Source organism: Rhizobium sp. SVR5-9E, from assembly GCF_056755095.1.
This window is the reverse complement of record NZ_JBNDHS010000009.1, coordinates 55,986-106,897: the sequence shown is the minus strand read 5'-3', so window position 1 is coordinate 106,897 and position 50,912 is coordinate 55,986. Positions and strand designations below refer to the sequence as shown.

The following is a 50,912-nucleotide window of genomic DNA, read 5'->3' as shown; positions in this document are numbered from 1 at the left end:
ACGACCCTGCCCGGCGCCTTGCAAGACTGCAGATCCAGCTCGAGCGCGCCGCCGTCAATGCCCGCATGGTCTACGAGTTGCTCGACATGGAGCCGCGTCAGCGCGATCTGCCTGACGCCAAGCCCCTGACGGTAACGGATGCCCGCATCGAATTCCGCAACGTGTCGTTCGCCTATGGTGTCGATCCGATCCTCAACGATGTGAGTTTTGTTGCGGAAGGCGGCAAGACGACCGCGCTTGTTGGTCCATCCGGCGCCGGCAAATCGACGGTCATCAGTCTCATTCCGCGCTTCTTCGACCCGAAGAGCGGACAGATCTTCGTCGACGGTCAGGATATCGCCCACGTCACCAAGCAGTCGCTTCGCGAGCAGCTGGCCTACGTGTCGCAGCAGCCATACCTCTTTGAAGGCACGATCCGCGAGAATATCCGCTACGGGCGCCCGGAAGCCTCCGATGCCGAGGTGGAGGAAGCTGCGCGGCTCGCCTATGCGCACGAGTTCATCCTTGCGCAACCCGATGGCTATGACACGCCAGTCGGCGAAAACGGTGTGACGCTTTCGGGCGGCCAACGTCAGCGCCTGTCGATCGCCCGCGCGTTGGTACGAAATGCGCCAATCCTGCTTCTCGACGAGGCCACGTCGGCGCTCGACACGGAATCCGAGGCAGCGGTGCAGAAGGCGCTCGATGAAGCGATGACCGGCCGTACCGTGGTCGTCATCGCACACCGGCTGTCGACCGTGGTGCGCGCTGACAAGATCGTCGTCATGCAGCAGGGCCGGGTCGTCGAAGAAGGCAATCACGAGACGCTTGCGAAGCTCAGCGACGGCCTTTACGCTCGACTCAACAATCTTCAGAGGCCTGCCGCCTCGGATTCTCTTTGATACGGATAGTGAACCGACATGAGCGATGCTGCGATGAAACTGGTGGTGGTTGGCGCAGCAGGGCGCATGGGACAGACGCTGATCCGCCTGATCGACTCGATTGACGGTGTCACGCTGCATGCGGCGATCGAGCGGAAGGGTTCGCCTTTCGTCGGCCGGGATGCTGGAGAGCTTGCCGGTCTCGGCCAAAATGGCGTGATTATCGGCGACGATCCGCTCGCGGCGTTTCTGCATGCCGAAGGCGTACTCGACTTCACCTCACCTGCCGCCAGTGTCGAGTTTGCCGGCCTTGCTGCCCAGGCGCGCATCGTCCATGTCGTCGGCACGACAGGCTGTTCAGAGGCCGACAATGCCAAGATTGAGGCTGCGGCGCGCCATGCGCGCATCGTCAAGTCCGGCAATATGAGCCTTGGCGTGAACCTTCTCAGCGTTTTCGTGGAACAGGCCGCACGCGCGCTCGATCCCGCCGGGTGGGACATAGAAATCCTCGAGATGCATCACAAGCGCAAGGTCGATGCGCCATCAGGCACCGCATTGCTTCTGGGTGAGGCTGCGGCCAAGGGCCGCAACATTGATCTCACCACACAGTCCGTCCGTGTCCGCGATGGGCATACCGGCCCACGCGAAGCCGGCACGATCGGCTTTGCGACGCTTCGCGGCGGCTCGGTCATCGGCGAGCATTCGGTTCTCTTCGCCGGTGAAGGCGAGATCGTTTCGATGTCGCACAGTGCTGCCGATCGTTCCATTTTCGCGCGCGGCGCCCTCAAGGCGGCGCTCTGGGCGCGCGACAAGAAACCTGGTTTTTATTCCATGCTCGACGTGCTCGGGCTCTCCCAACACTGACCTTATACGGAGACATATTTGATGAGCGGAACCCTCGTCCTCGTTCGCCACGGCCAGAGCGACTGGAATCTCAAGAATCTCTTCACTGGCTGGAAGGATCCGGACCTTACCGAACTCGGCATCGAAGAAGCCAAAACGGGCGGCCAGGCGCTCGCCGACTACGGCATCAAGTTCGACATCGCCTTCACCTCCGTGCTGGTGCGCGCCCAGCACACGCTGAAGCTCATCCTCGACAAGGTCGGCCAGCCGGGCCTTGAGACGATCCGCGACCAGGCCCTGAACGAACGCGACTACGGCGATCTCTCCGGCCTCAATAAGGACGATGCCCGCGCCAAGTGGGGCGAGGAGCAGGTGCATATCTGGCGCCGTTCCTACGACATTCAGCCTCCGGGCGGCGAGAGCCTGCGTGATACCGGCGCCCGTGTCTGGCCGTATTATCTCATGGAAATTCTTCCGCGCGTTCTCCGCGGTGAGAAGGTGCTTGTTGCCGCGCACGGCAACTCGCTGCGCTCGCTGGTCATGGTGCTTGATCGCCTCAATCGTGAGCAGGTTCTTTCGCTGAACCTCGCGACGGGCGTACCCATGGTCTACAAACTGAACGCCGACTCGACCGTCGCTTCCAAGGAAGTGCTCGGCGACATGTCGAACGCGCACTGATTGCTTCACGCACTCGTGTTGAAGGCCGGGCTTGTGCCCGGCCTTTTCAGTTTTCAATGGTGAACTGCACTCTATCGGCGGAAAACCGGCTGATCGCATATTGAACAGGTATGCCTTCGAGGTCGGTATTCATCGCCTTGGTGATCAGCACGATCGCACCGGGCGTCAGTTCGAGCGCCGCAATGTCGGCGTCGTCGGCATGGGAGGCCGTGATCTCGGTCGTTGCGCGCACATAGTCGGCCAGCCCAAGCTCGGCGAAGGCCTTCGTGATCGACTCGGTCCTCTTGTAGGCATCCGGCAGGCCGGCAAATCGCCGAGCCGGAAACCACGCCGTCGCGCATGAAACCGGGCGACCGTCCGCCTTGCGGACGGTTTCCATGCGGATCACGGGCTCGCCCTCGCGAAGCTTCAACCAGCGCGCCACCTCCGCGTCGGCCTTCTCCTCGGAATAGGAAAGCAGCAATCCGCGCATTTCGCGTGCCTGCTCGCCGATGCCGGTGGTGAACCGCGTGCGTCGTGTGATCGGAAAGTTCAGCCGTTCCTTGCGCTCGATCAGCGTGCCGCGCCCCTGCACGGCGCGCACGATGCCTTCCTGTGCGAGAGCCGCCAGCGCACTGCGTACCGTGTGCCGGTTGACGCCGAACTGGAGCGCCAGAACCGTTTCCGGCGGCACCATGCCGGTTTCGTCATAAGCGCCGGCGCTGATCGCCTGACGGATGCGATCCGCGATCTGGCGCCAGAGCGCCACCCCAGTTTGCCTTTGTACCTGCCCAGCCATTTTGCCCCCTTGATGTCACACGCTTGTCACGTCGGCGATTTAAGCGTAACCATATCTTGTATAGTTGTCTATATCAATAGACATTTAAAGGATGTGGCAATGACCTTAGCGGAGAAGAATGAGGCGGCGGCAGGCGGGCGCAAGCGCGTCGCCGACCTGCTCGCGCGTGCTGAACGAAATGAGCTCGTCGAGGCTTTCGAGGCACTCGCGGAAAAGCCGGCAGTGCAGACGGTGCGCGGGCCGGAAACCGGCCTCGTCATGGTGCGCGGCCGCATCGGCGGCGGCGGAGCGCCGTTCAATCTCGGCGAAGTGACGGTAACGCGCGCGACGATCCGGCTCGGCTCCGGCGCCGTCGGTCATGCGCAGGCGCTCGGAACGGATCACGAGAAGGCACGGCTTGCCGCCATCTTTGACGCCCTTTGGCAGGAGCCGGCCACACAGCGCTTCGTCGAGCAGACGCTGCTTGAGCCTATCGCCGCCCGCGTCACGGATGCCGATCGCCGCAAGGCGGACGAGACGGCAGCAACGCGGGTCGATTTCTTCACCATGGTGCGGGGAGACAACTGATGAGCCTCAAGACAGAAGCGCTAACCGGCGGTTTTGCTGAACCGGTCTTCCACGCTCAGAGCGTCTTCAAGATCCTGATGGACGGCATGGCGCGCCCCGGCACGATACAGACCGTTGCACCCGAAGTGGCGCCGCCTGCGCAGCTCGGCATTGCCGCTGGCGCAATTGCGCTGACCCTCTGTGATCACGATACACCGGTCTGGCTTTCCTCCGGGCTCGCGAAATCCGCCATGCCCGAATGGCTCGGCTTTCACACAGGTGCACCCGTCGTGCCGGAAAAGGCCGAAGCCCGCTTCGCCTTCATCGAAGGCGGCGTGACGCTTTCCTCCTTTGGGCTGTTTGCCCTCGGTACCCAGGAATACCCCGATCGTTCGACGACGCTTGTCATCGAACTTGCAGGACTGGAGGGCGGCCGTCGATTGGCGCTGACGGGTCCCGGCATTCAGAGCGTGACGGAAATTGCGCCGGCGGGACTGCCCGAGACCTTCCTGCGCCTCTGGGCCGACAACCGCGCCCTCTTCCCACGCGGCATCGACCTCGTGCTGACGGCGGGCAGCCGTTTTCTATGCCTGCCGCGGACCACCAAGATTATCGCAACGGAGATGTGACCCCATGTATGTTGCCGTTAAAGGGGGCGAGGCCGCCATTGAAAACGCCCATCGCCTGCTTGCCGACCGCCGCCGCGGCGACCGTTCGCTGCCGGCGATCGGGATCGACCAGATCGTCGCGCAATTGGCACTTGCCGTTGACCGGGTCATGGCGGAAGCCTCCCTCTATGACCGTACCCTCGCCGCACTCGCTGTCCGCCAGTCCCGAGGCGACATGATCGAGGCGATCTTCCTGCTCCGCGCCTACCGCACGACGCTGCCGCGCTTCGGTTATTCGAAGCCGCTCGACACGGCCGCAATGAAGATCGAGCGGCGCGTCTCGGCGACCTACAAGGATTTGCCGGGAGGGCAGCTTCTCGGCCCCACCTTCGACTATACCCACCGGTTGCTAGATCCTTCGCTGCTGTCTGACGAGACGGTCGAGGAACCTGTGCAGCGTCCCGCCGAAGCCGGCCGCGTCATCCGCGTTTCGGAGATCCTCGGCCAGGAAGGCCTGATCGAAGGCGACGGCGATTTGCCGGAGGATCACGAGATCGGCGATCTTACCCGCGAGCCGATGGAATTCCCGATGACCCGCGACCTGCGTCTTCAGGCGCTCGCGCGCGGCGACGAGGGCTTCCTCCTGGCGCTCGGCTATTCCACACAGCGCGGCTACGGCCGCAATCATCCCTTCACCGGCGAAATCCGCATCGGCGAGGTCGAAGTGGAGTTCGAAGTGCCGGAGCTTGGCTTTGCCGTGTCGCTCGGCGTGATCCAGGTAACGGAATGCCAGATGGTCAACCAGTTCAAGGGTTCGGCCAAGGCACCGCCGCAATTTACGCGCGGCTATGGTCTCGTCTTCGGCCAGAGCGAGCGGAAGGCAATGTCGATGTCATTGGTGGACCGTGCCCTTCGGGCCGAGGAGCTCGGCGAAGACATCACGGCACCGGCACAGGACGAGGAATTCGTCATTTCCCACTCCGACAACGTCCAGGCGACCGGCTTCGTCGAGCATCTGAAACTGCCGCACTACGTGGACTTCCAGGCCGAGCTCGACCTTGTCCGCCGCATGCGCCGCGAATTCGAAGCCGCCCACCATGGTGGCGATGACATCAAGGAAGCCGCCGAATGACCGATCTCGCCAGCTACAACTTCGCCTATCTCGACGAACAGACCAAGCGGATGATCCGCCGCGCCATCCTGAAGGCGATCGCGATTCCCGGATATCAAGTGCCCTTCGCCTCGCGAGAAATGCCCATGCCCTACGGCTGGGGTACGGGGGGCGTGCAGGTGACGGCTTCGATCATCGGACCGGACGACGTTCTCAAGGTCATCGACCAGGGTGCCGACGACACGACGAACGCGGTCTCGATCCGCGCCTTCTTCCAGAAGGTCGCGAACGTCGCGGTAACAACGCATACCAAGGATGCGACGATCATCCAGACGCGCCACCGCATTCCGGAAGAAAAGCTCGGTGCCGGCCAGGTTCTGGTCTATCAGGTACCGATCCCGGAGCCGCTCCGCTTCCTCGAGCCGCGCGAGACCGAAACGCGCAAGATGCATGCGCTGGAAGAATACGGCCTGATGCATGTGAAGCTCTATGAGGATATCGCCCATAACGGCCGTATCTCCAAGACCTATGCCTATCCGGTCAAGGTTGCCGGCCGCTACGTCATGGATCCCTCGCCGACGCCGAAGTTCGACAATCCGAAAATGCATATGTCGGATGCATTGCAGCTCTTCGGCGCCGGGCGCGAGAAGCGCATCTATGCCGTACCGCCCTATACCGAAGTCGTCAGCCTCGATTTTGAAGACTACCCCTTCGACATCCAGCGCTTCGGCAAGCCCTGCGCGCTTTGTGGCGCGGAGGATGTCTACCTTGACGAGGTGATCCTCGACGACAAGGGCGGACGCATGTTCGTCTGCTCCGATACCGACCATTGCGAAGACCGCCGCGAGCATGGACATGCCGGCGAGATGCTTGCGCCGAAGGAGGCTGCGGAATGACTAACACCCCTCTCCTCAAGGTCCACGACGTTTCGAAGTTCTATGGCAGCCGTATCGGCTGCCGGAATGTCTCCTTCGAGCTATGGCCCGGCGAAGTGCTCGCCATCGTCGGCGAATCCGGCTCCGGCAAGACGACGCTGCTCAACTGCATCTCGACCCGCCTGATGCCGACGACCGGCAGCGTCGAATATCACATGCGCGACGGAGACTATCGCGATCTCTACCACATGAGCGAGGCCGAGCGGCGCTTCCTGATGCGGACCGATTGGGGTTTCGTGCATCAGAATCCGGCCGACGGCCTGCGCATGACGGTGTCGGCCGGCGCCAATGTCGGCGAACGGTTGATGGCGGTCGGCGAACGGCATTACGGCAAGATCCGCTCGACGGCGATCGATTGGCTGGAACGTGTCGAAATCGATGCCGGGCGCATCGACGACCAGCCCCGCGCCTTCTCCGGCGGCATGCGCCAGCGCCTTCAGATCGCCCGCAATCTCGTCACCGGCCCGCGTCTCGTCTTCATGGACGAACCGACCGGTGGCCTCGATGTCTCGGTTCAGGCGCGACTGCTCGATCTCGTTCGCGGTCTCGTCAACGATCTCGGCCTTTCGGCGATCATCGTCACGCATGACCTCGCCGTCGCGCGTCTTCTCTCCCACCGGATGATGGTGATGAAGGACGGCTATGTGATCGAGCAGGGTCTGACCGACCGCGTGCTTGACGATCCGCGCGAGCCCTACACCCAGCTTCTCGTTTCTTCGATCCTTCAGGTCTGAAAGGCAACAATCATGGCAACGCCCCTCGTCGTTTCCGAAGTCTCGAAGAGCTTCACCATGCATCTGCGCGACGGCATCAAACTGCCGGTCGTTTCCGATGTCGCCTTTTCCGTCGCCTCCGGCGAATGCGTCGTTCTCGGCGGCCCCTCGGGGATCGGCAAGAGTTCCCTGCTCAAGATGATCTACGGCAACTACGCCGTGGATACCGGCCAGATCCTCGTCAATCACAAGGGCCGTATCGTTGATCTCGCGGCCGCCGATCCACGCACCGTTATCGATGTCCGCCGCCATACGCTCGGCTATGTCAGCCAGTTCCTGCGCACCGTGCCGCGCGTTGCGGCAATCGATGTCGTTGCCGAACCGCTGCTTGCTCGCGGAGAGAATGCGGCTTCCGCCCGGCAAAAGGCAGCAGCCCTGCTTGAAAAGCTGAACCTTCCCGAAGCGCTCTGGCAACTGCCGCCTGCGACCTTCTCGGGCGGCGAACAGCAGCGGGTCAATATCGCCCGCGGCTTCATTACCGATCATTCGATCCTGCTTCTGGATGAGCCGACAGCTTCGCTCGACGCGAAGAACCGCGCCGTCGTCGTCGGCATGATCAAAGAGAAGAAAGAAGCGGGCGTTGCCCTGCTCGGCATCTTCCATGACGAGGAAGTGCGCGAGGCTGTCGCCGACCGCATTCTCGACGTCCAGCAGTTCTCACCGCGAAAGGCAATTGCAGCATGAGCCGGAAGCTTGGCGAAAAGCCCTATATTCATGAGACGGCATCCGTCCGCGATACGATGCTTGGCCGCTACACGGAGATCTCCGAACGTTGCCGGATCAGCGAAGTCGAATTCGGCGATTATTCCTACATCATGCAGGATGGCTCGATCTGGTGCGCGACGGTCGGCAAGTTCGTGAATATTGCCGCTGCAGTTCGCATCAATGCCACCAATCATCCGACCTGGCGGGCGACGCTGCACCATTTCACCTATCGCGCTGCCGACTACTGGCCCGACGCCGACATGGACACCGATTTCTTCGCATGGCGGCGCTCAAACCGGGTGGTTATCGGCCATGACGTCTGGATCGGCCATGGGGCCACCATCCTGCCTGGCGTCACTGTCGGCAACGGCGCAGTGATCGGCGCAGGTGCGGTCGTCTCCAAGGATGTTGCACCCTATTCGATCGTCGGCGGCGTCCCTGCAAAGCTCATTCGCGAGCGCTTTCCCAAGGAAATCGGCGAGCGGATGGACAAGCTTGCCTGGTGGGATTGGGAGCATTCGAAGCTGCGCGCAGTACTCGATGACTTCCGGACGCTTTCGGCCGAGGATTTCCTTAGCCGGCACAGCAACTGAAACCTGCCGATGAAGCCAATTGTGACAGCAGTTACATAAAAGTGACATTGGAGCTTCATGAAGCCGGACTAATGCACTGGCGCACTGGTTTAAACGCGAGGAAGAGCATGATGTTCGAGCTGAAGGATGTCACCCGCCGCTTTGGTAACAAGACTGCTGTCGACTCCGTGACACTGGCAATTCCTCAGGGGCAGATGGTCGGCGTCATCGGACGCTCGGGCGCCGGCAAATCCACCCTCCTGCGTATGATCAACCGCCTGCAGCAGCCGACATCCGGCTCCATTCACTTCGCAGGTGTCGAGGTTTCCGCTCTTCGCGGGCAGGCATTGCGCCACTGGCAGCGCGACTGCGCGATGATCTTCCAGCAGTTCAATCTGGTTCCGCGCCTCGACGTTCTTACCAACGTCATGCTCGGCCGTCTCAACCATCGCCCGACGATGCTGAGCCTCTTGAATATCTTCAGCCGCGAGGAGCGCATTCACGCGATTGCGGCTCTGGAGCGCCTTGGGATTGAGCAGACGGCGCTGCAGACGGCCGGGACGCTTTCCGGTGGCCAGCAGCAGCGCGTGGCGATCGCACGCGCCTTGATGCAGAACCCAAAGATGGTGCTCGCAGACGAGCCGATCGCCTCCCTTGATCCGCTGAACGCCAAGATCGTCATGGATGCGCTGCGCGACATCAACGAGCGCGAAGGTATCACGGTCATCACCAACCTGCATACGCTCGATACCGCGCGCAATTACTGCGAGCGCATCGTCGGCATGGCAGCCGGGCGCGTCGTTTTCGACGGCAAGCCTTCGGAGCTGACGGCGGCTGCCGTCAAGGAAATCTACGGCACCGACAAGGACGGCGCCGGCATCGATGAAACCATGACCTCGACATCGATCAATATTCCCGCGGCTGCCGCGGCTCAAGCATCCGCCGGCCTGCAACCGCTGGCGCTGGCCGGTCTCTGAACGGGACGGCCGCGATCGAGCGCCCGCGTCAAGGGCACACTTCTTCGTAACAGCAAGACGACCGGAATACCGGTCAATCAGGAGAGACCAATGTTGAAGAAAGCACTCTTTGCCGCCACGGCGCTTCTGGCGCTTGCCGGCTCTGCCGCTGCTGCGGACCTCAAGGAATTCCGCGTCGGCATTCTCGGCGGGGAAAACGAAACCGATCGCCTGCGCAACTATGCCTGCCTTGCCGATCACCTGAAGCAGGAATTCGGCTTCGAGAAGGTGTCGCTGTTCCCGGCCGCCGACTATGACGGCGTCATCCAGGGCCTGCTCGGCGGCACGCTCGACTTCGCCGAACTCGGCGCTTCCGGCTATGCGGCCGTCGCCATCAAGGACCCGAACGCCGTTACCCCGATCCTGACCACTCAGCAGGCTGACGGTTCGACCGGCTACTACTCGATCGGTCTCGCCCTGAAGTCCTCCGGCATCAAGACCATCCAGGACGCCAAGGGCAAGAAGCTTGGCTACGCCGATCCGGACTCCACCTCGGGTTACCTCGTTCCGCTGACGCAGATCCCGAAGACCACGGGCGAGCCGAACGACAAGTTCTTCGCCTCCACGCAGTTTAACGGCGGTCACGAAAACAATCTGCTCGCTGCTTATGACGGCAAGGTCGACGTTGCGGTCGATGACTCCTCGGGCCTCGGCGACTTCATGGACGGCTACACCTCCGGCACGTTCCGCAAGGAAGTCGACAAGGGCGCTGTCGACCCGAACAAGCTGGTTGAAGTATGGCGTTCGCCGCTGATCCCGAACGGCCCGCTCGTCGTTCGCAACGCTCTCGGCGCTGAATGGCAGACCAAGCTCACGGACTTCTTCCTGAAGCTTCCGGAAAAGGATGCCAAGTGCTTCTCCGCTCTCGAAGGCGGCGACTTCAAGGGCTACTCCAAGGTTACCCCGGACTTCTATAACGCTGTTATCGACGTTCGTAAGGCTGCCATCGGCGGCTGATCGACCAGTATGAATGCGGGGCGGCCAGTCGTGGCCGCCCTTTTTCTTGCGAGCGAGCGGAAGATGCCATGACCTTTGCCGATCCCCATTCCGACATGCGAGGCGCTCAACCAAGCGCCAAGGACATCGGCGACGCCTGGAGCAAGATGGTGGCGCGCCGCCGTCTCTACACGGGTCTCGGCCTGCTCGTTCTGTTCGTCGCCTTCGTGGCTTCCGTCCGCTTCGCCGACGAGAGCAATGCCGGGCATTTCTTCGAGCGCCTGCCGCATCTCTTCGACTTCCTGAACTGGCTCATTCCGAAGGACTGGGACGATGTCTGGCGCGCGCTTTTCGACATAGCGAGCCCCAACGACAAGGGTGGCGAGGAATTCAACTTCGCCAAAGGCCGTGTCTATGTCTGGGGCGACTTCTATATTCCCGAATACTTCGAGCTGATGATCACCACGATCAACGTCGCGCTCGTTTCCACGCTGATCGGATTCATTTTCGCCACGCCGCTTAGCTTCATCGCCGCACGCAACATGACGCCTTCCTGGCTGCCGCGCATCGCGACCAAGCGCGTCATGGAATTCCTGCGCGCCTTTCCGGAAATCGTCATTGCCGGTCTTTTCGCGGCAATCCTTTCGATCGGCTCGATCTCGGCGATCATTGCGGTCAGTTTGCACACGATCGGTGCGCTCGGAAAACTCTTCTACGAGGTCGTCGAGAACATCGACATGAAGCCGGATGAAGGCATGAAGGCGGTGGGCGCCAACTGGTTCGAGCGCGTGCGCTTCGGTGCCATGCCCCAGGTCATGCCGAACTTCGCCTCCTATGCGCTGCTGCGCCTCGAGATCAATGTGCGCGCCTCGACGATCATCGGCGCCGTTGGCGGCGGCGGTATCGGCGAGGAGCTGAAACTTTCGATCTCGCGCGGGTTCGGCGCAAAGACCGTCGCTCTCGTTCTGCTGCTCTTCGTGACCATCGTCGCCGTCGACCAGTTCTCCGCCTGGCTCCGCCGCCGTCTCGTCGGCGAGCACGCTTTCCTCCTGCAACATTGAGGCTGCCATGACGGTGATCGACGCAAACCGTATGCACGAGATCGAAACGCGGTACCCGGAGGTTCTCCATCGCTCCTTCCGGCAACGTTTCGGCGGCTTGATGCTTTTCATCGGAGCGCTGCTCTACAGCATCTACGCGGTCTGGTTCTTTGATCTGCCGAAGATGATCGCCGAAGCCCATTGGGAGCGTGTCGGGATCTACCTCAGCCAGTGGGTGAGCTACGATGTTCAGCCGGAATTCCGCATTTCCGGCGACAAGATCACCATCAAATACCCGCGCTTCTCGCCGCTTGGTGACGATCCGCATCCCGATTGGGTCGTGAACAATCCCGACGGCAGCCTTACTGTTTCCGTCAGCGGCACCAGCCGTACGGTCACGATCTCCAAGACCCAGACGATCATCGCGGCGCACGGGATCACCGTTCCGGTCGACTTTACCGGTGGTGCTCTGAAGGTCGAAGGAGAGATCCCGTCATGGATGACGGTCTATGATGACAACGTTCTTGCAGACCTGGGGTTTGCCGGTGAAGTCAGCATCTCGGCCGACCGCGTGAAGGTTCGCAAACGCTTCCTCGGTTGGGCGAACTTCGTGTTCGACACGCACTCACCCTTCTTCGACAAGCCGGCGAGCGAGGTGATCGGCCTCATCATTTCTGGTCCGCGGATCGATCCCGAGCAGTCCAACCTGTCGCTCGCCTTCGACAACATCTGGAACAACAGCGCATGGCAGCACGGCGACGTCTGGACCAAGCTCTTCCAGACCATCGTCATGGCGTTTCTGGGCACTCTGCTTGGCGCTGTAGCGGCCTTCCCGCTTGCCTTCCTCGCAGCGCGCAACATCACGCCGAGCCGCGCGCTCAATCAGGTTCTGAAGCGCTTCTTCGACTTCCTGCGCTCGGTCGACATGTTGATCTGGGCGCTCTTCCTGACCCGTGCCTTTGGTCCCGGGCCACTTGCCGGCAGTGGTGCGATCTTCCTCACGGAGACCGGCACGCTCGGCAAGCTCTACTCCGAAGGCCTCGAAAACATCGACAACAAGCCGCGCGAAGGCGTGCGCTCGACCGGGGCCTCCACTGTGCTGGAGCACCGCTACGGCGTTGTCCCGCAGATCATCCCCGTCATCGTCAGCCAGACGCTCTACCAGTGGGAATCGAATGTGCGCGGCGCGACGATCATTGGCGCAGTCGGCGCCGGCGGCATCGGTCTCAAGCTCTGGGAAGCGATGCGCACCAACGCCAACTGGGAAAACGTCGCCTACATGGTGATCCTCATCCTGATCGTCATCTTCTTGTTCGATGGCGCCTCGAATGCGCTCCGCCATCGTCTGATGGGCACGAAGACGCCTTAAAAAAGATGTTGGCGCCACCGCGCCATCATCATTCTGTCATGGAAATCTTTTAGCCGGGAGCCTGCTTGCGGGGCGCTGCCAAATCGCTGACATTGCGGCTCCCGACTTGAACATATTTTCAGGACAAGACCTTGCGTTACGCACTCTATTTCACGCCGCCGAAGGACGATCCCCTGACCGGTGCGGCTTCGATCTGGCTCGGTCGCGATGCATTTACCGGCCAAACTTATCCGGCTTCTGAAGAAGAAGGGATGCCAGCCGCCGAACAGTTCGAGCTGACGGCGGACCCCCGCCGCTACGGCTTTCATGCGACGATCAAGGCACCTTTTGCACTTGCCTCCTCGGTAACCGAAAAAGACTTCATGGCTGTCGTCGAAGATTTCGCCGCCCGCACGCCGGCGTTTGAAATTCCTGAACTCATCCTCGGTCAACTCGGCCGGTTCTTTGCGCTCGTCCCGGGTTCTCCGCATACGCCGCTTCAGGATTTCGCTGCAAGCGTGGTAAAATCGTTCGAGCCGTTTCGGGCATCCCTTTCTGAAGCCGACATTGCCAGGAGGAATCCGGAAAAGCTGACGGAAAGCCAGCGCGCCAACCTCATGCGGTGGGGTTATCCCTATGTAATGGAGGACTTCGGTTTCCACATGACGCTGACGGGGCAGGTACCAGAAGAGCGCTCGACGCTGATGAGATCGATCCTGGAAAGACGTTTTGCCGCCTTCACGGGCCGGCCGCTTTCCATTTCCAGCCTTACGGTCTTCACTGAGGAAGAGCGGGGCGGGCCGTTTAAAATTCATTCCTGGCTGCCGCTTGCCGGCGCCGAACGTTGAAAGTCGACGATATGACCAGAGAGACTGTCCTTTCCAACGCACGCATCGTCCTTGAGGACGAGATCGTCGACGGCTCGCTTTTGATCCGCGACGGCAAGATTGCCGATATTTCTGAAGGCAATTCGGCAATCGGAGAGGATTTCGAAGGCGATTACCTGATCCCCGGCCTTGTCGAACTTCATACCGACCACCTCGAGGGCCATTATTCGCCGCGCCCGGGCCTGCGCTGGAACAAGACGGCTGCCATCCAGGCCCATGACGCCCAGATCGTCACTTCAGGCATCACGACGGTGTTCGACTGCCTGCGCATGGGCGCGGACGAAGACGGCGGTTTCGAGCATGGTGAAATGCGCGACATGGCCGACGCCATTCAGAAGGCCGAGGAGCAAGGCCGGCTTCGCGCTGAACACCTGATCCACCTGCGCTGCGAGGTTTCGGCCGATAACGTGCTGGAACATTTCGTCGACTTCGAAAATGATCCCTACGTCCGCCTCGTATCGCTGATGGACCATGCGCCGGGCCAGCGCCAGTTCCAGACGATGGACCAGTACATCTTCTACTACCAGAAGAAGCGCGGCCTTTCGGACGAACAGTTCGCACGGTTCATCGAGAAGCGCCTCGGCGAATCGGCACGCAATTCGACTCCGCACCGCACCGCGATTGCAGAGGTCTGCAAGGAGCGCGGGATAACTGTTGCGAGCCACGACGACGCAACGCTTGCCCATGTCGACGAGGCGATCGAAAACGGCGTGCGCCTTGCGGAGTTCCCGACGAGCTTCGATGCCGCCAAGGCATCGCACGAGCATGGCATGAGCGTGCTGATGGGCGCCCCGAACATCGTTCGCGGCAAGTCGCATTCCGGCAATATAGCCGCCCGTGATCTCGCCGAGCGCGGTGTGCTCGACGTGCTCTCCTCCGACTACGTGCCGCTCAGCCTGCTGTACGCACCTTTCATTCTCGCCGACGAAGTCGAGGCGATCTCGCTGCCGAAGGCAATCGCCATGGTGACGGCAACGCCGGCGCGCACGGTGAGCCTCAACGATCGTGGCCGTATCGAGACCGGCCTGCGTGCCGATCTGGTCCGCGTTTTCCGCGATGAAGGTGTGCCGGTTACCCGTTCGGTGTGGCGTGAAGGACGCCGGGTCGCATGATCCCCTCGCACGAACCCCACGCAGTACCCGGCACCGAACACGGCATCATGGTTGTCGTCGTCGGGCCGAGCGGCGCCGGCAAGGACACGCTGATGGCGCTGGCGGCCAAGCATTTTTCAGGCCGCGCCGACGTACACTTCGTCCGCCGTGTCATCACCCGAGACGGCGGCGCAGGCGGCGAGGGCCATCTCTCCGTTTCCGATGCCGGGTTCGCCTCGATGGAGCAATCCGGCAGCTTTGCCGTATGGTGGGAAGCGCACGGCTTGAAATACGGCATTCCCGCGGAGGTTTCCGTTGCGCTGGGCAAGGGCCATCTGGTGATCGCCAATGGCTCCCGCTCTGCACTTCACCACTTCAAGGCCGTTTTCCCGCGGCTTAAGGTCATCAACGTGACGGCCCGCCCGGACGTTCTGGCTGCCCGTCTCGAGACCCGCGGGCGCGAGACCCATGAGGACATCATGGCTCGCCTGGCGCGCGGCCCACTGACCGTACGCGGCGACTACAACGTGACCGAACTGGACAACAGCGGCTCGCTTGAAGAGGCCGAGCGCAAGATCCTTGATGTGATCAACGAGTTCCTGAAGGAAGTGCACTAATCAGATCGGGAGGAGCATGCGCGCCATTAAAGTGGTGGATTACGATCCGTCCTGGCCGCTGCTCTTTGCCGAGATGCGCGCGGAGGTCTCTGATCGGCTCGGCGATCTCCTGCTCCGTGTCGAACATATCGGCAGCACCGCGGTGCCCGGTCTTGCCGCCAAGCCGAAGATCGATCTCGATGCCGTGATGGTTTCCGATGCCGTTCTGCCCGCAGCAATCGAACGAGTGCAAATGGGGGATTTCGCCTTTCACGGCGATCTGCACGGCGCTGGCCGCTGGGCTTTCACGCGGGACCGTGAGGGATATGGATTTCGGCTCTATCTTTGCGGGCCGGACAACGTGGCGCATCGGGAGAGGATTTTGTTTCGCGATTACCTGCGAGCGCATCCCGGGAGGGCAGCGGAGTATGCGGCACTGAAACGGCAGTTGGCGACCGAGGCCAACGGCGACTGGGATTTCTATACGGGCGGAAAAGGCGAGTTTGTCGTGGAAACTGTGCGGCTGGCTGAGCTCAAACTTTAGACGTCGCGGAGCTTGGCCCCCTCACCCTGCCCTCTCCCCTTGGGGAGAGGGGGATGTCGAGTATGCCGCAAGTCCCTTCTCCCCAGCGGGGAGAAGGTGGCCCGAAGGGTCGGATGAGGGGGCCAGGTCCTCGACGAATCCGTTATCGCTCTACTCGCCATCTCCTCGCCCCGAAACGATCTCGCGCTTGCCGACGTGGTTTGCAGGGCCCACGAGGCCTTCCTTCTCCATGCGCTCGACAAGCGAAGCGGCGCGATTGTAGCCGATGCCGAGGCGGCGCTGGATGTAGGAGGTCGAGCACTTCTTGTCGCGCAGCACGACCTTGACCGCCTGCTGGTAGAGCTCATCGCCATCTTCCGAGCCCATTGCGCTCTTGTCGAAGACGGCACCGTCTTCGACCTCGTCCTCTTCCTCTTCGTCGGCCGTGACGGTCTCGAGATATTCCGGACGGCCCTGGGTCTTCAGATGTGCGACGACCTTTTCGACTTCGTGGTCGGAGACGAACGGCCCATGGACACGGGAAACCCTGCCGCCCCCCTGCATGTGCAGCATGTCGCCCTGGCCGAGTAACTGCTCGGCGCCCTGTTCGCCAAGGATCGTGCGGCTGTCGATCTTCGATGTCACTTGGAAGGAGATGCGGGTCGGGAAATTGGCCTTGATCGTGCCGGTGATGACGTCAACGGACGGACGCTGCGTCGCCATGATCAGATGAATGCCAGCAGCGCGCGCCATCTGGGCAAGCCGCTGGATTGCGCCTTCGATCTCCTTGCCCGCGACCATCATCAGGTCGGCCATCTCGTCGACGATGACGACGATGTAGGGCATCGGCGTCAGGTCCATTTCCTGCTGTTCTTCGATCGGCGCGCCCGTGCTTCTGTCGAAGCCGGTCTGGACCATGATGTGGATCGTCTCGCCCTTTTCGCGGGCCTGGGCCACACGGCCGTTGTAGCCGTCGATATTGCGCACGCCGAGACGCGACATCTTGCGATACCGCTCCTCCATCTCGCGCACGGCCCATTTGAGGGCCATGACGGCCTTCTTCGGATCGGTGACGACAGGCGTCAGCAGGTGGGGGATGCCGTCATAGACGGAAAGCTCCAGCATCTTCGGATCGACCATGATCAACCGGCACTGCTCCGGCGTCATGCGGTAGAGCAGCGAAAGGATCATCGTGTTGATGGCGACGGATTTGCCGGAGCCGGTGGTGCCGGCGACCAACAGGTGCGGCATCTTCGCCAGCTCCGCGATCACCGGCTCGCCGCCGATCGTCTTGCCGAGACCAAGGGCGAGCTTGTAGCCGCTCTTCTCGAAATCGGGACTTTCGATCATCTCGCGGAAGTAGACCGTTTCGCGCACCGCGTTCGGCAGTTCGATGCCGATGACGTTGCGGCCGGGAACGACGGCAACGCGCGCCGACAGCGCCGACATCGAGCGGGCGATATCGTCGGCAAGGCCGATGACGCGCGACGACTTCACGCCGGGCGCGGGTTCGAATTCGTAAAGCGTGACGACCGGACCGGGACGGACATGGATGATTTCACCCTTGACGCCGAAGTCCTCCAGCACGCTTTCAAGCAACCCTGCATTCTGCTCCAGCGTTTCCTGCGACATGATCTCGCCGAAACGCTCGGGCGGCTCCTGCAGCAGCGACCGTGACGGAAATTCGTAGCCGGACGGGTCGATGTTTGCCGGGATGACTTTCTGCGTTACTGCGCGCGGCGCAGGGGCAAGCGGTGCGGCTGCGTGCACGCGCGTCGGCATCGGTGCGATCGGCTGGATTGCTAGAATCTCCGGAGTGGCAGCCGGGCTGGCCGCGGGCGCAGCTTCGTGCGGGCTGGACTCTATCGGCGAAGGAGCGGCAGGTGCCGCAGCCGGTATAATAATCGGCTCTCGCAATTGCCCTCCAGGGCGCCATTCCATCACGCGGAAGCGCGATACGATCGCCTCCGGCGAGATCTCGATCTTCCGCACTGCAACAGGCGGAACGACAACCGGGGCGGAAGCAACAGCCTCCTCGAAGGCCATGACTTCCCAGAAGGCGAAGTCGGAAATGGCTGAAAGCTCAGATGATGCACGGAATTCCAGGTCGGTCCGAACTTCGGCAACCTCCGCAACATGAACGACGTGCGGAACAGACGGCTCGGCTTCCGGCAGGTAAATGTCGAACGGCACGTCGACCCTGATCGGCGCGGCGGGCTCGACATGAATAGCCTGCTGTTCGACGATTTCCTCGCGATCCGGCTGTACCGGCTCGGTCGGAGTGCGATGCTTGCTGATCGGCTCTTCGGCCATGCGGCGCTTGCTGATCAGGTTTTCGGGCGTGCGCGTAAAGCGCACGTTCGGCGCAAGCGTGAAATTGCTCTGCCAGATCGGAGCGGCCGGAGGAACGTACGCTTCTTCGCCCGCATGCTCTACGTCTGTCTCCGAAGAAGGAAAGTCTCCGGCATCCGTCAAGTTCGTTCTGGGAAAACGCATGCGACCGCTACCTGCTCACTTAATTTCTGACCCGATGGGATTAGAAAATGAAGGTTAACAAGTTCCTTCCAGCCGCATCAAAGTGACACGCAATTGGAACACAATAGCCAGCGTTTGCAATGTTTTAGCCTCAAAGAAAAATCTTTGAGGCTAGACGGACGAAGCGCTTAGTGCGCTTCGTCCCAGTTGGTCGCGGCGCGTGCGTCGACCTTCAAGGGCACCCGCATTTCCAGAGCAGGCATGGCGGCATTTTCCATAACGGAAACGACGGTCGGCATCGCCTTTTCGACGTCGCTGTCCTCGACTTCGAAAATCAGTTCGTCGTGCACTTGCAAGAGCATACGCACCCGATCAGCGAGGCCCGCTTCGGCAAGGGCCGGTTCCATCTTGATCATGGCCCGGCGGATGATATCGGCCGCCGAGCCCTGGATGGGCGCATTGATTGCGGCACGCTCGTTGAAGGCGCGCACTGAAGGATTGGACGAGCGAATCTCCGGATAGTTGATTCGCCGGCCGAAGATGGTTTCGACATAGCCCTTGTCGCGCGCCATCTGCTTCCGGCTCTCCATGTAGTCGCGGATGCCGGGGAAGCGTTCGAAATATTTCTTGATGTAATCGCCCGCCTCCGACCGCTCGATCGAGAGCTGGTTTGCAAGACCGAAGGCGGAAATGCCATAGATGATGCCGAAGTTGATTGCCTTGGCCCGGCGGCGCACCTCGGATGGCATGCCGGCGACCGGAATGCCGAACATTTCGGAGGCGGTCATTGCATGAATATCGATACTGTCAGCGAATGCCTGTGTCAGCTGCGGGATCTCGGCGACGTGGGCAAGCACGCGCAGCTCGATCTGGCTGTAGTCCGCCGAAACCAGCTTGTGGCCGGGGGTGGAGATGAAGGCGGTGCGAATCTTGCGACCTTCGGCGGTGCGCACCGGAATGTTCTGCAGGTTCGGTTCGGAGGACGAAAGCCGCCCCGTTGTCGTTGAGGCGAGCGAATAGGACGTATGGACGCGCTTCGTCTGCGGATGCACGTATCCCGGCAGCGCATCGGTATAGGTGGATTTCAGCTTGGTCAGCTGACGCCAATCGACGATCTTGCGCGGCAGCTCGAAACCGGCAGCGGCCAGATCTTCCAGAACGCTCGCCGAAGTCGACCATTGCCCGGTCTTCGTCTTGCTGCCGCCTGCAAGGCCCAATTTGCCGAAGAGAATATCGCCAAGCTGCTTCGGGGAGCCGATCGTGAACTTCTCGCCGGCCAGCGTGTAGATTTCGTCTTCCAGCCGGGCGGCGCCCTGGGCCAGTTCGCCCGAAAGGCGGGAAAGAATCTGCCGGTCGACGGTGATGCCGCGCTCCTCCATACGCGCCAGAACCGGCAGCAGCGGCCGCTCCAGGCGCTCGTAGACGGCTGTCAGTCTGGTTGCGGCGAGCCGCGGTTTCAGCACACTCCAAAGCCGGAGCGTCACATCTGCGTTTTCGGCGGCATACTGCGTTGCGCGATCGATATCGACGAGGTCGAATATCACGTTCGCCTTGCCGCTGCCTGCCACGTCCTTGTAGGTGATCGGATTATGGCCGAGGAATTTCTCGGCAAGCGCGTCCATGCCATGGCCACCAGGTCCGGCGTCGAGCACATAGGACATCAGCATCGCGTCGTCGAAGCTCTTGGTTTCGACGCCATAACGCTTCATCAGCAGGTAATGGTATTTCAGGTCATGCGCGATCTTGAGAACGGACTCGTCCTCAAGTAGCGCTTTTAGCCGTGGCAAAGCATCCCGCATCGGGATCTGGTCGATCGCCGGCCCACCGCCGAGAAGATCGCTGACGCCACTCTTATGCCCGAGCGGCACGTAGGCCGCCCGGATCCGTGCGCCCGCCGGGTCCTTTTCATTGTCGGCAATCGCCATCGCGACGCCGACCAACTCGGCCTGCATCGCATCAAGCGACGTCGTCTGCGTTTCGAAAGCCACCAGGCCGGTGTCCCGGGCATCGGCAATCCATTGATCGAGCGTCGCGAGGTCGCGGATCGTCACATAGGAAGAGCGATCGAACGGCAGGGTCGCAAAGGTTGCGGCTCGAGCATTGGCAAGGTCGGCCGGGCTGAAGCCGCGCGCCGCCGGCTTCGCTCTGCCTGGAACCGGCACTGATGGACCCTCGATGTCAGGAATGCCGCCCGCAACCGGTTCCGGTTCAGCCGCATCGAGATCGGGCCCGCGTGCGGCAGGACCCCACTCGACCTTCACGTCGGCCACCTCGATGGCGCTCGCATCGCAATCGCAAGCGTCCGCCACGCGGCGCGTCAGCGAGTTAAATTGCATCGCCTTGAGGAAGCCGATCAGCTTCGGGCCGTTCTGCACTTCGAGAACGAGGTCATCCAGGCCAAGCTCTAGCGGCACATCGGTGCGCAGCCTGACCAGTTCGCGCGAAAGCCTCGCCTTGTCGGCATTTTCCAGAATCGTCTGCCTGCGCTTTTCCTGCTTGATCTCGTGCGCACGGTCCAGAAGCGTGTCGAGGTCGCCGTATTCCTGAAGAAGCTGTGCTGCAGTCTTCGGGCCGATGCCGGGAATGCCGGGGACATTGTCGACCGAATCACCGGTCATCGCCTGCAGGTCGATCATCTTTTCGGGCAGCACGCCCCATTTCTCGATGACGTCCGGAATGCCGATCTGCTTGTCCTTCATGCTGTCGTACATGTGGACATTCGGCGTGACGAGCTGCATCAGATCCTTGTCCGAAGAGACGATCGTGATGTCAGCGCCGGCCGCTTCCGCCTGCCGGGCATAGGTGGCGATGATGTCGTCTGCCTCGAAGCCCTCCGTCTCGATGCAGGGCAGGTTGAAGGCGCGCGTTGCTTCGCGGATTAGCCCGAACTGCGGTATCAGCTCATCGGGCGGTGCGGAACGGTTCGCCTTGTAGGCATCGAACAGATCCTTACGGAAGGTCTTTGCGGAATAATCGAAGATAACCGCAAAATGCGTCGGCGGGACCCCGACCGACGTATCGCGCGCATCGGTCAACAACTTCCATAGCATGTTGCAGAAGCCGGAGACGGCGCCGACCGGCAGGCCGTCGGATTTGCGCGTCAGCGGCGGCAGGGCATGGAACGCCCGGAAGATGAAACCCGAGCCGTCAACGAGGAAGAGATGATCGCCTTTTTTCATGGTTGCATGGATAGCGTGGCGGCCCGGCGAAATCCATATAAAGTTCGGCAGCACGCGATTTCATGGCTCACCGAACTGTTACCAATTTGTAATTAGCAGTTCGGCCGACTTCCCTTGAAAAACCACATTCCCGGTCACAAATCAGATCTACCGGCGTTTGATCGCGCCGAGGGTCTGATCACCGGCTTGTCCCCCGCCGCATCAGACTTGGACAAAGGCCTTATCCCCCTCTCCGGGCCTTTGTCCCCATTTAAAGCCGCCGTGGTCCACCTCCAGGCCATGGCGGCTTTTGTTCTTCAACCAATGCTCATTTCGCGCGCAACGGCGAATTTGGTTCATCGCATACAATTTGTTGCATTGTTTCGGATCCGTTTTTGCGTCTAACTACAATCATGGGATTTAAAAGGATAGACTCGGGAGCTTACCTTGCCAGCCAGCTGGCCAAGGGGTTTGCCCGCTCGCTGCAGCAGCGAGCGGCAGGGCTCGGCTTTTCTCCCGGCCAATTCCCGATTCTTCTCGAACTTTGGGCCGAGGATGGCCTGACGCAGAAGCAATTGCTCGAACGCGTCGATATCGAACAGGCGACAATGGCCAATACGCTTGCACGAATGGCACGCGATGGCCTTATTGAGCGCAAACCGCACCCTTCCGACAAGCGGGCGCAATTGATCTTCCTGACGCCCAATGCACGAGCGATGGAGGATGAGGCGGTAAAGATAGCGCGGGAAGCGGACCTGGCGCTTTTCGACGGGTTCAGAACCTTCGAGCGGGAGCTGATGCTGGAGTACATCCGCCGCCTTCTCGAAAACGCCAAGAAAATCTGATCGCTCAGAACGGCCCAGCGACAGCCGCAGGCTTGCATCCCTGAGGCAGCCCCCCGCTGTCCCGGCGCCGGAGAACCGTGCGTTCACGCCTTCCAAAATTCCGTTTTTCCTGCTCGAAACGCGCCAGCCTTTGGTCTATCGTCCGGCCAATTTCGAAAGGAGTCGACAATGACGGACATTACCCCGGTACTCTCGCGGGCGGATCAGAATCTCGGTTCGAGCCTCGAAAACCTGTTTGAGTTGCTGCGTATCAAATCGATCTCGACCGATCCGGCTTACAAAGCCGATTGCCGCAAGGCAGCCGAATGGCTGGTCGCCTATTTGAAGATGCTGGGCTTCGAAGCCTCCACCCGCGACACCCCCGGTCACCCGATGGTGGTTGCGCATCATGCCGGCGCCAGCGCCGATGCGCCGCATGTGCTGTTCTACGGCCACTATGACGTTCAGCCGGTCGATCCGATCGAGCTCTGGGAGAACGATCCCTTCGAGCCCGCCATCAAGGAGGTGGAAAACGGCCGCAAAATCCTGACCGGCCGCGGCACCGCAGACGACAAGGGTCAGTTGATGACCTTCGTCGAAGCTTGCCGCGCCTACAAGGAGGTCAACGGCTCGCTCCCCTGCCGCATCACGATCCTCTTCGAAGGGGAGGAAGAATCCGGTTCTCCGTCGCTCAAGCCCTTCCTCGAGGCGAATGCCGCCGAGTTGAAGGCTGACTATGCGCTTGTCTGCGACACCAGCATGTGGGACCGCGATACCCCGGCTATTGCCGCTGCGCTTCGCGGCCTTGTCGGCGAAGAAGTCGTGGTGACGGCGGCCGACCGCGACCTGCATTCTGGCCTCTTCGGCGGTGCAGCGGCGAACCCTATCCATGTGCTGACGGCAGCCCTCGCCGGGCTTCATGACGAAACCGGCCGCATTACGCTTGAGAACTTCTACGACGGCGTCGAGGAAACCCCAGCAAACATCAAGGCCTCGTGGGAGAAGCTCGGCCAGACCGCAGAAAGCTTCCTCGGCCAGGTCGGTCTGTCGGTACCCTCAGGCGAAAAGGGCCGCTCGGTCCTGGAGCTCACCTGGGCGCGTCCGACGGCCGAAGTCAACGGCATAGTGGGTGGCTATACCGGGGAAGGCTTCAAGACGGTGATTGCCGCCAAGGCATCCGCCAAGGTCTCCTTCCGCCTTGTCGGCAAGCAGGATCCGGCCAAGATCAGAGAGACTTTCCGAACCTATGTGCGCTCGAAGGTTCCGGCCGATTGCTCGGTCGAGTTCCATGCCCATGGCGGCTCGCCGGCGATTCACCTCTCCTACGATTCTCCGGTGATCACCAAGGCGAAGAACGCGCTTTCCGACGAATGGCCGAAACCCGCCGTCGTCATCGGCATGGGCGGCTCTATCCCGATCGTTGGCGATTTCCAGCGGATGCTTGGCATGGAGTCCCTGCTCGTCGGTTTTGGTCTTTCCGACGATAGAATCCATTCGCCGAACGAGAAATACGAGCTTGCCTCCTACCACAAGGGCATCCGCTCCTGGGTGCGCATCCTCGAAGCCCTGGCAGCCTGAAGATAAAAAAGCGTGCCTCGCGATTTACCGGAGCACGCCGTACAGACAAACAAAAAGGCCGGTTAAAACCGGCCTTTCGTCATCCGCTCGCTTCGATGCCAGTACATCCGTGGTCAAGGAGAAAGCGGACTCTGCAGCCGGAGCGATCGGAGGGAGAAGGCTCATGATCGGAATTAGGCTCGCTCGAAGCGCGCACAGCTTCCGACGGCTGCAATCTGTTGAACCTCATATCGGAAGCCGTTCCGGCGATTTCAAGGCCTCCCAGACATTTCAGCTTCTTCCATTCAAGCTGCGTTCATAAGTGACTTGTTATAAATCATTGAAGACAAAGTGAATGATTGCCGAGGAAATCGGCAAGCGCTTAGCTATGTCACGAACCGGCACAAAGCCGGAGCAAGAACAAAAACGGTGTGGCATGCGCGCACACCCACCTTGGGAGTTGAAACGTGAAAACCACCCTTTTGAAGATTGCCGCCGCGGGCATGCTGCTGCTTGCCCCCGCTATCGCCCAGGCGGCGGAAGGCTTCGCAACGGCGAACGTTAATATGCGCGCCGGCCCGAGCACCGGCTACCCGGCCGTCGCCGTGATCCCCGCAGGCGAATCCGTTGAAATTTACGGCTGCCTTGCCGATACACCATGGTGCGACGTGGAGTTCTACGGTGGCCGCGGTTGGGTGCATGGTCGCTATGTCCAGGCCATTTACCAGGAGCGCCGCGTTTACCTCGGACCCGAATATTATCGCCCGCTCGGTATTCCGGTGGTGGTCTTCAGCTTTGGCAACTACTGGGATCGCCATTACCGCAACCGCGACTTCTACCGCTACCGCGACCGCTGGAGCCGCGGTCCGAACGTCTATCGCGGCCCCAGCCGCGGACCTGATTTCGAATCCAGACCAGGACCGGGTCGGCGCCCGGATTTCGACCGGGAACCGGATCGCCGGCCCAGCTTTAACCGAAGCCCTGGCATATCCCCCGACTTCGGTAGTCCCGAGCGTCGGGATTTCAATCGTCGTCCCGAGCGTAGCCCCGATATCCAACGAAGGCTGGATAGCGATCGCCCGCAGAATTTCGGCCGTGGCTTTGAACGCAGGCCCGATGTCGACACGGGTTCGGACAGGGGCCGGCGCCAGGAATTCGATCGCGATCGCCGCAATTTCGAGCGTCAGGACAATGGCGGCAACCGCAATCGCGGCGGCGATGGCGGCCGGCCAAGGCGTCCCGTTTGCCCGGGCGATCCGGCTTGCCGCGACTAACAGACCTAGGCGGCAGAGATGCCGCCGTCCACTTCACCCGAATGGAAAAAGCCCGGCGCTCCGAAAGAGCCACCGGGCCTGATTTCGATCGGCACGCCTTGAGGGGAAACGGCCGATCTTTGCGGGACTTGAGGGCTGTCCCGCTCTCAAATAAACGAGCAGAGGACCTAAAGGTTCCCAATTACCGAGGGGCAGTTGTTCGTGCCGCTTGTTACGAGTTGGTGCCTCTCGCAAGCGGACCATGCAGCATCTTCAATCGGCTTTCTTCCATCTTGCTCAATCGGGACTGCCGGGCAAATTCATGGGCGGTCCAGATCTCGCGGAGCCTGTTTTCGTCGATTCTTTCAGGATAAGTATTCATCGATAATGCCTAGCTACTGCGCTTATTGCTTATTTATTCGGCGCAAGATGGCGCGATATATGTCAGTTTTGTGACAATCGCAACGAATGGCAGCTATGCGAAAATCCCTGGGCTGAAGCTCGGCTGAGGTCACTCGTTCCCGGTCTTAACCACCCCTTAAATCGCCGTATTTACACTCCAACCGGATGATTGCGCGCAAGGGCGTGCGTTCGCGACATATGGGGTGCGACCGTCCGGAATGGCAGGCAGAGGCAGATCACGCGATAGAATCGAACCGTCCTTCGGCGGCCGCGACCGCTATGAAGACGACGACGATTTCGCGCTGGATGATGAAGACCGCATCGACGGCCGCCGTGGCGCCAAACGCCCAGCCCAAAAACCATCCCGCAACCGCGCTCCTGAACGCAGGCGCCGCGAAAGGCGCGCCCCCCCGGAGCGGGACGGCGGCGGGCTCTTCGCTTTTCTGCGCCGGGTCATCTACTGGTGCATCGTCCTCGGTATCTGGGCCGGCATCGGCGTTGCGGGCCTCGTGTTCTATTACGGCTCGCGCATGCCGAGCGCCAGCACCTGGGCGATCCCAGACAGGCCGCCGAACGTCAAGATCACTTCGGTCGACGGCAGCGTGATCGCCAATCGCGGCGCCACCGGCGGCGAGGCACTCTCGCTCGATCAGATGTCGCCCTACATTCCGCAGGCGATCGTGGCGATCGAGGACCGGCGCTTCTACTCGCATTTCGGCGTTGACCCGATGGGGCTGGCGCGTGCCTTCATCAACAATCTGACCGGCCAGCCGATCCAAGGCGGCTCGACCCTGACGCAGCAGCTCGCCAAGAACCTGTTCCTCTCGCCGGAGCGCACGCTGGAGCGCAAGGTGCAGGAGGTGCTGCTCTCCTTCTGGCTCGAGCAGAAATACACCAAGGACCAGATCCTTGCGATGTATCTGAACCGCGTCTATTTCGGCTCGAACGCCTATGGCGTGGAGGCGGCAGCACGCCGTTACTTCAACAAGTCGGCACGGGACGTGAATCTTGGCGAAGCGGCCTTGCTTGCCGGCCTCGTCAAAGCGCCGTCGCGCCTTTCGCCGGCGCGTGATCCGGAAGCTGCCAATGCCCGCGCGCAGGTGGTGCTGCTGGCCATGCGGGACCAGGGCTACATTACCGACGACGAAGTGAAGACGGCGATGACGCAGGCGCCCTCCAAGGCGAAAAGCTATTGGTCCGGCGCTGGCCAGTATGTGGCCGATATGGTTATGGACGAACTGCCGGGCCTGATCGGCGACGTCAAGGAAGACCTCATCGTCGATACGACAATCGACAAGGGGCTGGAGAAGAAGGCCGATCAGTCGCTGAACGATATTCTTCGCAAAGAGGGCGCAAAGCTCGTCGCTTCGCAGGCGGCTCTCGTCTCAATCGATGGCACGGGGGCAATCCGGGCGCTCGTCGGCGGCAGGGACTATGCCGAAAGCCAGTTCAATCGCGCCGTCAAGGCAAAGCGTCAGCCTGGCTCCTCCTTCAAACCCTTCGTTTATGCCGCTGCACTTGAAAAGGGTTTGACGCCGTTTTCCGTCTTCAACGACGCGCCGATCCGTATCGGCAACTGGACGCCCGAGAATTACGAGAAGAAATACAATGGCGAGGTAACGCTCGCAACGGCGCTTGCGAAATCGCTGAACACGGTCGCCGCCCAGCTGGTGATGTACGACGGGCCGGAGCAGGTCATCAAGCTTGCCCACCGTCTCGGCATCGAGACCGAACTGCAGCCGAATGCCTCGATCGCACTTGGCACATCGGAAGTGTCGCTCATGGAGCTGACGGCCTCCTATGCCGCCTTCATGAACGGCGGCTACAAGGCAACGCCCCACGTGATCCGGCGGGTGACAACGGCCGACGGCAAGGTGCTCTACGAGAACACCTATGACAACCCGCCACGCGTTCTGTCAGAAGCCGTCGTCGCCAACATGAATGCCATGATGATGGGCACGATCGAAACAGGGACAGGCAAAGCCGCCAAGATTCCCGGTTGGCAGGCGGCCGGCAAGACGGGCACGACGCAGAACTCCCGGGACGCCCTCTTTGTCGGCTTCACCAGCAATCTGACGACCGGCGTCTGGTTCGGCAATGACGACGGCACGCCGATGAAGAAGGTCACCGGCGGCGGCTTGCCTGCGAAGGCATGGCAGGAATTCATGATTGCCGCGCATAAGGGTCTTTCTCCGGCTCCTCTATTCGGCAGCGGCCAATTCATCGCGGACCCGAATGGCCTCGGTAATCAACCGATGGTCCAGGGAGAACCCCAACCGATGCAGGAGCAGCCAACGACGATCGGCGGAATCATTTCCGGTGTTTTCGGCGGCGGGGATAGCGCCGAGGAGCAGAGGCGGTTTCCTCCTCCACCTGGCCAGCAACAGCAGGCCATCGCGACGCAAGGAGGACCGGTTCCGCCTGGCGACATCGGACCCGACGGTGGTTATGGAAATGTTGTGCCGCCGGAAGAGATCGGCGGTCCGTCATCGACGTCTTCCGTTCAGCCGCGTCGGACCACGCTGCTCGATCTCATCATGGGGCAATAGCCAGCGCTCTACTGTCGGCACACGGCGCCCGGGGATGAAAACTGCAGACACCCGAAGGAGCCTGGCAGCTCGATCCCTTATAGAAAGTGAATGCAACACGTTCGCTTTGCTGGATCTCGGGTATTTCCCGCCTTGCAGTCCAGAAAACCGCTCCTTATATACCCCGCATCACCGCAATCACGATTGCGTTAATTCCGGAGACCCCCATCCCGTAAGGGGCTGTCAGGGAAATGCCTTTTCGGGTTCCGACAGCTTGCTTCAAGGAGTAAATGACATGGCAAAAGTAATTGGTATCGACCTCGGAACAACAAATTCCTGCGTCGCTGTCATGGACGGCAAGGACGCGAAGGTCATTGAAAATGCGGAAGGCGCGCGCACGACCCCTTCCATGGTGGCATTTACCGACGACGGCGAACGCCTTGTCGGCCAGCCGGCGAAGCGCCAGGCCGTCACCAACCCAACGAACACCCTCTTCGCGGTCAAGCGCCTGATCGGCCGCCGCTACGAAGATCCAACCGTTGAAAAAGACAAGAGCCTCGTCCCCTTCAATATCGTCAAGGGCGACAATGGCGACGCCTGGGTCGAAGCCAACGGCAAGGGCTATTCGCCCGCGCAGGTCTCCGCAATGATCCTTCAGAAGATGAAGGAAACAGCCGAATCCTATCTCGGTGAGAAGGTCGAGAAGGCCGTCATCACCGTTCCGGCCTACTTCAACGACGCGCAGCGTCAGGCGACGAAGGATGCGGGCAGGATTGCAGGCCTCGAAGTTCTCCGCATCATCAACGAGCCGACCGCAGCGGCACTCGCCTACGGCCTCGACAAGAAGGAAGGCAAGACGATCGCCGTCTACGACCTTGGCGGCGGTACCTTCGATATCTCGATCCTCGAAATCGGCGACGGCGTCTTCGAAGTGAAGTCGACCAACGGTGACACCTTCCTCGGTGGTGAAGACTTCGACATGCGTCTCGTCGAATATCTCGCAGCCGAGTTCAAGAAGGACAACGGCATCGACCTGAAGAACGACAAGCTTGCCCTGCAGCGCCTCAAGGAAGCTGCTGAAAAGGCAAAGATCGAACTCTCGTCCTCGCAGCAGACCGAAATCAACCTGCCGTTCATCACGGCTGACGCTTCCGGCCCGAAGCACCTGACGCTGAAGCTGACGCGCGCCAAGCTCGAAAGCCTGGTCGACGATCTCGTCCAGCGCACGATCGCTCCCTGCAAGGCAGCGCTCAAGGATGCCGGCGTTACGCCCGCCGATATTGACGAAGTCGTTCTCGTGGGCGGCATGAGCCGCATGCCGAAGGTCCAGGAAGTCGTCAAGCAGCTGTTCGGCAAGGAACCGCACAAGGGCGTCAACCCGGATGAAGTCGTTGCTCTCGGCGCCGCCATCCAGGCTGGCGTTCTGCAGGGCGACGTCAAGGATGTCCTGCTTCTCGACGTAACCCCGCTGTCTCTCGGCATCGAGACCCTCGGCGGCGTCTTCACCCGTCTGATCGAACGCAACACGACGATTCCGACGAAGAAGTCGCAGACCTTCTCGACCGCTGACGACAACCAGCAGGCCGTTACCATCCGCGTTTCGCAGGGCGAGCGCGAAATGGCTGCCGACAACAAGCTGCTCGGCCAGTTCGACCTCGTCGGTCTTCCGCCGGCGCCGCGCGGCGTTCCGCAGATCGAAGTCACTTTCGACATCGACGCGAACGGCATTGTTCAGGTTTCGGCCAAGGACAAGGGTACCGGCAAGGAACAGCAGATCCGCATCCAGGCGTCTGGCGGCCTTTCCGACGCCGACATCGAAAAGATGGTCAAGGATGCCGAATCGCATGCCGCCGAAGACAAGAAGCGCCGCGAAACCGTGGAAGCCAAGAACCAGGCAGAGAGCTTGGTCCACTCCACGGAAAAGTCGCTGAAGGATTATGGTGACAAGGTCTCCGAGGCCGACCGCACCGCGATCTCCGACGCGATTGCCGCTCTGAAGTCTGCAGCCGAAGCAACCGATCCGGATGCTGAGGACATCAAGGCGAAGACGCAGACCCTTATGGAAGTTTCCATGAAGCTCGGGCAGGCGATCTACGAAGCCCAGCAGGCTGAAGCCGGCACGGCTGATGCCTCCGCAGCCGGTGGCGATGACAATGTCGTCGATGCCGACTACGAAGAAGTCAAGGACGACGACCGCAAAAAGTCCGCGTAATCCGCGGCAGGGTGGTTATGCTAAATACTGCGATCCGGCTGCCTCAGGGCAGCCGGAAATCCATTTCCGGGGTGTAAATTGGCAAAAGCGGACTTTTACGAAACGCTCGGTGTCGCTAGGACGGCAGACGAAAAAGAGCTGAAAAGCGCTTTCCGCAAGCTGGCGATGAAATTTCATCCGGACAAGAACCCAGATGACCAGGCCGCGGAACACAAGTTCAAGGAAATCAACGAGGCTTACGAAATCCTCAAGGATCCGCAGAAGCGGGCCGCCTATGATCGCTATGGCCACGCAGCCTTCGAACACGGCGGCATGGGTGCCGGCGGCTTCGGTGGCGGTGCGGGCTTTGCCGGCGGTGGTGGCTTCTCCGACATCTTCGAGGACATCTTTGGCGAGATGATGGGCGGCGGCCGCGGACGACAGCGCTCTTCGGGCGGACGCGAACGCGGCGCTGATCTTCGCTACAACATGGAAATCTCGCTGGAAGAGGCCTTCTCCGGCAAGACGGCGCAAATCCGGGTTCCGACGTCGATCACCTGCGATGTCTGCTCCGGTTCGGGCGCCAAGCCGGGTACTCAGCCGAAAACCTGCGGCACCTGTCAGGGGTCCGGCCGCGTTCGCGCCGCACAGGGCTTTTTCTCGATCGAGCGGACCTGCCCGACCTGCCACGGCCGCGGCCAGATCATCCCCGATCCGTGCCCGAAGTGCCATGGCCAGGGACGCGTGACGGAAGAGCGTTCGCTCTCCGTCAATATCCCGGCCGGTATCGAAGACGGCACGCGGATCCGCCTGCAGGGCGAGGGCGAAGCCGGGGCGCGAGGCGGGCCGTCTGGCGATCTCTATATCTTCTTGTCGGTGAAGCCGCATGAATTCTATCAGCGCGATGGAGCGGACCTCTATTGTGCCGTTCCGATCTCGATGACGACGGCAGCCCTTGGCGGGACCTTCGATGTCGCTACGCTCGACGGCACCAAGTCCCGGGTCTCCGTTCCGGAAGGGACGCAGGCCGGCAAGCAGTTCCGTCTCAAGGGCAAGGGCATGCCCGTGCTGCGCTCAAGTCAGACGGGTGACCTCTACATCCAGATCCAGATCGAGACGCCGCAGAAGCTCTCCAAGCGCCAACGCGAACTGTTGCAGGAATTCGAGCAGCTTTCTTCGAGGGAGAACAATCCGGAATCAACGGGCTTCTTTGCCCGGATGAAGGAATTCTTCGAAGGCTGAGGTCAGCGACAGTATTTAAATCGAAGCCGGGAGACTTTCTCCCGGCTTTTTGTTTGCCGAGTTGCACAGATCGAAACTCGGACTTTGAATACGAAAGCTCGAAGCGTGATCGATGCCAGGGCTTTAGTTGAGAAATCTAGGCATGGTCCAAAATCGCACGCTATCGGCGCCGCCCCCGCCGAAGGGTGACTTGTGTTTCAATTTGAAACATGACGAGCAACCAATATGGCCAGCGTTAACGCAGGCTGCTGATGCTGCTTGCAACTTGCCGAAATAGCAGCCTTCCTAGCCGTGGAATACTGGGGAACAACTAATCAAAGGTCACTACCATGACGGCAGCAGCCTCCTTGTCCTTTCAGCGGGACGACATCGACGTCCTTGCCGGCGCACTTTATACTTGGTGTGCGGAGCGCAACATCAAGCTGCGCAGCCAGCAGGGGCTATCGATCGCCAGTGTCGCGATCGATCTCTACGAAGCCGGGCATCACACGCAGGACGAACTGCTCGTCGCGCTGCACGAGCGCGAGCTTCACTAGAAAATCGAAACTGCTTTGAAGCAGGCGTTTGACGTCTCAACGCGTCAGACAGCCTTTTCCGCGCCCATCAACGTCAGAATCGTTTTGACTGCCTCCTTGCCCGCCGGCGAGTGAAGCCTGTCATAGTTGACCGCCAATTCGTAAGCCTCCGGGCTCAGCTCGATCCTTCCCGGAGAATCGGACGTGTGCACCCCCTCGAAAAGGGCGGAGATTTCGACACCCAGAAAAACCGCGATCTGGTGCAATTTGCTGGCTGAGACGCGATTGGTGCCCTTTTCGTATTTCTGGATCTGCTGGAAGGTCAGGCCGAGCGCTTCACCCAGCTCGAGTTGCGAGACGCGGCGACGGGCGCGAAGCTTTCTGACGTTGCGGCCGACGAGAATATCTACCGGATCTGGCACCTGCGCGTTCCCTTCTAGAAGTTGTTGACGCTACTATGCTGGTTATAAAAATAACTCAATCCACCAGTTGCGAGATTTAACCGACTTTTCGGGGCTAGGCCGCACAAAGAGAGCTGAGCGTCACCTTTGCAACCGGCGCATATGCAGCTCGGTCTAACCGTTCAATTCTCCCAGCGGCGGCTGCCTGGCGGGCGTCGCACGCCTGTTATTTCCGTTAACCTCGAATCGGATAGGATGCCGCTGTCTTTCGCGTGAGGTGAAATCGTTGTTTCTATTTTCGAAGTTGGTCTGGGTTTTCGGCCAGCCGCTCTCGCTGGCCTTCTTCCTTGCGCTATTTGCATTCCTTGCGATCGTACTCGGCCGCGGGAAGTTCGGCGCATTTTTCTCGGCACTGGCTGCACTCCTGCTCTTCGTCGTCCTTTTCACCACCACGGGCAATTTCCTTCTCCAGGGACTTGAAACACGGTTTCCAAAGCCGGATCGTGATCCGGATAATTTGCAGTGCATGATCGTTCTCGGCGGCGCCTTCGAAAACGAGGTCAACACTGCCAAACACGGAATCGAGTTCAACGCTGCCGCGGACCGCTTTCTCGAGACACTGCGGCTGGCACAGAAATACCCGCAATCGCGAATCCTGATCTCAGGAGGCGACGGCTCGCTGTCCGGAGGCTATGAGGGCGACGCGGCAGCTTCGGCGCGCTTCTTTCCGGCCTTTGGAATTCCACGCGAACGGCTTGTCGAAGAGACGACATCACGCACGACGTTCGAGAACGCGCTGAATACCAAGAAGCTGCTTGAAAGCCAGGGATTGTCGAACTGCCTGCTGATCACATCCGGCTATCACATGCCACGTTCGGTCGGCATTTTTCGCAAGCAGGGCATCGAGATCGCGCCATGGCCGACAGATTACCGGACAGACGGCAAGGTGACCCTCGGCATCGATTTCACGCAGCCGAGCCTGAATGCGCAGAACATGGCAACGGCCGTGCGCGAATGGTACGGCCTCGTCGGCTATTACTTTGCTGGCCGGACGTCCGAGCTCTATCCCGGCTGAGACGCTATTTTTTCGAGATGGTGACGAACTTCGTGCCCCGAACGCGCGCCGTTACAATGCAGGCTTCGCCGTCGGTGCGATCGCAGAAGCGCGGGTGCATCTTCATGGCCAGCACCATATTGCCGAACCGCTTGACGAAATCGTAGCCATAGATTTGCGCCGTCGCGATCATGAAGTAGCCACCCTCGGCCACCTGCAGGTAGAAGTTATAGGTGCAGCCGTCGTCGTTGCACTGCGGCCCCTTTTTTCCATCGCAGGTCAATTCACCCTCATTGACCACCGCATCGATAAGACCATCGTTGTTGATGTCCTGGCGCGTCACGAACGTGTCCGAAAACTCGGCCTTGGTGCACTGCTCGGTGAAATGCTTTTTTTCATAGATTTCCGGATCCGAGATCAGCGATTGCTGCGCCAATGCGGCCGTGGGCACGACAAGCAGAGCGATGAGGTTCAGAACGATAAGAAGCGTTTTCACGGCTTTCCTCTTTTGGGCGGTTTGACGCTGACAGCCGCGCATTCTGGAGGATCCGCCTTGCGCCGCCCTTGCCGCCGTGATTCAGTTTGTCATCGTCTGCCGGCTTTGAGGTCCGACCATGTCTCTGCTTGTCTATCTCGATTATGCCGGCGTCGCGCTCTTTGCGGCAACGGGGGCACTCGCTGCCTCGCGCAAGCAGCTTGACCTGATCGGCTTTCTTTTCTTCGCAATGGTGACGGGCACAGGCGGCGGAACGGTGCGCGACATCGTCCTCGGCCGCGTGCCGGTCTTCTGGGTGCTGAACCCCGACTATATCGTCATCTGCTGTGCGATGGGTATTGTGGTCTTCTTCACGGCGCATCTGGTGGAATCACGCTATCGCCTTCTCATCTGGCTCGATGCGGTAGGTCTTTCCGCCTATTGCGTCATGGGTGCGGCCAAGGGCCTCGCGGCGACCGGCTCGCCGACGATCGCACTCGTCACCGGCACATTGACGGCAACCTTCGGGGGCATCCTGCGCGATCTGATGGCCAACGAACCCTCGGTGCTTCTCAGGCCCGAGATCTACATTACGGCGGCGCTTGTCGGCGCAGGCGTCTTTACCGGAGCGACCGAACTCGGCCTGTCGCTCTACATAGCTTCGGCTGTCGGCGTTATCGCCGCCTTCGCGGTGCGCGGCGGGGCCTTATGGTTCGGGTGGACGTTCCCTGTCTACAGGCACAAGCCCGGACGTCACCCTGATGATGTGATGTAAAAAATCAGCGCTTCGGCCGCAGGCGAATCACCACGTCGACATGGGCGATTTCCATGCCCTCGGGCGGCTCCGGCAGATTGTCGATCGTCAGGTTGCTGACCGGAATATCCAGTACTTCATTCTCGCCTTCGACGAAGAAATGGTGGTGATCGGAGACGTTGGTGTCGAAATAGGTCTTGGCGCTCTCGACGGCGAGAACGCGGATCATGCCCGCTTCGGTAAACTGGTGCAGCGTGTTGTAGACCGTCGCCAGGGAAACCGGCACGCCTGCAGCCACTGCTTCTTCGTGCAGCTCCTCGACCGTCAGATGCCGGTCGCCCTTTGCAAAGAGAAGATCGCCGAGCGCAACGCGCTGGCGGGTCGGCCGCAGGCCCGCGCAGCGCAGTCTGGCTTCGATAGCAATCGGCGCTTCAGCCGCCATCAGGGAGGAACTCCGGTTATTCTAGCGTCAATCAATCAGGTTTCTTTAAGCCATATAACTTTTGCGCCGAAGCGTTTCAATAGCTTCGATGGGGACAATGGACCCTGAAACGCCGGAAAATCGGGCTTCTGACGCAATTGGGTCTGGCAGCAGCCCTAGCCTTCCTGTATGCGACCACCAAATAACGCAACAGGTTAGTTGAGGACAGGGAGGTGAACCCAGCCATGCTTATGCTTCATTTTCCTTTGAACTTGGACTAAACACTCACATCCATCGGCTCGTGGCGAGGGAACAGAATTTTCATGACAACGAAACAATCCAGCTTCACCTATGAGGAAATCCTGACTTGCGGCCGCGGCGAAATGTTCGGCCCGGGCAATGCGCAGCTGCCGCTGCCGCCCATGCTGATGTTCCATCGCATCACGCAGATTTCTGAAGAGGGTGGACCCCATGGCAAAGGTTTCGTACGCGCAGAGTTCGATATCACGTCGGACCTGTGGTTCTTTCCCTGCCACTTCATGGGCGATCCCGTGATGCCTGGCTGCCTCGGCCTCGATGCCATGTGGCAGCTGACGGGCTTCTTCCTCGGCTGGTTGGGCGAACCCGGCAAGGGCCGGGCGATCTCGACCGGCGAAGTGAAGTTTACCGGCATGGTGACGCCAAAGACCAAGCTGGTCGAATATGGGATCGACTTCAAGCGCGTCATGCGCGGCCGCCTCGTGCTCGGCATCGCCGACGGCTGGATGAAGGCGGATGGCGAGGAAATCTACAAGGCGACCGATCTGCGCGTCGGACTTTTCCAGGACAAAGTCGCATGATCGCTCCGGGCGGAACGGCCCGGCTCCTTCACGAATAAAACAATGAAAAGGTTGAAACGATGAGACGGGTAGTTGTCACGGGTCTGGGTATAGTGTCCTCGATCGGCAATGATGCTGCGGAAGTCACCGCCTCGCTGCGCGACGCCAAGTCAGGCATTTCCTTCTCCAACGATTTTGCAGAGCATGGCTTCAAATGCCACGTCTGGGGCCGCCCGAGCCTCGACCCCACCGATCTCGTCGACCGCCGAGCCATGCGCTTCCTGTCGCAGGGCGGTGCTTGGAACCATGTTGCCATGAAGCAGGCGATTGCCGATTCCGGTCTCGAGGAGTCCACGGTGAGCGGCAACGAACGCACCGGCATCATCATGGGCTCCGGCGGGCCATCCACCCGCACCCTGATCGAAGCCGCCGAGATCACCATTAAGAACAACAGCCCCAAGCGCATCGGCCCGTTTGCCGTGCCCAAGGCAATGTCGTCCACGGCATCGGCAACGCTTGCAACCTGGTTCAAGATCCACGGCGTCAACTATTCGATCTCCTCGGCCTGCTCGACGTCCGCGCACTGCATCGGCAACGCCACGGAAATGATCCAGTGGGGCAAGCAGGACGTGATGTTCGCCGGCGGTCACGAGGACCTCGACTGGACGATGTCCAACCTCTTCGACGCCATGGGTGCGATGTCCTCCAAGTACAACGATACGCCGGAAAGTGCCTCGCGCGCCTACGACGTCAGCCGTGACGGCTTTGTGATCGCCGGCGGCGCAGGCGTTCTCGTGCTCGAAGAACTGGAGCATGCCAAGGCGCGCGGCGCCAAGATCTACGCCGAGATCGTCGGCTACGGTGCGACCTCGGACGGCTACGACATGGTTGCTCCCTCGGGAGAGGGTGCGGTGCGCTGCATGCGTCAGGCGCTTTCCACCGTCAAAGGCAACGTCGACTACATCAACACGCACGGCACCTCGACACCGGTGGGTGACAGCAAGGAAATCGGCGCGATCCGGGAAGTTTTCGGCGACAGTATCCCTCACATCCAGTCGACCAAGTCGCTGACCGGCCACTCGCTGGGGGCTGCCGGCGTTCAGGAATCGATCTACTCGCTTCTCATGATGCAGGAAGGCTTCATCGGCGAAAGCGCCCACATCACGGAACTCGATCCGGAATTCGAGGGCGTGCCGATCGTTCGCAAGCGCATCGACAACGCCAAGGTAGATATTGCTCTCTCTAACTCCTTCGGCTTCGGCGGTACCAACGCCACGCTCGTCTTCCAGCGCTACAACGGATAGTAACATGGCAGGAATAATGCACGGTAAGCGCGGGCTCATCATGGGCGTCGCAAACAACCATTCTATCGCATGGGGCATATCAAAGGCGCTCGCAGCCCAAGGCGCTGAGCTTGCGTTCACCTACCAAGGCGAAGCCCTTGGCAAGCGGGTGAAGCCGTTGGCAGCAGAAACCGGATCGGATTTCATCGTACCCTGCGACGTGGACGACATCGCCTCGGTTGATGGCGTCGTCGAGGCGATCAAGGAGCGCTGGGGCAAGCTGGATTTCATCGTCCATGCCATCGGCTTTTCCGACAAGAACGAACTGAAGGGTCTTTACGCAGACACCACCCGCGAAAATTTCAGCCGCACGATGGTGATCTCCTGCTTCTCCTTCACGGAAATCGCCAAGCGCTGCGCGCCGCTGATGAACGAGGGCGGCTCCATGCTGACGTTGACCTATAACGGGTCGACGCGCGTCATCCCGAACTACAACGTCATGGGCGTGGCAAAGGCAGCTCTCGAAGCTTCCGTCCGTTATCTCGCCGCCGACTATGGCCCGCGCGGCATCCGCGTCAACGCGATCTCCGCGGGCCCGATCCGGACACTCGCAGGCGCCGGTATCTCGGATGCGCGCGCGATCCTCTCGTGGAACCAGCGCAATGCGCCGCTCCGCAAGACCGTAAGCATCGATCAGGTCGGCAATTCCGCGCTCTACCTGCTGTCCGATCTCTCCACTGGTGTTACCGGCGAGATCCACTTCGTGGATGCCGGATTCAACATCACCTCGATGCCGACGCTCGAAACGCTGCGCACGGCGGATGTCGAGTAAGAACAGGAAGCCGGGCTTGAACACGAGCCCGGCTTTGTTCCGAGACGCATGCTTTAGGCGTGCGCGACCTGCCGCAGGATGGCGGCGGAGTCTCTGGCGCCCCATCGGGTCGCTATCTTCCCATTGTCGACGACGAACCACTCCACCGCGGTAATTCATAGTTCTTGCCGGTCGGATTATGGCCGACGAGGCCGCGGAAGAATCCCGAATAGCGCCCAGTTTCCCTGTAGCGGACCACGACATTTTCTCCCTCGGCGGCGATATCGAGGATCTCAAGGTTTACGTTCATGCCCTCGTGGAGCTCTCGCCAGATGGGTTCGACATCATCCAGACCACCATAGCCCAGAACACCGTAAATCCGCGCGGCGTCGGCAAATAGCGCGCGCAGCGTCTTCATGTCGAAGCGGTTGAATGCCTCGACATAGGCCCTCACGAGTGTCTTGTTCGCTTCCGTATCCATGGCTCTCTCCCCTCGACTTCAGCGCATTGGCAACAAGTCTAGCCGGGAGAGGCTGCCTATGCGGATTACTTCTTCGCCCACAGCACCTTGAAGCGCGCGTTGCGGCAGGTCTCGCCGCTCTCCTTGAAGTTTGCGGCAAGCACGGGCTCATAGGGCAGGCCACGATTGGCGACGAGCATCAGGCGGCCACCGCCGCGCAGGGATGAGGCGGCGGTCTTGATCATCGCCTGACCGAGCGAGGGCTCGGCCGCATGGCTTTCGTGGAAAGGCGGGTTCATGATGATCAGGTCGTACTTGTCCTTGACCGGCTCAGCCGCCAGATCGTGCCAGAAGAAGCGCGCTGGCGCGTCAGGGCAGTTCTCTGCCAGATTGCCCTTCGCAGCCTCGAGGGAGGCGTAATTGGCCTCATAAAGGTCAAGCCGCTCGAGCTTCGGCGACTTCTCGGCAAGCTCGACCGACAGATAACCCCAACCGGCGCCGAAATCGGCTGCGTCGCCTGTGAAATCCGTCGGCATGCGCGATGCGAGCAGCTCCGAGCCGTCGTCAATGCGGTCGTGCGAGAACATGCCTGGCGAGGCGATGAAGCGGCCGTCGACGCGGACAGGTGCCTTGGCGAGCTTCGCCAAGGCTTCCTTGACATCTTCGGGACGAACGAACCAGAAGGCGACGCCGTGATATTTCGGCATGTGTTCGACATCGAGGCCGAGGCCTTCCATGCGCTTGCGCAGCGGCTGGATACCGTCTTCCTTGCCGCCGGCGACAACGACCAGGCCACCCACCTTAACGCGGGAAAGCGCTGCGGCGATGTTGGCCTCGTTCTCGCCCTTGTGCTTGGTGCAGAGCACGAGAGCCGCATCATAGTCGTCGCCTTCGATCTCAGGCGATGTTTCGATACGCTGCGACAGCAGCTGTCTGTAGAGCGCTCGGCAGCCCTGTACGGCGCTCAGCGAGGCGGCAAACCCTTCCGGCAGTGCAAAGCCTGCTTCGGCGCCCAGAAACAGCACACGCTCGCCCTCGCCCGGCGCATCGATGGTACGGGTCACAAAGGGATGGAACAGGGTCTTCAGCGTCTCGCGGCTCATGATCTTTTCTCATCTTCGAATACAAAAAGGGCGCGGGAAACTCCCGCGCCCATGAACGATTGGAAGGGTGCGGCTTACTCGGCCGCTTCTTCCTTCTTCTTTTCGGCAGCCGGGAGTTCCTGGCCGGTCGCCTGGTCGATGACCTTCATCGACAGGCGGACCTTGCCGCGCTCGTCGAAGCCGAGGAGCTTAACCCAGACCTTCTGGCCTTCCTTGACGACATCCTGCGTCTTCGCCACGCGCTCGGAAGCGAGCTGCGAGATGTGGACCAGGCCGTCACGGGCGCCGAAGAAGTTGACGAAGGCGCCGAAGTCGGCGGTCTTGACGACCGTGCCTTCGTAGATCTGGCCAACTTCCGGCTCAGCAACGATCGAGTGGATCCACTTGCGGGCCGCTTCGATTTCCTTGCCGGAGGACGAGGCAATTTTGACGGTGCCGTCGTCTTCGATGTTGATCTTGGCGCCGGTCTTTTCGACGATTTCGCGGATGACCTTGCCGCCGGAGCCGATGACTTCGCGGATCTTGTCGACCGGAATGTTCATGACTTCGATGCGCGGTGCGAACTCGCCGAGCTGGCCACGGCTCTCGGTGATGGCCTTGGCCATTTCGCCGAGAATGTGAGCGCGACCGCCCTTTGCCTGGCTGAGCGCAACCTTCATGATCTCTTCGGTGATACCGGCGATCTTGATGTCCATCTGCAGCGAGGTGATACCGTCAGCGGTACCGGCAACCTTGAAGTCCATGTCGCCGAGGTGGTCTTCGTCACCGAGGATGTCGGAGAGAACGGCGAAACGGTCACCTTCGAGGATCAGGCCCATGGCGATACCGGCAACTGGCTTTGCAAGCGGAACGCCTGCATCCATCAGCGCCAGAGAGGTACCGCAAACGGTTGCCATCGAGGACGAGCCGTTCGACTCGGTGATTTCGGAGACAACGCGCAGCGTGTAGGGGAACTGCTCAGCCGACGGCAGCATCGGGTGGATCGCGCGCCATGCAAGCTTGCCGTGACCAATTTCGCGGCGGCCCGGAGAGCCCATGCGGCCGGTTTCGCCTACGGAGTAGGGCGGGAAGTTGTAGTGAAGCAGGAAGCGCTCCTTGTACATGCCCGTCAGCGAATCGACGTACTGCTCGTCTTCGCCGGTGCCGAGCGTGGCAACGACGATCGCCTGCGTTTCACCGCGGGTGAAGAGCGCCGAGCCGTGGGTACGCGGCAGCAGGCCGACTTCCGAAACGATCGGACGAACGGTTTCGAGGTCGCGGCCGTCGATACGGCTCTTGGTGTCGAGGATGTTCCAACGAACAATCTTTGCCTGCAGGTGCTTGAAGATGGCGCCGACTTCTTCGGCCGTGTACTTGGCTTCGCCTTCTTCCGGCAGGAAGTGGGCCTTGACCTTTGCCTTGACGGCGTCGACGGCGGCGTAACGGTCGGCTTTCTGGGTAATCTTGTAGGCGTCGCGAAGTTCAGCTTCGAAATGCGTCAACATCTCGCCTTCGAGTTCGGAGTAGTCTTCCGGCTGGAACTCGCGCGGCTCCTTGGCAGCCACTTCGGCAAGCTTGATGATCGCGTCGAGAACCGGCTGGAAGCCTCGGTGACCGAACATGACAGCACCGAGCATGATGTCTTCGTTCAGTTCCTTGGCTTCGGATTCGACCATCAGAACGGCATCGTGCGTACCGGCAACGACGAGGTCGAGCACCGATTCGTCCATCTCGTCGAGATGCGGGTTCAGGACGTATTCGCCGTTGATATAGCCGACGCGCGCGCCGCCGACCGGACCCATGAAGGGAACGCCGGAGAGAGTCAGAGCGGCGGAAGTGGCAACCATCGACAGGATGTCCGGATTGTTTTCCAGGTCATGCTGAATGACGGTGACGACGACCTGCGTGTCGTTCTTGTAGCCTTCCGGGAAGAGCGGACGGATCGGGCGGTCGATCAGGCGGGAAACGAGGGTTTCGTTTTCGCTCGGGCGGCCTTCGCGCTTGAAATAGCCGCCGGGAATCTTGCCGGCTGCGTAGGTCTTTTCCTGGTAGTTGACGGTCAGCGGGAAGAAATCCTGACCGGGCTTCGGAGCCTTGGCGGAAACAACAGTCGCCAGAACGACGGTTTCGCCGTAGGTAGCCAGAACGGCGCCGTCAGCCTGACGGGCGATCTTGCCGGTTTCCAGCTTTAGCGGGCGGCCTGCCCACTCGATTTCCACGGTATGGGTATCGAACATATGTCTTGTCCTTCAATGCGGGAGCGCGTGCCATCGCCAGAAGCGCAGCGCACAGTCGACCGCAATTAATGTGACACATCATGGGCAAGACAACGGGAGGCTTTTCATCCTCGGTTTACTGAGAAACCGGACCAAAGCCTCCTGAAAGACTTTGGTCGAAAGCATCCGGCAATCCTGCCCCATGACAGGTCAACGGTTGGTTTGGCAGAACCGGCCCATCCGGGTCCGCCGTGTTTCCTCCACGCGAAGATAGGGCGCGGCGGTAGAAATTCAGGGGTTCTCGACCCTCAAAAGAATCCGGCGGGCGCCCGAAGAGCGCCCGCCGGAAAACCGTCAGCGGCGGATACCCAGGCTGGAGATCAGCTTGGAGTAACGGCTTTCGTCCTTCTTCTTGAGGTAATCAAGAAGCGAACGGCGGCTGGAAACCATTGTCAGCAGACCACGGCGGGAATGGTTGTCCTTCTTGTGGCCCTTGAAGTGTTCCGTGAGGTTGTTGATCCGCTCGGTCAGGATCGCAACCTGGACTTCCGGAGAACCGGTGTCGCCTTCGAACGTTGCGTATTCCTTGATAAGGGCGGTCTTGCGCTCAGCAGTAATCGACATCGGATGTTCCTTTCCATGAGAGGAGAATGAAGTCGCCAAAAGCCGGGATGTCGTCCAGCTTCGGCCGCGAATGCAATCAGGCCTGCCTGATGCTGGCGCTGCCTATAAACCATTCAGACAGCAAAGGGAAGAGGCATGCCGGGCACCCCTCTTCCGGCTGGAACTGAAGCTCAGACGAAGACACGCTTCGGGCGGAATTCCCCCTGGCCGATCTCGCCGATCGCGATCAGCTTGCCACGCGCCGTCGCATAAGCTTCGCTTTCGGCAACCGGTGCATCACGGCCGCGCACGAGGATCGGATTGCCCATCTTGAGCCGGTGCGCCTGGTCATCGTTGACGACAAGGTGCGGCAGCGAGGAGAGTGCTTCACTGGTATCAATCAGAAGCGCGTCCAGTGCGGCAAGGCGTTCATCCGCATCCTCGATCGCCTCAAGCGCGACGAGATCGGCGAGCGGTACCATTGTTTCCTCGGCAAAGGGCGCAACGAAGGTCCGGCGAAGGCCCGAGATATGCCCGTAGCAGCCGAAATCGCGGCCTAAGTCGCGAGCGAGCGCGCGCACATAGGTGCCCTTGCCGCATTCCACTTCGAAATGCGCGGTATTTTCATCCGGGCAGGCAAGCAGCGTCAGCCGGAAAATCTCGACTTCACGGGATGGAATCTCCACCGCCGCGCCATCGCGCGCCAAATCGTAGGCGCGCTCACCGGCGATCTTGATCGCCGAGAACTGCGGGGGAACCTGACTGATGACGCCTGTGTATTTCGGCAGGAGGTCGCGGATCTGCTGTTCGCTCGGGCGCTTATCGGAGCTCTGGGTCACATCGCCCTCGAGATCGTCCGTTGCGCGTTCCTCACCCCAGGTTACCGTGAATTCGTAGATCTTGCGGCCGTCCATGACATAAGGAACGGTCTTGGTCGCGTCGCCGAGCGCTACCGGCAGCATTCCCGAAGCAAGAGGATCGAGTGTGCCGGCATGGCCGCATTTCTGGGCCTTGAAGAGCCATTTGATCTTGGAGACGGCTTCCGTCGAGCCGAAATCCACCGGCTTGTCGAGGATCAGCCAGCCGGAAACCGGGCGGCCCTTGGGTTTGCGTGGTTTTGACATTCGTTTCTTCTGCTATTGCTCTTCAGTATCGCCGTCGAGGTCGCGCTGAACCTCGGGCGAGCGGAGCAGTTCGTCGATCTTTTTGTAGTTGTCGAAGCTGGTGTCGTCGCGGAAACGCACTTCCGGCATGTACTTCATCTGTCGCAGCTGCGGTCCGAGCCGGCCGCGGATGAACTTCGCATTGCGGTTCAGCGCAGCGATCACCGCATCATGATCCGTCACACCGAGCGGCGTAACATAGGCTGTCGCGATCTTCAGATCGGGCGACATGCGGACTTCGGAGATGGAAATGACGGTCTTCTCGATCACGTCATCGCGCACTTCACCGCGTTGCAGAACCTGCGTGATAGCGGCGCGAACCTGCTCGCCGACGCGCAGCATACGCTGCGAAGGTGCGGAGGTTGTTGGTCTTGTTGCCATTTTTCTTTGCCTCAAAAGGTTCGGGCGCCGGCCTCAGTGATCCGGCGCCCGTCCAAATTTCCAATATCACACGATCAGAGCGTCCGCGTGATGTGCTCGACGCGGAAGCATTCGATCGTGTCGCCTGCGCGGATGTCTTCGTAATTCTCGAAAGCCATACCGCATTCCTGGCCGGCATGCACTTCCGAGACCTCGTCCTTGAAGCGCTTGAGCGTCTTGAGCTTGCCTTCGTGGATGACGACGTTGTCGCGGATGAGGCGGACGCCGACACCACGCTCGACCTTGCCTTCGGTAACGCGGCAACCTGCAACCTTGCCGACCTTCGTGATGTTGAACACCTCGAGGATCTCGGCATTGCCGAGGAAGGTTTCGCGGCGCTCCGGAGAAAGCAGGCCGGACATTGCCGCCTTAACGTCATCCACGAGGTCGTAGATGATGTTGTAGTAGCGGATTTCGATGCCCTGACGCTCGGCCAAGGTACGGGCCTGTGCATTGGCACGGACGTTGAAGCCGATGATTGCGGCACCGGAAGCCTCTGCCAGAGAAATATCCGACTCGGTGATACCGCCAGCCGCAGAATGCACGATGCGGGCGCGAACTTCGTCGGTTCCCAGCTTGTCGAGCGCGCCGGCAATCGCTTCGATCGAACCCTGCACGTCGCCCTTGACGACCAGCGGGAATTCCTTGACGCCTGCCGCCTGAAGCTGGCTCATCATCTGTTCCAGCGAACCACGCTGACCCGAATGGCGGGCAGCAGCCTTATCGCGGGCCAGACGCTGGCGGTACTCGGAGATTTCACGCGCACGAGCCTCGTTTTCGACGACGGCGAACCTGTCACCGGCCTGCGGTGTACCGGAAAGGCCAAGCACCTCGACCGGCATGGCCGGCGGGGCTTCCTTGACGTGCTCGCCCTTGTCGTTGACGAGTGCGCGGACACGACCCCAGACATCGCCAGCAACAATGATCTGGCCGGGCTTCAGCGTGCCGTTCTGGACGAGAACGGTGGCAACCGAACCTCGGCCGCGGTCGAGCTGGGCTTCGATGACCGTCCCTTCCGCCGTGCGGTTCGGATTGGCCTTGAGGTCCAGAATTTCGGCCTGCAGCAGAATGGCTTCCAGCAGCTTGTCGAGGTTCAAGCCCGTCTTGGCCGAAACTTCGACGTCGAGAACTTCACCGCCCATCGATTCCACGAAGACTTCGTGCTGCAGGAGCTGCGTGCGCACCTTCTGCGGATCGGCGGTCGGCTTATCGACCTTGTTGATCGCCACGATGATCGGAACACCGGCCGCCTTGGCGTGGTTGATCGATTCAATCGTCTGCGGCATGACGCTGTCGTCAGCTGCAACGACGAGGATTGCGATGTCGGTGGCCTGCGCACCGCGGGCGCGCATGGCCGTGAACGCAGCGTGGCCGGGGGTGTCGATGAAGGTGATCTTCTGACCGTTCTGTTCGACCTGGTAGGCGCCGATATGCTGCGTGATACCACCGGCTTCGCCGGCAACCACGTTGGCATGACGGATGGCGTCGAGCAGCGAGGTCTTGCCGTGGTCGACGTGACCCATGATCGTAACAACCGGCGGACGCGAAACGCGATCGCCTTCCTGATCGGCAACATTGAAGATGCCGAGCTCAACGTCGGATTCGGAGACGCGCTTGACGGTATGGCCGAATTCGCCGGCAATGAGTTCAGCTAGGTCGGCGTCGATTACGTCGCCCGGCTTCATCATCTGGCCTTCCTTCATCAGGTACTTGATGACGTCGACGGCGCGTTCGGACATGCGCTGCGACAGCTCCTGAATGGTGATGGTCTCAGGCAGGATGACTTCGCGGACAACCTTCTCGCGGGTTTCCTGCATCTGGCTGCGGCGGAACTTCTCCTGGCGGCGGCGCATAGCGGACAGCGAACGGCCGCGCGCATTGCCGTCGTCATCGACGTTTGCGGTGGTGATCGTCAGCTTGCCGCGGCGGCGCTCCTCTTCGGTCTTCGGACGCGTCGTCACCGGCTTTGCCGGTTCCGGGCGAACAACCCTGCCGCGGGCGGGAGCCCCACGAGGCGCTGCGCGCTCCTCGTCTTCAGCTTCCGGACGGCGGGCGCGTCCTGCCGGTGCGGGCGCACCAGGCGCCGGGCGGGCGGTGGCAGGGGCCGGAGTATCCGGACGGCGCACTGCCGGAGCAGGGCGCGGCGCCTCGACCTGGACTGCTTCCGCAACCGGAGCGTTTTCGACTGGCGCCGGGGCACGGGCGGCTTCTTCGGCTGCGCGGCGTGCCGTTTCAGCTGCTTCAGCTGCTTCCGCTTCGCGCCGGGCGGCTTCCTCGGCTGCACGGCGCTTTTCTTCCTCGGCGCGGCGAACCGCATCCTCGGCATCGCGGACCTGTGCCATGGCGAGCGCGCGGCGGCGAGCATCCATTTCCTCGGGCGACAGATGGTTCAGAACCACCGGACGCGGACGGTCCTGCTGGCGGGTAGCCTGCGAAGACTGCTGCTGCGGACGCGGCGGCTGGCCCCCCGGTGGATGGATACGCGGCGCAGGCGCCTGCTTTGCCGCCGGAGCGGATTCTGCCGCACGGGGCGCAGGTGCCGGGGCCTGAGCCGGCGTGATCGGACGCTCGTCTTCAGGGCGCATCGGGCGCCGCTTGCGAGTCTCGACAACGACCGCCTTGGTGCGACCGCGACCCATATCCTGGCGCACGGTGCCCTGGCTCATCCCCGATGGCTTCAGGGTAAGCGTCTTCTTTGCTCCAAGCGTCTTGTCGTCATTGCTATCGGTCATTCGTTCCCGTTCCTTCGGACAGGGAGCGATGACGTCATCAGACCCTGTCGTTCAAATACTGTCGATCAATGATGGGCCGGCCGGTGCCGGTCGCCGCATCATTGTTTTTGCCGGCCAGCGCCGCCTGGTGCCCGGGACTGACCGCCGCTGCGGTACCTTTCGAGCATCTTTGCGCGCTTCACTACACCCTCACCTGCCTGCCCTGCAAGCGCTGCGGCATGGATAAAAGCATTCTGGCCCATCACGCCTTCCATTTCGCTCTCCGAGAAGAGACGGAAGGAAGGTATTTCCTCCTCGGTTTCCATTCCGAGGTGCCAGGCCTTGCGAGCCTGGTCGATTTTTCTCACACCATCGTCCGCAGCATCCGTCGAATGGAATACTGCCAGCGCCGCTCCGCTGCGGACCGCGGCATCCACTTTCGAAGAGCCGCTGACGAACTGGCCCGCTTTGCGCGCCATGTTCATCATCTGCATCAGTTGCTGCGCGAGCAGATGGTCAACGGTTTCACCAAGATCACCCGCTGCCTTCACATCGGCTTTCAGGGCGCGGGCGAAGGATTTCTTCGCCACGGCCTTGTCGACCAACGCGCGATCGAGCTTGACCCAGCAACCGCGTCCCGGAAGCTGGCGCTTCAGGTCGGCGATCACTGTCCCATCGGGAGCTGCAACAAAGCGGATCAACTCATCCGGCGATCCGCTTTCGCGCGTCACGATGCACATGCGGCCGTTCACGTCATAACCTGCAAGATCATCATCCTCAGGAGAAGTGTCCGGCTGCGCGGTCATTACGCTTCCTGCTCGGCTGCATCGGCCTCAACGGCTTCGACATCCTTCGCAAGATCTTCCTCGGTGATCCAGCCGGCAGCAAGCCGCGCCTGAACGATCATCTGCTCGGCCTCGACGCGCGAAACGTCGAACTTCGAGAAGAGGCCCTCGAATTTCTTGGTCTCGCCGTTCTTGCGTTCGGTCCAGCCGACGAGATCGTCTGCGGCACAGCCTGCGAAATCTTCCATCGTCTTGATGCCGTCTTCGCCGAGGGCGACCAGCATCTGACCGGTCATGCCGTCGATCTGGCGCAATTCGTCGGAGACGCCGAGCGCCTTGCGCTTCTCGTCCATCTCTGCTTCGAGCTTTTCGAGATATTCGCGGGCGCGCTGCTGGATTTCCTGCGCCGTCTCCTCGTCAAAGCCGTCGATCGATGAAATTTCATCGAGATCGACATAAGCGAGCTCTTCAACGGCAGCAAAGCCTTCCGAGGCCAGGACCTGGCCGACCATCTCGTCAACGTCGAGCGAGTCCATGAAGAGGTTGGTGCGCTCGTTGAATTCCTTCTGACGGCGCTCGGACTCTTCGGCTTCGGTCATGATGTCGATGTCCCAGCCGGTCAGCTGCGACGCGAGGCGGACGTTCTGGCCGCGGCGGCCGATCGCGAGCGAAAGCTGCTCGTCCGGAACCACGACTTCGATGCGCTCCGCGTCTTCATCGAGAACGACCTTGGCGACTTCCGCCGGCTGCAGGGCATTGACGACAAAGGTCGCAGGATCCTGCGACCACGGAATGATGTCGATCTTTTCGCCCTGGAGCTCGCCAACGACGGCCTGGACGCGCGAACCGCGCATACCAACGCAGGCGCCGACCGGATCGATCGAACTATCGTTCGAGATGACGGCGATCTTGGCGCGCGAGCCCGGGTCGCGGGCAACGGAGCGGACCTGAATGATGCCGTCGTAAATTTCCGGCACTTCCATGGTGAAGAGCTTCACCATGAACTGCGGATGCGTGCGCGACAGGAAAATCTGTGGGCCGCGCTGCTCGCGACGAACGTCATAGACGTATGCGCGCACGCGATCGCCATAACGGACGTTTTCGCGCGGGATCATTTCGTCGCGGCGGATGATGCCTTCGCCACGGCCAAGATCGACGATGACATTGCCGTATTCAACACGCTTGACGGTGCCGTTGACGATCTCGCCGACACGATCCTTGAATTCGTCGAACTGACGGTCACGCTCGGCTTCGCGCACCTTCTGGACGATGACCTGCTTGGCCGACTGCGCCGCGATACGGCCGAAATCCATCGGCGGCAGCGGATCGGCGATAAAGTCGCCGAGGGCGGCGTCGGGATTACGGTCGCGGGCGAGTTCCAGCGGGATCTGCGTCGAGTAGTCCTCGGCCTTCTCGACGACTTCGAGCAAGCGCTGCAGGCGGATTTCGCCGGTCTTCGGATTGATATCGGCGCGGATGTTCGATTCAGTGCCATAACGGGAGCGTGCCGCTTTCTGGATCGCATCCGCCATTGCGGCAAGCACGATTTCGCGGTCGATGACCTTTTCGCGCGCCACTGCATCCGCGATCTGCAGAAGTTCAAGCCGGTTCGCACTGACTGCCATTGTCTTATCTCTCCGTCCTGGCTTACCGGGTTCCCGCCCCTGGAGCCGTAGTTGATCGGTTATTCTTCGTCTTCCGCATCGTTCTGATTTGCGGCCTGCGCCTTCGCGGCCTTGTCGGCGCGCAGCGCGTCGCGGATCAGATCGTCGGTCAGAATGAGCTTCGCATCGCTGAGCGCGGTGAACGGAATGGTGACCTTCTGCTCTTCGCCATAGGCGACCTGGTCACGCTCGAGCGTGAAACCATCCGCGTCCACTTCGATGATCTTTCCGCGGAAGCGCTTTCGGTTGCCGATCATGATCGACGTTTCGCACTTCACAATGTGCCCTTGCCAACGGGTAAAATCCGACTTCCGCACCAGCGGACGGTCGATACCCGGCGAAGACACCTCCAGATGATACTCCCGATCGATCGGATCTTCCACATCAAGAACCGGAGAAATGGCCGTCGAGACCTCTTCGCAGTCTTCAACAGTCATCGTGCCGTCGTTGCGCTCAGCCATGATCTGCAGCGTCGCGCCATTCTGGTTGAGCATGCGCACGCGGGTCAGACGGAAGCCCATGCCGACGAGCACGGGTTCGATGATGTCGGCAAGGCGCTGGTCGAGCCCGGTCTCGGTAATCAGCCGCGGCTCAAGTTCGTTTTCTGCGTTTGTCTGATCCGACAAGCGGTGCGCTCCTTGCAAATTTCAAGCATTTTGCATGATCGCGCTAATAAAAAAGAGCGGGTCCTTGCGGCCCACTCTTCATCGTACGATCAAGAATTTGCGCTGCATATAGGCCTGTTTTTTCGAAATTGCAAGCTCTCGGCTGAAATGCGCCGGGGGCAGGCAATCGCGCCTAGCCAGCATAAGGCTTCGTTATATATTGGAGCCGAGGGAGAACAAAACAAGGCGGAGGAATCGTGCTGTCCAATTCACCAACGCTGGCACCACTGAGGCACGAGACCTATCGCACGATCTGGGTTGCAAGCATCGCCTCGAATTTCGGGGGGCTGATCCAGGTGGTCGGAGCCGCCTGGATGATGACGACGCTTGCCGCTTCGGAGGACATGGTGGCACTGGTCCAGACATCGACGGCGCTGCCGATAATGCTGATTTCGCTCATTTCCGGTGCGCTTGCCGACAATTTCGACCGGCGGCAAGTGATGCTCACCGCCCAGTTTCTGATGCTCATCGTCTCGGCCGCACTCACCGCCTGCGCCCTGCTCGGCTGGATCACGCCCTGGCTGCTCCTGCTCTTCACCTTCCTGATTGGTTGCGGCACGGCACTCAACAATCCCTCCTGGCAGGCCTCCGTCGGCGACATGGTTCCGCGGGAGGACCTGCCAAACGCGGTGACACTGAACAGCATGGGGTTCAACCTGACCCGCAGTGTCGGTCCCGCGATCGGCGGCCTCATCGTCGCCACCGCAGGTGCCGCCGGCGCCTTTGCTGTCAACACGGTCAGTTACCTGGCAATGATCTACGCGCTGCTCCGCTGGAAGCCGGCGCTGCCTGTTTCCTCGCTGCCGAGGGAAAATCTTGGAGGCGCGATCGCCGCCGGCCTTCGATACGTCTCGATGTCGCCAAACCTTGAGAAGGTCCTGCTCCGCAGCATGACCTTCGGCATCGGCGCAAGCTCGGTGCTCGCCCTCCTGCCGATCGTTGCGATCGACCTTGTCTCCGGCGGACCGCTGACCTATGGCCTCATGCTCGGTTCCTTCGGCATTGGCGCAATCGGTGGCGGCGCCCTCAATGCCCGGCTGCGTGAGATACTGAGCAGCGAAAGTATTATCCGCTACTCCTTTACCGGCTTTGCGATCAGCATGGTGATCGCCGGCTCGAGCCCCTTTGCGATCCT

General features: G+C 60.9%; 47 protein-coding genes (1 of these 47 only partly in view). 31 read left to right on the top strand and 16 right to left on the bottom strand.

The genetic code is table 11. The features are described from left to right. The 3 genes from ACPYOJ_RS07575 to ACPYOJ_RS07565 form a co-directional block, all read left to right on the top strand. Positions 1-881 (top strand): ABC transporter ATP-binding protein (locus ACPYOJ_RS07575; protein WP_481415691.1); only part of this gene is annotated, 881 nt, incomplete at its 5' end. A gap of 18 nt (positions 882-899) precedes the next feature. After that, positions 900-1,724 (top strand): 4-hydroxy-tetrahydrodipicolinate reductase, encoded by an 825-nt coding sequence (dapB, locus tag ACPYOJ_RS07570; RefSeq protein WP_481415690.1) that lies wholly within the window; start codon positions 900-902, stop codon positions 1,722-1,724. A gap of 21 nt (positions 1,725-1,745) precedes the next feature. Continuing rightward, positions 1,746-2,381: a 2,3-bisphosphoglycerate-dependent phosphoglycerate mutase gene (locus ACPYOJ_RS07565; RefSeq protein ID WP_481415689.1), complete on the top strand. Its 636-nt coding sequence runs from the start codon at positions 1,746-1,748 to the stop codon at positions 2,379-2,381. 46 nt (positions 2,382-2,427) lie between these two features. Here the strand turns inward: ACPYOJ_RS07565 and phnF are convergent, their stop codons facing one another. After that, positions 2,428-3,159, bottom strand: coding sequence for a phosphonate metabolism transcriptional regulator PhnF (gene phnF, locus ACPYOJ_RS07560; RefSeq protein WP_481415688.1), 732 nt, complete (start codon positions 3,157-3,159; stop codon positions 2,428-2,430). 99 nt (positions 3,160-3,258) lie between these two features. Between phnF and phnG the strand changes: the two genes are divergently transcribed. The 15 genes from phnG to ACPYOJ_RS07485 all read left to right on the top strand — a co-directional run bounded on the left by phnG (position 3,259) and on the right by ACPYOJ_RS07485 (position 15,867). Beyond that, positions 3,259-3,726, top strand: a complete 468-nt coding sequence (gene phnG / locus ACPYOJ_RS07555) for a phosphonate C-P lyase system protein PhnG (RefSeq protein ID WP_481415687.1) — start codon at positions 3,259-3,261, stop codon at positions 3,724-3,726. Then, a complete protein-coding gene (phnH, locus tag ACPYOJ_RS07550) occupies positions 3,726-4,334 on the top strand; it encodes a phosphonate C-P lyase system protein PhnH (protein ID WP_481415686.1) in 609 nt (202 codons plus the stop codon). The genes phnG and phnH overlap by 1 nt, the downstream gene beginning before the upstream one ends. Positions 4,335-4,338: 4 nt before the next feature. Further along, positions 4,339-5,445, top strand: coding sequence for a carbon-phosphorus lyase complex subunit (locus ACPYOJ_RS07545; RefSeq protein ID WP_481415685.1), 1,107 nt, complete (start codon positions 4,339-4,341; stop codon positions 5,443-5,445). Continuing rightward, the gene (locus tag ACPYOJ_RS07540) at positions 5,442-6,320 is read left to right on the top strand and encodes an alpha-D-ribose 1-methylphosphonate 5-phosphate C-P-lyase PhnJ (RefSeq protein WP_168827894.1); all 879 of its coding nucleotides are present in this window, start codon (positions 5,442-5,444) and stop codon (positions 6,318-6,320) included. Before ACPYOJ_RS07545 ends, ACPYOJ_RS07540 begins: the two co-directional genes overlap by 4 nt. Next, complete coding sequence (phnK, locus tag ACPYOJ_RS07535) at positions 6,317-7,093, top strand: phosphonate C-P lyase system protein PhnK (protein ID WP_481415684.1); 777 nt, start codon at positions 6,317-6,319, stop codon at positions 7,091-7,093. The genes ACPYOJ_RS07540 and phnK overlap by 4 nt, the downstream gene beginning before the upstream one ends. 12 nt (positions 7,094-7,105) lie before the next feature. Further along, positions 7,106-7,816, top strand: coding sequence for a phosphonate C-P lyase system protein PhnL (phnL, locus tag ACPYOJ_RS07530; RefSeq protein ID WP_168827892.1), 711 nt, complete (start codon positions 7,106-7,108; stop codon positions 7,814-7,816). Then, complete coding sequence (locus tag ACPYOJ_RS07525) at positions 7,813-8,430, top strand: DapH/DapD/GlmU-related protein (RefSeq protein WP_481415683.1); 618 nt, start codon at positions 7,813-7,815, stop codon at positions 8,428-8,430. The genes phnL and ACPYOJ_RS07525 overlap by 4 nt, the downstream gene beginning before the upstream one ends. Positions 8,431-8,540: 110 nt before the next feature. Then, entirely contained in the window at positions 8,541-9,386 is an 846-nt protein-coding gene (gene phnC / locus ACPYOJ_RS07520; RefSeq protein WP_481415682.1) for a phosphonate ABC transporter ATP-binding protein, read from the top strand. 90 nt (positions 9,387-9,476) lie between these two features. Continuing rightward, the gene (phnD, locus tag ACPYOJ_RS07515) at positions 9,477-10,382 is read left to right on the top strand and encodes a phosphonate ABC transporter substrate-binding protein (RefSeq protein ID WP_168827889.1); all 906 of its coding nucleotides are present in this window, start codon (positions 9,477-9,479) and stop codon (positions 10,380-10,382) included. Between the two features lie 68 nt (positions 10,383-10,450). Next, complete coding sequence (phnE, locus tag ACPYOJ_RS07510) at positions 10,451-11,422, top strand: phosphonate ABC transporter, permease protein PhnE (RefSeq protein ID WP_168827888.1); 972 nt, start codon at positions 10,451-10,453, stop codon at positions 11,420-11,422. A 7-nt stretch (positions 11,423-11,429) separates the two neighbouring features. Beyond that, positions 11,430-12,770 carry a phosphonate ABC transporter, permease protein PhnE gene (gene phnE, locus ACPYOJ_RS07505; protein WP_481415681.1) on the top strand — a complete coding sequence of 447 codons (1,341 nt, stop codon included), beginning with the start codon at positions 11,430-11,432 and terminating at the stop codon, positions 12,768-12,770. A gap of 131 nt (positions 12,771-12,901) precedes the next feature. After that, positions 12,902-13,597, top strand: coding sequence for a DUF1045 domain-containing protein (locus tag ACPYOJ_RS07500; protein ID WP_481415680.1), 696 nt, complete (start codon positions 12,902-12,904; stop codon positions 13,595-13,597). Between the two features lie 11 nt (positions 13,598-13,608). Then, positions 13,609-14,748: an alpha-D-ribose 1-methylphosphonate 5-triphosphate diphosphatase gene (locus ACPYOJ_RS07495; protein WP_481415679.1), complete on the top strand. Its 1,140-nt coding sequence runs from the start codon at positions 13,609-13,611 to the stop codon at positions 14,746-14,748. After that, positions 14,745-15,344: a phosphonate metabolism protein/1,5-bisphosphokinase (PRPP-forming) PhnN gene (gene phnN, locus ACPYOJ_RS07490; RefSeq protein ID WP_481415678.1), complete on the top strand. Its 600-nt coding sequence runs from the start codon at positions 14,745-14,747 to the stop codon at positions 15,342-15,344. The genes ACPYOJ_RS07495 and phnN overlap by 4 nt, the downstream gene beginning before the upstream one ends. Positions 15,345-15,360: 16 nt before the next feature. Further along, complete coding sequence (locus ACPYOJ_RS07485) at positions 15,361-15,867, top strand: GrpB family protein (RefSeq protein ID WP_481415677.1); 507 nt, start codon at positions 15,361-15,363, stop codon at positions 15,865-15,867. Between the two features lie 150 nt (positions 15,868-16,017). On the opposite strand, the gene ACPYOJ_RS07480 is transcribed toward ACPYOJ_RS07485, so the two are convergent. Both ACPYOJ_RS07480 and polA read right to left on the bottom strand, forming a co-directional pair. After that, complete coding sequence (locus ACPYOJ_RS07480) at positions 16,018-18,342, bottom strand: DNA translocase FtsK (protein ID WP_481415676.1); 2,325 nt, start codon at positions 18,340-18,342, stop codon at positions 16,018-16,020. Between the two features lie 167 nt (positions 18,343-18,509). Then, complete coding sequence (gene polA, locus ACPYOJ_RS07475; protein WP_481415675.1) at positions 18,510-21,500, bottom strand: DNA polymerase I; 2,991 nt, start codon at positions 21,498-21,500, stop codon at positions 18,510-18,512. Between the two features lie 407 nt (positions 21,501-21,907). On the opposite strand from polA, the gene ACPYOJ_RS07470 reads away from it, so the two are divergent. The 7 genes from ACPYOJ_RS07470 to ACPYOJ_RS07440 all read left to right on the top strand — a co-directional run bounded on the left by ACPYOJ_RS07470 (position 21,908) and on the right by ACPYOJ_RS07440 (position 32,012). Beyond that, a complete protein-coding gene (locus tag ACPYOJ_RS07470) occupies positions 21,908-22,324 on the top strand; it encodes a MarR family winged helix-turn-helix transcriptional regulator (protein WP_168828728.1) in 417 nt (138 codons plus the stop codon). A gap of 168 nt (positions 22,325-22,492) precedes the next feature. Further along, positions 22,493-23,881, top strand: coding sequence for a M20/M25/M40 family metallo-hydrolase (locus ACPYOJ_RS07465; protein WP_481415674.1), 1,389 nt, complete (start codon positions 22,493-22,495; stop codon positions 23,879-23,881). 446 nt (positions 23,882-24,327) lie between these two features. After that, on the top strand, positions 24,328-25,134 hold the full coding sequence (locus ACPYOJ_RS07460; RefSeq protein WP_481415673.1) for an SH3 domain-containing protein: 807 nt from the start codon (positions 24,328-24,330) through the stop codon (positions 25,132-25,134). Positions 25,135-25,733: 599 nt separating this feature from the next. Beyond that, positions 25,734-28,064, top strand: a complete 2,331-nt coding sequence (locus tag ACPYOJ_RS07455; RefSeq protein WP_481415672.1) for a transglycosylase domain-containing protein — start codon at positions 25,734-25,736, stop codon at positions 28,062-28,064. A gap of 274 nt (positions 28,065-28,338) precedes the next feature. Beyond that, positions 28,339-30,255, top strand: a complete 1,917-nt coding sequence (gene dnaK, locus ACPYOJ_RS07450) for a molecular chaperone DnaK (RefSeq protein ID WP_168827877.1) — start codon at positions 28,339-28,341, stop codon at positions 30,253-30,255. A gap of 78 nt (positions 30,256-30,333) precedes the next feature. Then, entirely contained in the window at positions 30,334-31,476 is a 1,143-nt protein-coding gene (gene dnaJ / locus ACPYOJ_RS07445; RefSeq protein WP_481415671.1) for a molecular chaperone DnaJ, read from the top strand. Positions 31,477-31,805: 329 nt separating this feature from the next. Further along, the gene (locus ACPYOJ_RS07440) at positions 31,806-32,012 is read left to right on the top strand and encodes a hypothetical protein (RefSeq protein WP_481415670.1); all 207 of its coding nucleotides are present in this window, start codon (positions 31,806-31,808) and stop codon (positions 32,010-32,012) included. A gap of 44 nt (positions 32,013-32,056) precedes the next feature. Here ACPYOJ_RS07440 and ACPYOJ_RS07435 read toward each other — a convergent pair whose 3' ends face one another. After that, on the bottom strand, positions 32,057-32,413 hold the full coding sequence (locus ACPYOJ_RS07435; RefSeq protein WP_168827874.1) for a helix-turn-helix domain-containing protein: 357 nt from the start codon (positions 32,411-32,413) through the stop codon (positions 32,057-32,059). Between the two features lie 265 nt (positions 32,414-32,678). Between ACPYOJ_RS07435 and ACPYOJ_RS07430 the strand changes: the two genes are divergently transcribed. Continuing rightward, positions 32,679-33,467, top strand: coding sequence for a YdcF family protein (locus tag ACPYOJ_RS07430; RefSeq protein ID WP_481415669.1), 789 nt, complete (start codon positions 32,679-32,681; stop codon positions 33,465-33,467). A gap of 4 nt (positions 33,468-33,471) precedes the next feature. Here ACPYOJ_RS07430 and ACPYOJ_RS07425 read toward each other — a convergent pair whose 3' ends face one another. Then, positions 33,472-33,942 carry a hypothetical protein gene (locus ACPYOJ_RS07425; protein WP_481415668.1) on the bottom strand — a complete coding sequence of 157 codons (471 nt, stop codon included), beginning with the start codon at positions 33,940-33,942 and terminating at the stop codon, positions 33,472-33,474. Positions 33,943-34,060: 118 nt separating this feature from the next. On the opposite strand from ACPYOJ_RS07425, the gene ACPYOJ_RS07420 reads away from it, so the two are divergent. Next, positions 34,061-34,696, top strand: a complete 636-nt coding sequence (locus ACPYOJ_RS07420; RefSeq protein WP_481415667.1) for a trimeric intracellular cation channel family protein — start codon at positions 34,061-34,063, stop codon at positions 34,694-34,696. 4 nt (positions 34,697-34,700) lie between these two features. Here the strand turns inward: ACPYOJ_RS07420 and irrA are convergent, their stop codons facing one another. Next, complete coding sequence (irrA, locus tag ACPYOJ_RS07415; protein ID WP_481415666.1) at positions 34,701-35,117, bottom strand: iron response transcriptional regulator IrrA; 417 nt, start codon at positions 35,115-35,117, stop codon at positions 34,701-34,703. Between the two features lie 302 nt (positions 35,118-35,419). On the opposite strand from irrA, the gene fabA reads away from it, so the two are divergent. Genes fabA through fabI form a run of 3 tightly spaced genes read left to right on the top strand, consistent with a single transcriptional unit; the run spans position 35,420 to position 38,029 of the window. Further along, a complete protein-coding gene (gene fabA / locus ACPYOJ_RS07410) occupies positions 35,420-35,935 on the top strand; it encodes a 3-hydroxyacyl-[acyl-carrier-protein] dehydratase FabA (RefSeq protein ID WP_481415665.1) in 516 nt (171 codons plus the stop codon). A 59-nt stretch (positions 35,936-35,994) separates the two neighbouring features. Further along, entirely contained in the window at positions 35,995-37,218 is a 1,224-nt protein-coding gene (gene fabB / locus ACPYOJ_RS07405; RefSeq protein ID WP_481415664.1) for a beta-ketoacyl-ACP synthase I, read from the top strand. Positions 37,219-37,222: 4 nt separating this feature from the next. After that, on the top strand, positions 37,223-38,029 hold the full coding sequence (gene fabI / locus ACPYOJ_RS07400; RefSeq protein WP_481415663.1) for an enoyl-ACP reductase FabI: 807 nt from the start codon (positions 37,223-37,225) through the stop codon (positions 38,027-38,029). 112 nt (positions 38,030-38,141) lie between these two features. Here fabI and ACPYOJ_RS07395 read toward each other — a convergent pair whose 3' ends face one another. The 10 genes from ACPYOJ_RS07395 to rimP all read right to left on the bottom strand — a co-directional run bounded on the left by ACPYOJ_RS07395 (position 38,142) and on the right by rimP (position 49,738). After that, positions 38,142-38,489 (bottom strand): nuclear transport factor 2 family protein, encoded by a 348-nt coding sequence (locus tag ACPYOJ_RS07395; protein WP_481415662.1) that lies wholly within the window; start codon positions 38,487-38,489, stop codon positions 38,142-38,144. Between the two features lie 65 nt (positions 38,490-38,554). After that, positions 38,555-39,571: a class I SAM-dependent methyltransferase gene (locus ACPYOJ_RS07390; RefSeq protein WP_481415661.1), complete on the bottom strand. Its 1,017-nt coding sequence runs from the start codon at positions 39,569-39,571 to the stop codon at positions 38,555-38,557. A 74-nt stretch (positions 39,572-39,645) separates the two neighbouring features. Beyond that, the gene (gene pnp / locus ACPYOJ_RS07385; protein ID WP_481415660.1) at positions 39,646-41,787 is read right to left on the bottom strand and encodes a polyribonucleotide nucleotidyltransferase; all 2,142 of its coding nucleotides are present in this window, start codon (positions 41,785-41,787) and stop codon (positions 39,646-39,648) included. 333 nt (positions 41,788-42,120) lie between these two features. Beyond that, positions 42,121-42,390, bottom strand: coding sequence for a 30S ribosomal protein S15 (gene rpsO, locus ACPYOJ_RS07380; RefSeq protein ID WP_168827862.1), 270 nt, complete (start codon positions 42,388-42,390; stop codon positions 42,121-42,123). Positions 42,391-42,560: 170 nt separating this feature from the next. Beyond that, complete coding sequence (gene truB, locus ACPYOJ_RS07375; protein ID WP_481415659.1) at positions 42,561-43,493, bottom strand: tRNA pseudouridine(55) synthase TruB; 933 nt, start codon at positions 43,491-43,493, stop codon at positions 42,561-42,563. A gap of 12 nt (positions 43,494-43,505) precedes the next feature. Then, entirely contained in the window at positions 43,506-43,913 is a 408-nt protein-coding gene (gene rbfA / locus ACPYOJ_RS07370) for a 30S ribosome-binding factor RbfA (protein ID WP_168827860.1), read from the bottom strand. Between the two features lie 74 nt (positions 43,914-43,987). Beyond that, positions 43,988-46,684: a translation initiation factor IF-2 gene (infB, locus tag ACPYOJ_RS07365; protein ID WP_481415658.1), complete on the bottom strand. Its 2,697-nt coding sequence runs from the start codon at positions 46,682-46,684 to the stop codon at positions 43,988-43,990. 98 nt (positions 46,685-46,782) lie between these two features. Further along, positions 46,783-47,469: an RNA-binding protein gene (locus ACPYOJ_RS07360; protein ID WP_168827858.1), complete on the bottom strand. Its 687-nt coding sequence runs from the start codon at positions 47,467-47,469 to the stop codon at positions 46,783-46,785. Then, a complete protein-coding gene (gene nusA, locus ACPYOJ_RS07355) occupies positions 47,469-49,073 on the bottom strand; it encodes a transcription termination factor NusA (protein WP_168827857.1) in 1,605 nt (534 codons plus the stop codon). Before nusA ends, ACPYOJ_RS07360 begins: the two co-directional genes overlap by 1 nt. A 59-nt stretch (positions 49,074-49,132) precedes the next feature. Next, a complete protein-coding gene (rimP, locus tag ACPYOJ_RS07350; RefSeq protein WP_481415657.1) occupies positions 49,133-49,738 on the bottom strand; it encodes a ribosome maturation factor RimP in 606 nt (201 codons plus the stop codon). 236 nt (positions 49,739-49,974) lie between these two features. On the opposite strand from rimP, the gene ACPYOJ_RS07345 reads away from it, so the two are divergent. After that, a protein-coding gene (locus ACPYOJ_RS07345) for an MFS transporter (RefSeq protein ID WP_481415656.1) crosses the window boundary here: on the top strand, positions 49,975-50,912 show its 5' portion. It continues 694 nt past the right edge of the window; 938 of the gene's 1,632 nt are visible here — the first part of the coding sequence; the start codon lies at positions 49,975-49,977; its stop codon lies beyond the right edge, outside the window.

What these genes read in the sequence shown, in the direction of transcription:
- ACPYOJ_RS07455 (WP_481415672.1), top strand. Translation starts at nt 25,734, where the DNA reads ATGGCAGGCAGAGGCAGATCACGCGATAGAATCGAACCGTCCTTCGGC.
- ACPYOJ_RS07485 (WP_481415677.1), top strand. Translation starts at nt 15,361, where the DNA reads ATGCGCGCCATTAAAGTGGTGGATTACGATCCGTCCTGGCCGCTGCTC.
- phnL (WP_168827892.1), top strand. Translation starts at nt 7,106, where the DNA reads ATGGCAACGCCCCTCGTCGTTTCCGAAGTCTCGAAGAGCTTCACCATG.
- phnE (WP_168827888.1), top strand. Translation starts at nt 10,451, where the DNA reads ATGACCTTTGCCGATCCCCATTCCGACATGCGAGGCGCTCAACCAAGC.
- ACPYOJ_RS07360 (WP_168827858.1), bottom strand. Translation starts at nt 47,469, where the DNA reads ATGACCGCGCAGCCGGACACTTCTCCTGAGGATGATGATCTTGCAGGT.
- nusA (WP_168827857.1), bottom strand. Translation starts at nt 49,073, where the DNA reads ATGGCAGTCAGTGCGAACCGGCTTGAACTTCTGCAGATCGCGGATGCA.
- ACPYOJ_RS07565 (WP_481415689.1), top strand. Translation starts at nt 1,746, where the DNA reads ATGAGCGGAACCCTCGTCCTCGTTCGCCACGGCCAGAGCGACTGGAAT.
- rbfA (WP_168827860.1), bottom strand. Translation starts at nt 43,913, where the DNA reads ATGGCAACAAGACCAACAACCTCCGCACCTTCGCAGCGTATGCTGCGC.
- phnF (WP_481415688.1), bottom strand. Translation starts at nt 3,159, where the DNA reads ATGGCTGGGCAGGTACAAAGGCAAACTGGGGTGGCGCTCTGGCGCCAG.
- ACPYOJ_RS07420 (WP_481415667.1), top strand. Translation starts at nt 34,061, where the DNA reads ATGTCTCTGCTTGTCTATCTCGATTATGCCGGCGTCGCGCTCTTTGCG.
- phnK (WP_481415684.1), top strand. Translation starts at nt 6,317, where the DNA reads ATGACTAACACCCCTCTCCTCAAGGTCCACGACGTTTCGAAGTTCTAT.
- fabA (WP_481415665.1), top strand. Translation starts at nt 35,420, where the DNA reads ATGACAACGAAACAATCCAGCTTCACCTATGAGGAAATCCTGACTTGC.
- phnE (WP_481415681.1), top strand. Translation starts at nt 11,430, where the DNA reads ATGACGGTGATCGACGCAAACCGTATGCACGAGATCGAAACGCGGTAC.
- fabB (WP_481415664.1), top strand. Translation starts at nt 35,995, where the DNA reads ATGAGACGGGTAGTTGTCACGGGTCTGGGTATAGTGTCCTCGATCGGC.
- dnaK (WP_168827877.1), top strand. Translation starts at nt 28,339, where the DNA reads ATGGCAAAAGTAATTGGTATCGACCTCGGAACAACAAATTCCTGCGTC.
- polA (WP_481415675.1), bottom strand. Translation starts at nt 21,500, where the DNA reads ATGAAAAAAGGCGATCATCTCTTCCTCGTTGACGGCTCGGGTTTCATC.
- truB (WP_481415659.1), bottom strand. Translation starts at nt 43,493, where the DNA reads ATGTCAAAACCACGCAAACCCAAGGGCCGCCCGGTTTCCGGCTGGCTG.
- ACPYOJ_RS07525 (WP_481415683.1), top strand. Translation starts at nt 7,813, where the DNA reads ATGAGCCGGAAGCTTGGCGAAAAGCCCTATATTCATGAGACGGCATCC.
- pnp (WP_481415660.1), bottom strand. Translation starts at nt 41,787, where the DNA reads ATGTTCGATACCCATACCGTGGAAATCGAGTGGGCAGGCCGCCCGCTA.
- ACPYOJ_RS07395 (WP_481415662.1), bottom strand. Translation starts at nt 38,489, where the DNA reads ATGGATACGGAAGCGAACAAGACACTCGTGAGGGCCTATGTCGAGGCA.
- ACPYOJ_RS07540 (WP_168827894.1), top strand. Translation starts at nt 5,442, where the DNA reads ATGACCGATCTCGCCAGCTACAACTTCGCCTATCTCGACGAACAGACC.
- infB (WP_481415658.1), bottom strand. Translation starts at nt 46,684, where the DNA reads ATGACCGATAGCAATGACGACAAGACGCTTGGAGCAAAGAAGACGCTT.
- phnN (WP_481415678.1), top strand. Translation starts at nt 14,745, where the DNA reads ATGATCCCCTCGCACGAACCCCACGCAGTACCCGGCACCGAACACGGC.
- ACPYOJ_RS07480 (WP_481415676.1), bottom strand. Translation starts at nt 18,342, where the DNA reads ATGCGTTTTCCCAGAACGAACTTGACGGATGCCGGAGACTTTCCTTCT.
- ACPYOJ_RS07465 (WP_481415674.1), top strand. Translation starts at nt 22,493, where the DNA reads ATGACGGACATTACCCCGGTACTCTCGCGGGCGGATCAGAATCTCGGT.
- ACPYOJ_RS07440 (WP_481415670.1), top strand. Translation starts at nt 31,806, where the DNA reads ATGACGGCAGCAGCCTCCTTGTCCTTTCAGCGGGACGACATCGACGTC.
- phnH (WP_481415686.1), top strand. Translation starts at nt 3,726, where the DNA reads ATGAGCCTCAAGACAGAAGCGCTAACCGGCGGTTTTGCTGAACCGGTC.
- dapB (WP_481415690.1), top strand. Translation starts at nt 900, where the DNA reads ATGAGCGATGCTGCGATGAAACTGGTGGTGGTTGGCGCAGCAGGGCGC.
- phnD (WP_168827889.1), top strand. Translation starts at nt 9,477, where the DNA reads ATGTTGAAGAAAGCACTCTTTGCCGCCACGGCGCTTCTGGCGCTTGCC.
- ACPYOJ_RS07545 (WP_481415685.1), top strand. Translation starts at nt 4,339, where the DNA reads ATGTATGTTGCCGTTAAAGGGGGCGAGGCCGCCATTGAAAACGCCCAT.
- ACPYOJ_RS07390 (WP_481415661.1), bottom strand. Translation starts at nt 39,571, where the DNA reads ATGAGCCGCGAGACGCTGAAGACCCTGTTCCATCCCTTTGTGACCCGT.
- phnC (WP_481415682.1), top strand. Translation starts at nt 8,541, where the DNA reads ATGTTCGAGCTGAAGGATGTCACCCGCCGCTTTGGTAACAAGACTGCT.
- phnG (WP_481415687.1), top strand. Translation starts at nt 3,259, where the DNA reads ATGACCTTAGCGGAGAAGAATGAGGCGGCGGCAGGCGGGCGCAAGCGC.
- rpsO (WP_168827862.1), bottom strand. Translation starts at nt 42,390, where the DNA reads ATGTCGATTACTGCTGAGCGCAAGACCGCCCTTATCAAGGAATACGCA.
- fabI (WP_481415663.1), top strand. Translation starts at nt 37,223, where the DNA reads ATGGCAGGAATAATGCACGGTAAGCGCGGGCTCATCATGGGCGTCGCA.
- ACPYOJ_RS07495 (WP_481415679.1), top strand. Translation starts at nt 13,609, where the DNA reads ATGACCAGAGAGACTGTCCTTTCCAACGCACGCATCGTCCTTGAGGAC.
- irrA (WP_481415666.1), bottom strand. Translation starts at nt 35,117, where the DNA reads ATGGCGGCTGAAGCGCCGATTGCTATCGAAGCCAGACTGCGCTGCGCG.